The organism is Streptomyces sp. NPDC059008 (assembly GCF_042749045.1).
Lineage (GTDB): Bacteria > Actinomycetota > Actinomycetes > Streptomycetales > Streptomycetaceae > Streptomyces.
Genome location: NZ_JBHYJC010000011.1, coordinates 1 through 54,813 on the forward strand (window position 1 = coordinate 1; position 54,813 = coordinate 54,813).

53 protein-coding genes (1 of these 53 only partly in view) are annotated in these 54,813 nt (G+C 70.5%); 28 read left to right on the forward strand and 25 right to left on the reverse strand.

The genetic code is table 11. From position 1 onward, the window contains the following. Positions 1-42 precede the first annotated feature (42 nt). Both ACFWZH_RS15915 and ACFWZH_RS15920 read right to left on the reverse strand, forming a co-directional pair. On the reverse strand, positions 43-915 hold the full coding sequence (locus ACFWZH_RS15915) for an HpcH/HpaI aldolase/citrate lyase family protein (RefSeq protein WP_384430253.1): 873 nt from the start codon (positions 913-915) through the stop codon (positions 43-45). A 5-nt stretch (positions 916-920) separates the two neighbouring features. Beyond that, on the reverse strand, positions 921-1,994 hold the full coding sequence (locus ACFWZH_RS15920) for an HpcH/HpaI aldolase/citrate lyase family protein (protein ID WP_384430256.1): 1,074 nt from the start codon (positions 1,992-1,994) through the stop codon (positions 921-923). Positions 1,995-2,359: 365 nt separating this feature from the next. Between ACFWZH_RS15920 and ACFWZH_RS15925 the strand changes: the two genes are divergently transcribed. Then, positions 2,360-2,734 (forward strand): 5-carboxymethyl-2-hydroxymuconate Delta-isomerase, encoded by a 375-nt coding sequence (locus ACFWZH_RS15925; protein ID WP_384430258.1) that lies wholly within the window; start codon positions 2,360-2,362, stop codon positions 2,732-2,734. A gap of 37 nt (positions 2,735-2,771) precedes the next feature. Here the strand turns inward: ACFWZH_RS15925 and ACFWZH_RS15930 are convergent, their stop codons facing one another. Further along, positions 2,772-4,043 carry an MFS transporter gene (locus ACFWZH_RS15930; RefSeq protein ID WP_384430261.1) on the reverse strand — a complete coding sequence of 424 codons (1,272 nt, stop codon included), beginning with the start codon at positions 4,041-4,043 and terminating at the stop codon, positions 2,772-2,774. Between the two features lie 102 nt (positions 4,044-4,145). On the opposite strand from ACFWZH_RS15930, the gene ACFWZH_RS15935 reads away from it, so the two are divergent. Next, positions 4,146-5,054, forward strand: a complete 909-nt coding sequence (locus ACFWZH_RS15935; protein ID WP_384430264.1) for a LysR family transcriptional regulator — start codon at positions 4,146-4,148, stop codon at positions 5,052-5,054. A gap of 11 nt (positions 5,055-5,065) precedes the next feature. Here the strand turns inward: ACFWZH_RS15935 and ACFWZH_RS15940 are convergent, their stop codons facing one another. Both ACFWZH_RS15940 and ACFWZH_RS15945 read right to left on the reverse strand, forming a co-directional pair. Next, positions 5,066-6,211, reverse strand: coding sequence for a hypothetical protein (locus ACFWZH_RS15940; protein WP_384430267.1), 1,146 nt, complete (start codon positions 6,209-6,211; stop codon positions 5,066-5,068). Between the two features lie 42 nt (positions 6,212-6,253). After that, positions 6,254-7,861 (reverse strand): hypothetical protein, encoded by a 1,608-nt coding sequence (locus tag ACFWZH_RS15945; protein ID WP_384430270.1) that lies wholly within the window; start codon positions 7,859-7,861, stop codon positions 6,254-6,256. Positions 7,862-8,109: 248 nt separating this feature from the next. On the opposite strand from ACFWZH_RS15945, the gene ACFWZH_RS15950 reads away from it, so the two are divergent. After that, on the forward strand, positions 8,110-8,925 hold the full coding sequence (locus tag ACFWZH_RS15950) for an endo alpha-1,4 polygalactosaminidase (RefSeq protein WP_384430273.1): 816 nt from the start codon (positions 8,110-8,112) through the stop codon (positions 8,923-8,925). 17 nt (positions 8,926-8,942) lie between these two features. Here ACFWZH_RS15950 and ACFWZH_RS15955 read toward each other — a convergent pair whose 3' ends face one another. After that, positions 8,943-9,287 (reverse strand): hypothetical protein, encoded by a 345-nt coding sequence (locus ACFWZH_RS15955; RefSeq protein WP_384430275.1) that lies wholly within the window; start codon positions 9,285-9,287, stop codon positions 8,943-8,945. A gap of 204 nt (positions 9,288-9,491) precedes the next feature. Here ACFWZH_RS15955 and ACFWZH_RS15960 point away from each other — a divergent pair, with 204 nt between their 5' ends. Further along, positions 9,492-10,208 carry a hypothetical protein gene (locus ACFWZH_RS15960; RefSeq protein WP_384430278.1) on the forward strand — a complete coding sequence of 239 codons (717 nt, stop codon included), beginning with the start codon at positions 9,492-9,494 and terminating at the stop codon, positions 10,206-10,208. A 90-nt stretch (positions 10,209-10,298) separates the two neighbouring features. On the opposite strand, the gene ACFWZH_RS15965 is transcribed toward ACFWZH_RS15960, so the two are convergent. Then, positions 10,299-11,600, reverse strand: coding sequence for a LuxR C-terminal-related transcriptional regulator (locus ACFWZH_RS15965; RefSeq protein ID WP_384430281.1), 1,302 nt, complete (start codon positions 11,598-11,600; stop codon positions 10,299-10,301). A gap of 207 nt (positions 11,601-11,807) precedes the next feature. On the opposite strand from ACFWZH_RS15965, the gene ACFWZH_RS15970 reads away from it, so the two are divergent. The 5 genes from ACFWZH_RS15970 to ACFWZH_RS15990 all read left to right on the forward strand — a co-directional run bounded on the left by ACFWZH_RS15970 (position 11,808) and on the right by ACFWZH_RS15990 (position 16,217). Next, entirely contained in the window at positions 11,808-12,749 is a 942-nt protein-coding gene (locus tag ACFWZH_RS15970) for an NADP-dependent oxidoreductase (protein ID WP_384430284.1), read from the forward strand. Positions 12,750-12,926: 177 nt separating this feature from the next. Continuing rightward, positions 12,927-14,249 carry a M64 family metallopeptidase gene (locus ACFWZH_RS15975; RefSeq protein ID WP_384430286.1) on the forward strand — a complete coding sequence of 441 codons (1,323 nt, stop codon included), beginning with the start codon at positions 12,927-12,929 and terminating at the stop codon, positions 14,247-14,249. Positions 14,250-14,481: 232 nt separating this feature from the next. Beyond that, positions 14,482-14,835, forward strand: a complete 354-nt coding sequence (locus ACFWZH_RS15980; protein WP_384430288.1) for a hypothetical protein — start codon at positions 14,482-14,484, stop codon at positions 14,833-14,835. A 67-nt stretch (positions 14,836-14,902) separates the two neighbouring features. Continuing rightward, complete coding sequence (locus ACFWZH_RS15985) at positions 14,903-15,808, forward strand: aminoglycoside phosphotransferase family protein (RefSeq protein ID WP_384430291.1); 906 nt, start codon at positions 14,903-14,905, stop codon at positions 15,806-15,808. A 103-nt stretch (positions 15,809-15,911) separates the two neighbouring features. Further along, on the forward strand, positions 15,912-16,217 hold the full coding sequence (locus ACFWZH_RS15990) for a hypothetical protein (protein WP_384430294.1): 306 nt from the start codon (positions 15,912-15,914) through the stop codon (positions 16,215-16,217). 129 nt (positions 16,218-16,346) lie between these two features. On the opposite strand, the gene ACFWZH_RS15995 is transcribed toward ACFWZH_RS15990, so the two are convergent. From ACFWZH_RS15995 to ACFWZH_RS16005, 3 genes are all read right to left on the reverse strand, one after another. Further along, complete coding sequence (locus ACFWZH_RS15995; protein WP_384430297.1) at positions 16,347-17,297, reverse strand: type II CAAX prenyl endopeptidase Rce1 family protein; 951 nt, start codon at positions 17,295-17,297, stop codon at positions 16,347-16,349. Between the two features lie 333 nt (positions 17,298-17,630). Continuing rightward, positions 17,631-19,469 (reverse strand): glycoside hydrolase family 15 protein, encoded by a 1,839-nt coding sequence (locus tag ACFWZH_RS16000; protein WP_384430300.1) that lies wholly within the window; start codon positions 19,467-19,469, stop codon positions 17,631-17,633. Between the two features lie 167 nt (positions 19,470-19,636). After that, entirely contained in the window at positions 19,637-20,644 is a 1,008-nt protein-coding gene (locus ACFWZH_RS16005) for a GlxA family transcriptional regulator (RefSeq protein ID WP_384430303.1), read from the reverse strand. 141 nt (positions 20,645-20,785) lie between these two features. Between ACFWZH_RS16005 and ACFWZH_RS16010 the strand changes: the two genes are divergently transcribed. Further along, the gene (locus tag ACFWZH_RS16010; RefSeq protein ID WP_384430306.1) at positions 20,786-21,667 is read left to right on the forward strand and encodes an NAD(P)-dependent oxidoreductase; all 882 of its coding nucleotides are present in this window, start codon (positions 20,786-20,788) and stop codon (positions 21,665-21,667) included. A 1,312-nt stretch (positions 21,668-22,979) separates the two neighbouring features. Then, positions 22,980-24,143: a serine hydrolase domain-containing protein gene (locus tag ACFWZH_RS16015; protein ID WP_384430308.1), complete on the forward strand. Its 1,164-nt coding sequence runs from the start codon at positions 22,980-22,982 to the stop codon at positions 24,141-24,143. A gap of 100 nt (positions 24,144-24,243) precedes the next feature. Here ACFWZH_RS16015 and ACFWZH_RS16020 read toward each other — a convergent pair whose 3' ends face one another. After that, positions 24,244-25,077, reverse strand: a complete 834-nt coding sequence (locus tag ACFWZH_RS16020) for an NAD(P)H-binding protein (protein ID WP_384430311.1) — start codon at positions 25,075-25,077, stop codon at positions 24,244-24,246. A gap of 200 nt (positions 25,078-25,277) precedes the next feature. Here ACFWZH_RS16020 and ACFWZH_RS16025 point away from each other — a divergent pair, with 200 nt between their 5' ends. From ACFWZH_RS16025 to ACFWZH_RS16040, 4 genes are all read left to right on the forward strand, one after another. Further along, positions 25,278-25,805: a DinB family protein gene (locus ACFWZH_RS16025; protein WP_384430314.1), complete on the forward strand. Its 528-nt coding sequence runs from the start codon at positions 25,278-25,280 to the stop codon at positions 25,803-25,805. A gap of 7 nt (positions 25,806-25,812) precedes the next feature. Then, a complete protein-coding gene (locus ACFWZH_RS16030; RefSeq protein ID WP_384430316.1) occupies positions 25,813-26,760 on the forward strand; it encodes a trypsin-like serine peptidase in 948 nt (315 codons plus the stop codon). Positions 26,761-26,929: 169 nt separating this feature from the next. Next, the gene (locus ACFWZH_RS16035; RefSeq protein WP_384430319.1) at positions 26,930-27,427 is read left to right on the forward strand and encodes a potassium channel family protein; all 498 of its coding nucleotides are present in this window, start codon (positions 26,930-26,932) and stop codon (positions 27,425-27,427) included. A 57-nt stretch (positions 27,428-27,484) separates the two neighbouring features. Continuing rightward, positions 27,485-27,838: an MmcQ/YjbR family DNA-binding protein gene (locus tag ACFWZH_RS16040; RefSeq protein WP_384430322.1), complete on the forward strand. Its 354-nt coding sequence runs from the start codon at positions 27,485-27,487 to the stop codon at positions 27,836-27,838. Between the two features lie 7 nt (positions 27,839-27,845). Here ACFWZH_RS16040 and ACFWZH_RS16045 read toward each other — a convergent pair whose 3' ends face one another. From ACFWZH_RS16045 to ACFWZH_RS16060, 4 genes are all read right to left on the reverse strand, one after another. Beyond that, a complete protein-coding gene (locus tag ACFWZH_RS16045; RefSeq protein WP_384430325.1) occupies positions 27,846-28,007 on the reverse strand; it encodes a hypothetical protein in 162 nt (53 codons plus the stop codon). 354 nt (positions 28,008-28,361) lie between these two features. Then, on the reverse strand, positions 28,362-29,024 hold the full coding sequence (locus ACFWZH_RS16050) for a hypothetical protein (RefSeq protein WP_384430328.1): 663 nt from the start codon (positions 29,022-29,024) through the stop codon (positions 28,362-28,364). A 179-nt stretch (positions 29,025-29,203) separates the two neighbouring features. Then, a complete protein-coding gene (locus ACFWZH_RS16055) occupies positions 29,204-30,085 on the reverse strand; it encodes an alpha/beta fold hydrolase (RefSeq protein ID WP_384430331.1) in 882 nt (293 codons plus the stop codon). Further along, positions 30,082-30,513, reverse strand: coding sequence for a helix-turn-helix domain-containing protein (locus ACFWZH_RS16060; RefSeq protein WP_384430334.1), 432 nt, complete (start codon positions 30,511-30,513; stop codon positions 30,082-30,084). The genes ACFWZH_RS16055 and ACFWZH_RS16060 overlap by 4 nt, the downstream gene beginning before the upstream one ends. A gap of 290 nt (positions 30,514-30,803) precedes the next feature. Here ACFWZH_RS16060 and ACFWZH_RS16065 point away from each other — a divergent pair, with 290 nt between their 5' ends. The 3 genes from ACFWZH_RS16065 to ACFWZH_RS16075 all read left to right on the forward strand — a co-directional run bounded on the left by ACFWZH_RS16065 (position 30,804) and on the right by ACFWZH_RS16075 (position 33,816). Beyond that, complete coding sequence (locus ACFWZH_RS16065; RefSeq protein WP_384430337.1) at positions 30,804-32,030, forward strand: beta-ketoacyl-[acyl-carrier-protein] synthase family protein; 1,227 nt, start codon at positions 30,804-30,806, stop codon at positions 32,028-32,030. A 225-nt stretch (positions 32,031-32,255) separates the two neighbouring features. Continuing rightward, complete coding sequence (locus tag ACFWZH_RS16070) at positions 32,256-33,500, forward strand: SDR family oxidoreductase (RefSeq protein WP_384430340.1); 1,245 nt, start codon at positions 32,256-32,258, stop codon at positions 33,498-33,500. Between the two features lie 28 nt (positions 33,501-33,528). Continuing rightward, on the forward strand, positions 33,529-33,816 hold the full coding sequence (locus tag ACFWZH_RS16075; protein ID WP_384430343.1) for an acyl carrier protein: 288 nt from the start codon (positions 33,529-33,531) through the stop codon (positions 33,814-33,816). Here the strand turns inward: ACFWZH_RS16075 and ACFWZH_RS16080 are convergent. Then, positions 33,804-36,155, reverse strand: a complete 2,352-nt coding sequence (locus ACFWZH_RS16080; protein ID WP_384430346.1) for an MMPL family transporter — start codon at positions 36,153-36,155, stop codon at positions 33,804-33,806. The two genes, ACFWZH_RS16075 and ACFWZH_RS16080, sit on opposite strands and share 13 nt — an antisense overlap. A gap of 291 nt (positions 36,156-36,446) precedes the next feature. Here ACFWZH_RS16080 and ACFWZH_RS16085 point away from each other — a divergent pair, with 291 nt between their 5' ends. Then, entirely contained in the window at positions 36,447-36,875 is a 429-nt protein-coding gene (locus ACFWZH_RS16085) for a hypothetical protein (protein WP_384430349.1), read from the forward strand. Here ACFWZH_RS16085 and ACFWZH_RS16090 read toward each other — a convergent pair. The 6 genes from ACFWZH_RS16090 to ACFWZH_RS16115 form a co-directional block, all read right to left on the reverse strand. Beyond that, positions 36,826-37,815, reverse strand: a complete 990-nt coding sequence (locus ACFWZH_RS16090; protein WP_384430352.1) for an ArsR/SmtB family transcription factor — start codon at positions 37,813-37,815, stop codon at positions 36,826-36,828. The two genes, ACFWZH_RS16085 and ACFWZH_RS16090, sit on opposite strands and share 50 nt — an antisense overlap. A gap of 216 nt (positions 37,816-38,031) precedes the next feature. Continuing rightward, positions 38,032-38,967 carry a hydroxymethylbilane synthase gene (hemC, locus tag ACFWZH_RS16095; RefSeq protein ID WP_384430355.1) on the reverse strand — a complete coding sequence of 312 codons (936 nt, stop codon included), beginning with the start codon at positions 38,965-38,967 and terminating at the stop codon, positions 38,032-38,034. A gap of 201 nt (positions 38,968-39,168) precedes the next feature. Then, positions 39,169-40,680, reverse strand: a complete 1,512-nt coding sequence (gene proP, locus ACFWZH_RS16100) for a glycine betaine/L-proline transporter ProP (RefSeq protein ID WP_384430358.1) — start codon at positions 40,678-40,680, stop codon at positions 39,169-39,171. A gap of 369 nt (positions 40,681-41,049) precedes the next feature. Next, a complete protein-coding gene (locus ACFWZH_RS16105) occupies positions 41,050-41,757 on the reverse strand; it encodes a class F sortase (RefSeq protein ID WP_384430361.1) in 708 nt (235 codons plus the stop codon). 129 nt (positions 41,758-41,886) lie between these two features. Beyond that, on the reverse strand, positions 41,887-42,753 hold the full coding sequence (locus tag ACFWZH_RS16110; RefSeq protein WP_384430364.1) for a hypothetical protein: 867 nt from the start codon (positions 42,751-42,753) through the stop codon (positions 41,887-41,889). A gap of 790 nt (positions 42,754-43,543) precedes the next feature. After that, a complete protein-coding gene (locus tag ACFWZH_RS16115) occupies positions 43,544-44,269 on the reverse strand; it encodes a Mut7-C RNAse domain-containing protein (protein WP_384430367.1) in 726 nt (241 codons plus the stop codon). Positions 44,270-44,536: 267 nt separating this feature from the next. Between ACFWZH_RS16115 and ACFWZH_RS16120 the strand changes: the two genes are divergently transcribed. From ACFWZH_RS16120 to ACFWZH_RS16130, 3 genes are all read left to right on the forward strand, one after another. After that, on the forward strand, positions 44,537-45,826 hold the full coding sequence (locus ACFWZH_RS16120; RefSeq protein ID WP_384430370.1) for an ATP-binding protein: 1,290 nt from the start codon (positions 44,537-44,539) through the stop codon (positions 45,824-45,826). Between the two features lie 310 nt (positions 45,827-46,136). Then, positions 46,137-47,333, forward strand: coding sequence for a cytochrome P450 (locus ACFWZH_RS16125; protein WP_384430379.1), 1,197 nt, complete (start codon positions 46,137-46,139; stop codon positions 47,331-47,333). A gap of 137 nt (positions 47,334-47,470) precedes the next feature. Continuing rightward, the gene (locus tag ACFWZH_RS16130; protein ID WP_384430765.1) at positions 47,471-48,172 is read left to right on the forward strand and encodes a bleomycin resistance protein; all 702 of its coding nucleotides are present in this window, start codon (positions 47,471-47,473) and stop codon (positions 48,170-48,172) included. A 110-nt stretch (positions 48,173-48,282) separates the two neighbouring features. Here the strand turns inward: ACFWZH_RS16130 and ACFWZH_RS16135 are convergent, their stop codons facing one another. Beyond that, on the reverse strand, positions 48,283-49,047 hold the full coding sequence (locus tag ACFWZH_RS16135; RefSeq protein WP_384430382.1) for a chitinase: 765 nt from the start codon (positions 49,045-49,047) through the stop codon (positions 48,283-48,285). A gap of 391 nt (positions 49,048-49,438) precedes the next feature. Here ACFWZH_RS16135 and ACFWZH_RS16140 point away from each other — a divergent pair, with 391 nt between their 5' ends. Together ACFWZH_RS16140 and ACFWZH_RS16145 are read left to right on the forward strand one after the other, a co-directional pair. Beyond that, entirely contained in the window at positions 49,439-50,146 is a 708-nt protein-coding gene (locus tag ACFWZH_RS16140) for an aspartate/glutamate racemase family protein (RefSeq protein ID WP_384430768.1), read from the forward strand. A gap of 76 nt (positions 50,147-50,222) precedes the next feature. Then, positions 50,223-50,591 (forward strand): hypothetical protein, encoded by a 369-nt coding sequence (locus tag ACFWZH_RS16145; protein WP_384430385.1) that lies wholly within the window; start codon positions 50,223-50,225, stop codon positions 50,589-50,591. Positions 50,592-50,811: 220 nt separating this feature from the next. On the opposite strand, the gene ACFWZH_RS16150 is transcribed toward ACFWZH_RS16145, so the two are convergent. Continuing rightward, the gene (locus ACFWZH_RS16150; protein ID WP_384430388.1) at positions 50,812-51,042 is read right to left on the reverse strand and encodes a DUF6296 family protein; all 231 of its coding nucleotides are present in this window, start codon (positions 51,040-51,042) and stop codon (positions 50,812-50,814) included. 377 nt (positions 51,043-51,419) lie between these two features. Between ACFWZH_RS16150 and ACFWZH_RS16155 the strand changes: the two genes are divergently transcribed. From ACFWZH_RS16155 to ACFWZH_RS16165, 3 genes are all read left to right on the forward strand, one after another. Continuing rightward, positions 51,420-52,715, forward strand: a complete 1,296-nt coding sequence (locus ACFWZH_RS16155; protein WP_384430391.1) for a serine hydrolase domain-containing protein — start codon at positions 51,420-51,422, stop codon at positions 52,713-52,715. A gap of 256 nt (positions 52,716-52,971) precedes the next feature. Next, positions 52,972-53,343: a VOC family protein gene (locus ACFWZH_RS16160; RefSeq protein ID WP_384430394.1), complete on the forward strand. Its 372-nt coding sequence runs from the start codon at positions 52,972-52,974 to the stop codon at positions 53,341-53,343. Between the two features lie 226 nt (positions 53,344-53,569). Then, positions 53,570-53,734, forward strand: a complete 165-nt coding sequence (locus ACFWZH_RS16165) for a hypothetical protein (protein ID WP_384430397.1) — start codon at positions 53,570-53,572, stop codon at positions 53,732-53,734. A gap of 146 nt (positions 53,735-53,880) precedes the next feature. Here ACFWZH_RS16165 and ACFWZH_RS16170 read toward each other — a convergent pair whose 3' ends face one another. Beyond that, positions 53,881-54,468 carry a GNAT family N-acetyltransferase gene (locus ACFWZH_RS16170; protein WP_384430400.1) on the reverse strand — a complete coding sequence of 196 codons (588 nt, stop codon included), beginning with the start codon at positions 54,466-54,468 and terminating at the stop codon, positions 53,881-53,883. Between the two features lie 105 nt (positions 54,469-54,573). Here ACFWZH_RS16170 and ACFWZH_RS16175 point away from each other — a divergent pair, with 105 nt between their 5' ends. Next, positions 54,574-54,813 carry the start of a class I SAM-dependent methyltransferase gene (locus tag ACFWZH_RS16175; RefSeq protein WP_384430403.1) on the forward strand. Its footprint extends 525 nt past the window's final position, so only the first 240 of its 765 coding nucleotides appear in the window; the start codon lies at positions 54,574-54,576; its stop codon lies off the right edge, out of view.

A 54,813-nucleotide genomic window follows, 5' to 3' on the forward strand; every position in this document is an offset into this window, starting at 1 on the left:
GCCGCACACCTCGAGCCCGGAAGGCTCGTCAGGCCCGGGAACTCATCGCCCGGCGACCGCCGCGGCGAGCGCGAGGATCCGGCGGGCGTCCTCGACGTGCAGATTCTCGATCAGCCGCCCGTCGACGGTGGCGACTCCGCGTCCCTCACGGGTGGCTTCGTCGAACGCGTCGATGATCTTCCGTGCGCGGTCGATCTGGTCGGCGGACGGGGCGAACACCCGGTTGCACGGCTCGACCTGCGAGGGGTGGATGAGCGTCTTGCCGTCGAAGCCGAACTGTCGCCCCTGTACGCATTCGGCCTCGAACCCCGCGGCGTCCTTCACGTCGTTGTAGACGCCGTCGAGGATCACCTTGCCGGCGTCGCGGGCACCCAGCAGCGCCAGCGACAGTCCGGTCAGCAGCGGGGCGCGGCCGGGGACGTGTTCGGCGTGGAGCTCCTTGGCCAGGTCGTTGGTGCCCATCACCAGTACGGTGAGCCGCTCGCTGGCGGCGGCCACCGCGCGGGCGTCGAGCATCGCACGGGGCGTTTCGACCATCGCCCAGATGGCGGTGCGGTCCGGGGCGCCGGCCGCTTCGAGCGCGCGCTCGACCTCCCGCACGGTGTCGGCGGAGTCCACCTTGGGCACCACGACCGCGTCCGGGCCGGCCTCGGCGGCGGCCCGCAGGTCGTCGGCGTGCCAGGCGGTGCCCGGCGCGTTGACCCGGATCGTCACCTCGCGGTAGCCGTACTCGCCCGAGGCCGCCGCGGCGGCGACCCGCTTGCGGGCGTCGGCCTTGGCGTCGGGGGCGACGGCGTCCTCCAGGTCGAGGATGAGGGCGTCGGCGGGGATGGACTTGGCCTTCTCCAGGGCGCGTTCGTTGGCGCCCGGCATGTAGAGCACGGAGCGGCGCGGCCGCAGGGTCGCGTCGGACATGGGACTTACTCCTTGTTCTGCCGGGTGTCGGCCGCCGCGTAGGCGTCGCGCAGCTCGGGGTCGCGGGCGGCGAGGGTGTCCGCCAGCTGGGCGACCACCTGGCACTGCTTGTACGTGGCGTCGTCCTGCATCTTGCCGTCGATCATCACCGCGCCGGTGCCGTCGCCCATCGCCTCGATGACCCTGCGGGCCCAGGCGACATCGGCGGGCGCGGGCGAGAAGACCTTCTTGGCGATCGCGATCTGCACCGGGTGCAGGCTCCAGGCTCCGACGCAGCCGAGCAGGAAGGCGTTGCGGAACTGGTCCTCGCAGGCGGTGGTGTCCTTGATGTCGCCGAACGGCCCGTAGTACGGGAGGATGCCGTGCGCCGCGCAGGCGTCGACCATGCGCGCGAGGGTGTAGTGCCACAGGTCCTGCTGGAAGGTGGCCCGCGGCGCGGTGTCGTCCTGGCCGTGCGGGTCCTCCCGGACCAGGTAACCGGGGTGTCCGCCGCCGACGCGGGTGGTCTTCATCCGGCGGCTGGCGGCCAGGTCGGCGGGGCCGAGCGAGATGCCCTGCATCCGGGGGCTGGCTCCGGCGATCTCCTCCACGTTGGCGACGCCGGTGGCGGTCTCCAGGATGGCGTGTACCAGGATCGGCCGCTGGATCCGCGCCTTCGCCTCCAGCTGCGCGAGCAGCCGGTCGACGTAGTGGATGTCCTCGGCGCCCTCCACCTTCGGCACCATGATCACATCCAGCTTGTCACCGATCTCGGTGACCAGCGTCAGCAGGTCGTCCAGTGCCCACGGCGAGTCCAGGCTGTTGATCCGGGTCCACAGCTGCGTCTCGCCGAACTCCGTTTTCTTGGCGATCTCCACCAGGCCCGACCGGGCCGCCTCCTTGCGGTCGGCTGCGACGGCGTCCTCCAGATTGCCGAGCAGTACGTCCACGGTGGGGGCGATGGCCGGCACCTTGGCCGCCATCTTCTCGTTGCCCGGGTCGAAGAAGTGGATCATCCGGGACGGCCGGAAAGGTACTTCACGCACGGGTGTCGGCGCGCCGACGGCCAGCGGGCGGAAGAAGTCCTTCGGAGAGCGCATGCAGTCTCCCTGGTCGGATCGAGGGGTGCGGGGCCACCGCCGGGTGTCCGGCGGCGCCATCCGGCCTCACTTTAGGCCCGCGGGACGGTGACGCTACTGATCAGTATGTGTGCTGTTGGTCACCGAACGGCTCAGGTGAGCGCGGTCGGACGGCTCAGACGAGGGCAGCCGGGCGGCTCACGTACGGGCGCGGTCGGGGCTTGTCGGGGTGCCGGGTCTCGTCGGCGGCTCCGACGACGGTGACGGGCCCCGCGCGCCGTCGCCCACCCGCTCACCGAAGTACTCAGAAGCCGGGGCTGGGCGGTCCGTTAGTGTCCCCCCACATACACCTGTCGGTGTCCACCAGTTGGAAGGAGAACGAGAGCATGCCGCACATACTCGTCGACTACGACGAAGCACTGCAGGAGTCCTTCGATCGCCGTGGCTTCGCCCGCGAACTGCACACGCTGGCCGCAAAGACGGTCGACGGCATCACCGTCGAGAGCTGCAAGACGCGTTTCCGCCGCGTCGAGGAGGCCGTCATCGCCCACGACGAGCCCGGACACGCCCTGATCCACGTGGAGTTCGCGATCCTGCCGGGCCGCAGCACCCAGGACAAGTCCGCGCTGGGCCAGGCGGTCCTGGACCTGGTGCGGCGCCACACCGCATCGGCGGATGCCGTGACGGTGCACGCCTCCGTGGACGTACGCGACCTCGACGCCGCGTACGTCAAGCATGTGGCGCCCGCGAGGGACCGCTGACGCTCCTCGTCTCCCGCGCGGGCGCCGTCTGCGGGCCTCAGCGGCCGTCGCGGTTCAGCATCCCGAACACCGCGCAGACCAGCACCGCCAGCAGCGCGCCCGCCCCGAGGAGCGCCGGCACCCCGAGCGCGGCGGAGGACAGTGCGGCGAGGGCGTACGGAGTGAACATGCCGGTGTAGGCCAGCGTCCAGAACAGGGAGGTCAGGCGGGCCAGATGTGCCCGCGGGGCGAGGGCGGCGACCTCGGTGAGGCCGAAGCTCAGGGTCAGCCCGTAGCCGGCGCCGAGGATCGCGGCGGCGGCCAGTGCGAGCCATGGCTGCTCGGTGGCCGCGGCGGGTGCGGCGCAGGCGAGCCCGGCCGCGATGACCAGGAGGCCGGCGATCCCGTTGGCCAGCCGGTGTCGGGTGGCGAGGCGCCGGGCCAGTGGCTGGACGGCCAGCCCGGCACCGGGGACGACGGCGGTGGCGACGCCGGCGTAGACGGTCTGCCACCCCGTCACACCGCCGTCGACCAGGCTTGGCAGGGTCACGAAGCCGATCGTCGGGGCCGCGAACACCCAGGGGGCGACCGGCAGCACGGCCCGCCAGAACCGCGCCCGGGGGAAGGCCTCCGGTGCGGCGGGGGCGGGGCCGGTGCCCTCGGCCGGCCGGGGCCGCACCGGCCGGGACTCCGGCGCGCCCCATGCGGCCGCGCCCGCCCCGACGGCCAGGACGAGGTGCGGCAGATACGCGGTGAGCATCGGGTACGGCGCCCACTGGGCGATCAGTGAGGCGATCAGCCCTCCCGAGGCGAAGCCCGCGGAGACGAACATCCCGGACCGCTTGGCGGCCGTGCCCGGCGCGGCGGTCGGGTCGTACGGCGGTGAGGACAGCTCCTTGACCCATGCGCTGCCGGCGGCCAGCAGCGCGCCCGCGCCGAGGCCGGTGAGGAAGCGGCCCGGCAGCAGGCACCAGGTGGCGGCCGAGCCCGCCATGAGCAGGAAGGTCGACATCAGGTTGACGCCCAGGGCGAGGAGCGCGACGGGGCGGCGGCCGCACCGGTCGGCCAGCGGGCCACCGGTCAGCAGCCCGGGGATCAGACCGATGACGTACACCGCGAACAGGCCGGTCACCGCGGACTGCGACAGGCCCGCCTCGGTGCGGTAGGCGCCCAGCAGGGCGGAGAACTGGTTGGCGCTCCAACCGGAGGCCAGCATCGTGCAGGCGACGCGTCGCCCGTAGCGGCGCGGTGGTGGCACGGGGGCGGGGTCGGCGGTGCGGTCGGCGGCGAACGGCTCGGGGCGCGCCGGAGGATCGACTGTGCTGCTCATGGCGCTCAGTCTCACCAGCGCCGGTCCGTCGGCGCGGCCCGCGTTCACGAATCGTGAACGCCCGTGCGGGCGCCGCCCACCTGTCCCTTTAGGGTGGCTGACATGGACCTTCGCTTGCTGTCGTCCTTCCTGGCGGTGGTCGAGGAAGGACATTTCAAACGGGCGGCCGCGCGGCTGTTCCTCTCCCCTCCCGCGGTCACCCAGCATGTGCGGCAGCTCGAGAGCGAGCTCGGCACGCGGCTGCTGCACCGCAACCCGGTCTCCCCCACCCGGGCCGGAGCGCGGCTGGCCGGGCACGCGCGTACCCTGCTGGCCGCCGCGAACGCCGCACTGGACGACATCGCCGAGGTCATACGCGCCCCCCAGGACGAGGTCACCCGCCCGCTGCGGATCGGCATCATGGGCCATGGTTCGGCGGAGCTGACTCCGGCCGCGATCAACGCCTACCGGCGGGCCCGCCCCGGCGTCCCCGTCGAGCTGCGGCAGCTGAACTTCACCGAACACGTCACCGCGCTCACCGAGGACCGGGTGGATGTCGCGTTCGTGCGGCCGGCACCGGACGACGAGCGGGTCGTCGCGGACATGCTCACCACGGAGCAGCGCATCGTCGCGGTGCCGGAGGCGTCGGCGATCGCGGACGCCCGTGAGGAGGGGGTGCGCGTGGCGGACATCGTCGACCTGCCGTTCGTCCGGGTGCCGGGTCACACACCGGCCCCGTTCACCGACTACCTGTACTTCGCTCATGAGGCGCAGCGCCGCAGCCCGGACTGTGCGCTGACGCCCCACGAGGTGCTGACCGGCGTGATCACCGGCCGCGCGGCCGGCTCGGGGCTGAAGTCCTTCGCCCGCTACTACGCGTGGCCGGGGGCGGCGTTCGTGCCGGTGCTGGACGCCCCCTGGGAGAGCAGCTATCTCGCCGTGCGGGCGGACGACGCCGATCCGGAGGTGAAGATCTTCCGGGCCCTGACCATGGCCCTGGCGCCGGAGCTGAGGCCCCGCATCGAGCGGTGACCGCGGCGCCGTCAGGCGTTCCGGGTGGGCCGCAGGGCCCGCCCGGGTGCGGTGCCGAGGTATCCGTACGCCGAGAACGCGCTGGCGACGAAGGCCTCCTCCGGGCGGGCGAGTTCGGTGGCGGCCTCCTGTTTGCAGGCGGTCTGCGGCTCGGTGGTGCTCTGGCCGAAGCGGCAGGCGACGGCCATGAGCTTGATGGTGATGAAGTCGGCGATCTGGGCGCCGTACTGGATGGGCCGGCCGTTGATGGTGATGTCGCCGACGGTGAAGTCCTTGCCGGCGGGGACCTCGTAGACGGCGCGTACGCGGTGGTCCGCCTCGCCGCGCTCATAGGTCCAGTAGCTCTGCGGGTCGGAGCCGTCGGGGGTGGCCCAGCCCTCGGTGGACAGGCCGTCGAAGTAGAGGCCTACGGGGTCGGCGAGGCTGATGGAGGCCTTCTGGCGGGCGAGCGCGTTGACCGACGCGCCGATGTGGGGGTCGCTGTTGCGCTCGGCCTGGCCGTAGGCGCTGCACTTGATGAGCTCCTGTTCGGCGGTCAGCTCCGTTCCGTCGATGACCCGGCGGATGGTGCCCGCGGCGGCCAGTTCGATCTCCGCGGCGAGGGTGTTGTTCTTCTGGATGAGGTGCATCGCACCGTTCGTCGTGGTGCTGTTCCACTTGTTGGCCCGGTCGTACTCGCCGTTGACGAAGAGGTCGCTCTCCTGCACGTCGGGGCTGATGTGCCGGCGGTAGAGGCGCAGTACGGTCTCCGGGCTGGTCTTCGCGAGGACGTCCCAGTACTCGGGGCTCTCGCAGGTGAAGGCGGCCTTGGTGATCTTGCCGTCGCGGCGGGTGACGCTCCACTCGCAGTACTCGTCCTGGGCCTTGCGGCTGGCCTCGGCCTTCTTCCAGCGCTGTGTGTCGGAGGTCGAGCTGATCTTGAGGATGCGGGGGAAGGCCGTCCAGCTGACGGTGGCGGTCCGGGCGTCGGCGGCGGTGTCGGTCTTGGTGAGGTTGTAGAACTGCGACCGGGGGCTGTCGTGGAGCACCTCGCCGGGGTCGGGGCCCTGGATGGCGGCGTCGATGTTGTCCGAGACGAAGACGTCCCACGCCTTGCGGCCGAATTCGCCGAGGTCGGTCAGTCCCCCGGGTGGTCCATAGCTGCTGATGGTGGTCATGGTGGTGCTCCTCGCATCTGTACGGTCGCGGTGGCGGCGCCTTCAGGGCTGGTCGGTCACGGTGGCGTCCTCGCGCATCCGCAGCGTCGGGGCGGTGGCGGGGATGTCGGTGGTGGGCAGGGTCAGCTCGAACTCGTGGAGCTTGAGGGCCTTGAACTGCCTGCGGCGCGACTCGGCCAGCAGGACGTAGTCGTCGAAGCCTTCTTGTGTGGTGATCCGTTGCTGGACCTTCGCCAGGTAGTCGGTGAGCCGCCGGGAGAAGTCCTCGCGCCAAGTGGCGTCCGGGCGGCTCCAGTTCGCCGCGAACTGGGCTTCGGGGCTGTAGGCGGTCAGCTGGCCGGCGGCCGCCACGATCCGCTGGGCGATCCGGTCGCCGAGTCCCTCGACGGCGGTGGCCTCGGTGGGCACGTACCGCATCAGCCGGGCGCGGTGGGCGCTGAAGACGGGGTTGGGGAAGTCGACCATCAGCGCGCAGGCGGCGAACTTCGGTGAGATCAGTCCCTGTTCGCACATCGCCCGTACGACGCTGTTGTCCTCCAGGGCGGCTTCGGGCACCACGAAGGCGAAGAAGGTGTCTCCGGGCCGGCTGAAGCCGCTGGCCTTCTCCTCCAGCCGGAAGCCGAAGGTGTCGAGGCTGTCGGCGTAGCGGGTGGCGGTGGTGGCCGGGACGGTGGCGTCCACCTCGATCCCGAGGTCGTCGAGCAGCGCGTCGTTGTTCAGCCAGAAGCCCATCGGCAGCGGCAGCGGATCGTCACCGCCGTCGCCGACGGCGGCGCTCTGGGTGGCGGTGCTGGTGAGGTTGACCGCCGTCGTGGTGAACAGCTGGCGCAGGAGGTGGTCGGGGTTCTCCACGGTGCCGCCGGCGGTGACCGCGCGCAGCCTGGCCCGCGTCCAGCGGTCGATCTGGGAGCGGACCGTCGATTCCAGGTTCTCCGCGCCGATCACCCGCTGGTACAGGGGGTTGGCCCGCAGGGGGTCGTCCGCGTCGAGTTGGATGGCGGCGGACTGGGACTGCCAGTTGATCCAGGGTTGCTTCAGTTCCTTCATCACGACGCTGCCGTTGACGTGGCTGTCGAAGCAGCCGCTGCCGCGGGAGGCGGCGGCCAGCGCGTCCCAGGAGTTGCCGGTCCACACCCAGGCGGGGGTGACCCGCATGTAGTAGTTGAAGACCTGGTTCGACTCGTCCCAGGCGGCGACCTGGAGGAATGTGGTCCTGGGATCGCTGTTGGCGCCGGTGCTGATCAGCAGGTCGGCCTCGTTGCCCCGTACGGCGTAGGTGAGGGCGAAGCGGATGTCCCTCCGCAGGTGCGGTGCGTCGGCGGGTGGGATCGTTCCCGACTCGCTGACCAGGTAGACCTTGGGCTGATCCGCGACGCGGGGAAGTCCTTCCAGGAGTTCCTCCACGGCCATGGGGAAGGTGTTCCGCTGGAAGAACACAGTGGCCATGGGGTCCCCCAGGGCGGCGAGTTCCTCCTTGCTCACTTCCCTGGCGTGCCGGTCCACTCCGCTCACCCTGCGGTAGAGCCGGCTGTCGCGCAGCGCGGGATGTCCGGGCCCGAGGTCGTCCGCTTCGCTGTGTTCCTCGAATCGTCCGTCAGGGCCGTGCAGCCAAGCCGTCGCCCGGCGCCGTTCCGAAAACTCCTCGGGCATTCCCGTCCTCTCGCCACCCGCCCGGTTCAAGGAAATGAAAGCCGTCATTTCCGCTGGATCAGAAGTGTCGGTGTCCGGTGGCAGTATGAACGTCGTATGTAAAAGACCCGATGAGCCTCGCCGCTGCGGGTCCGACGCCATGCGATCGCGTGAGCGGAAAAGGGCCGAGTAGTCGAGCGGAGGAATCCTCGCGGCGCGGGGGTCACCCGGACGGCGAGGTCCCCGCCGCCCACGCGTAGGCTCCGGCCATGCCCCCGCTCCGCCCCTTCGCCATGGGCGCCGCTGTCCTGGCCCTGGCTCTCGGCACGGCGTGCTCCGCCGCCCGCCCCCAGCAGGACACCGGCTCCGTACGGCCGCCGACCGCGAACGCCGTGTTCGACTATCAGCTCGGCGGCGCCTATGCACCGCCCCGCCCGGTACGGGCCGTCGCCCGCGACCGCACCGCCGAGCCCGTTCCCGGTCTCTACAACATCTGCTACGTCAATGCCTTCCAGGCCCAGCCCGACGCGGTCGACACCTGGCAGGCCCGCCACCCCGAACTCCTGCTGCGCGACGAGGACGGAGAGCCCGTCATCGACCAGGACTGGGACGAGCCGCTGCTCGACATCTCCACCGCCGCCAAACGCGAGGCGCTGATGGACATCGTCGGCCCTTGGATCGACGGCTGCGCGAAGGCCGGATATGACGCCGTGGAACCCGACAACCTCGATTCCTACGAGCGCTCCGGGAACAAGCTCACCGCCCGCCATGCGGCCGCCTTCGCCGAACTCCTCGCGCGCCGCGCGCATCAGCGGCAGCTGGCCATCGCCCAGAAGAACACCACCGATCTGCTGCCCCGGCGCGAGCGCATCGGCTTCGACTTCGCCGTCGTCGAGGAATGCACCCGCTACAAGGAATGCAGCGATTTCGCGGACGCCTACGACAACAGGATCTTCGTCGTCGAGTACCGGAAGAAAGACTTCGACGCCGCCTGCCGCTCCTGGGGCGAGAGCCTGTCCATCACCCTGCGCGATCGCGATGTCCAGCCGGCCGGCGCCGACGGCTACACCGACGAGCACTGCTGAGCCGGCGCACGGCCGGACTACGCGGTCTCATGCCCGACGGCGGTGCCGTTGATCTTCTCGATCGCCTGCCGGGCCTGTTCCTGCGGGGAGCGGGCCGGCAGCGTCGACACGGTCGTCCCGGCGACGGCCGGCTGCGCCCGCTGCTCCTGCGGCACCGTCTTGGGCTGGGGCGCCGGCGGCCGGATCCGCAGCCGATGGCTGGCGGCCTCGTCCAGGGTCACCGGGCGCTTCACCCGGGCCGCGAGGCGGGCCGCGTCCTGGCCCAGCGCGGCGACGTCCTCCCACGTCAGACGCACCACCAAGGACACCTCGGCGTCGCCGTCCGGCAGTGCCTGGATCGATGGGAAACCAGGGTCGGTCATGAGCCCTCCTCGCATCGTGGACCGGTGCCCTGCAGGGGCACGGCTATCAAGGGATACGCACGTCCGACCGCCTCCGTTCACCTCGATGTGTACCCGGCCCATGCCAGGGGCGCATTCGCCCCGAGCCCCGTGCGCCCTGCCCGACTGTCACACCCAGCCCTCACCATGGAAGGAGCAGCCCACCACCGGCTTGGAGGCCGACTGATGGACGCACAGCGCCTGGCCCGACTCGACGACTCCGACTACGAACAACTGGTCCTCGACCACGCCCATCCCCCGGCGCGTGACCCGGACGTCTGGGCGGTGCTGATCGACCCCGCCCTCATCGACCGCACCCGCGGCGCCCTCAACACGCTCTTCCAACGCAACTCGTCGGTGCTGCGCAAACGGCGGGAGGAGCGCGAGCAGTTCCGGCTGGCGTGCTTCGCCCGCGGGCAGGCCGGCAAGGAGGAGTGGTTCGCCTCGAAGCGGGAGTACGACGCCTGGCGGCACCGCGCGGCGAACTTCAGCCGGACGGTGCAGAACGCCCTGTCGGAGATCAACAAGGCGAAGAAGGACCTCAACCGTTCCCTGAACCACCAGGTCGCCCAGAACCACCGGGACCGCCTGCGCGACCTCGCCCTCGCCGTGCACAAGCACCAGGCCGCGCACGCCAGGGCCGGCGGCATCGCCGAGCAGGCCGACTACGAACTGTGGCGCGCCCTGGACCAGATCACGGTGCCGATAGGGCCGGCGAGCGAGCCGACGTCGCTGCGGACGATGCTCGACATCTACTGGACCGATGTGACACCGGTGACCGAGGCCGACGAGCAACGGGCTGGCGCGGAGCGGACGATGCGTACGGCGCCGGGCGGGCAGTCCGCACGGTTCAGCGGCGTGCCCCGGGCCCGGCACGTGGACAACGGCAAGCACCTCGCCTGACCTGATCCGCTGCCCCCGGTCGTCCGACGGTTCATACCACGGCGAGGAGGAACGACGGTCCTGCTCCACCACGCGCGGGGGCGAACGGTGCTACGCCACCGCGTGGAAGAGCGCCGCCGCCTCGCCGCGGGACCCGACACCCAGCTTGGTCAGGATCTTCGCGACATGGAACTTCACCGTCGACTCGCTGATGTGCAGCTCCTGGGCGATCGCCCGGTTGCGGTGGCCGAGCGCGAGCCGGGCCAGCACCTCCAGTTCCCGTTCGCCCAGCGCGATCAGCGGGTCGGGGGCCGGATCCTGGGACACCCGTAGCGGGATCGTCGCCGACACCGTGGTCCCCCAGCCGGGTACGGCATCGACGTCCAGCCGCCCGTTCAGCACGTCGAGGCGGTCGGTGACCCGGCCCGTCGCCAGCCCGTCGGAGGTCAGGGTGCCGGGCCCGTCGTCGCGTACGGTCGCGCGCAGTTCGGCATCGGTGAGCTGCCAGCCGACATGGACACGGGTCACGGTCTCCTGCTCCAGGACCGTCAGCAGCACGGCCCGCACGATCACCCGCGCCGTGTGCGCCACGTCGGCGGCCACCGTCCGCCGGGAGTCGGGCGCGCCCAGCTCCAGCCGGACGGGGCTGTAGCGCACGAGCGGCCGGAGCGACTCGGCGAGCCGGGCGAAGGCCTGCCCGGCCGGCTCCTCGGCGATCTCCTGGTCGCGTTCCGCCTCCGCCCGCAGCTCCACCAGGGCCGAGACCGCCAGATCCGTGGCGGTGGCACGGGCCGCCGCATCGTCGAGGGTGCGGCTGCGCAGCACGCCCAGCAGCCCGGTGAGCGCGGCCGAGTACGCCTCGCCCAGCTCCGCGATCACCTGGGCCCGTGTCCCGGCGGCGGTCCGTGAGCGGGCCAGCGCCCCGGGCACGGCCTCGGCCGCCAGCCGGTCGAAGTGGCTGGTCACCACGTCCCACAGTGCCTGTATGAGCGCGGCGGCACGCTCGTCGACCGCCGGCAGCGCGCGCTCGTCCCCGCCGTCACCTTCTCCTCCGCCGTCCGCATCCCGTACGAGCAGCAGGACGGCGCCCCGAGGCGTCGCATGGCTCGTCACCGCGAGCACGGGGCGCTCGGCGCCGGCGAGGGGGAGGGTGCCCTGCCACGGGCGGCCCGGGGTGCCCGTGGCGAGCAGCGGAGCCAGGTCGGCGGTGGAGAGCCGGCCGATGATCTCCGCATCGCCGTAGGTCTTGAACGGTGAGTGCGCACAGTGCGTGGAGAGTTCGGCCGCCGCCCGGTGCGGGACCAGTTCGGCCAGGAGAGTGGACAGTCGCGGCAGGATCTCGCCCAGCGGTTGGCGGATCACCTCGTAGGCGGCGGTCAGGGCGGGTACGGATCCGGATCCGGTCATCTCCATGTACTCCAGCGTAACCAGCGGCGCCGGGACGACCGCTGGCCTTTCGACCAGGCCGGACTGTCCTGATGACCGGCGGCCGGCCCCTCCCCGCCGACGAGGCTGAAGCCGTCAACCGATCCGGCACATGCGGGATATGCGGCATCTGCAGCACACGCCACATATGCGACGCATAGGCCGTATCCAGTGCATCCAGCGGGGAGTTTCCACATGAAGGCGATCATCTACAACGAGTTCGGCGGCTCGGACGTGCTCACGTTCGGGCAGACCGACAAGCCGGAGCCCGGCCCGGGTGAAGTACGGGTCAAGGTGGTGGCGATCGGCGTCAACCCGCTCGACTACAAGCGGCGTTACGGGTGGATGGAGCAGTACTACCCGACGACGTTCCCCGCCGTGCCCGGCCTGGAGTTCGCCGGGGTCGTCGACGCGATCGGCGCCGAGGACGGGGGCACCACCGATCTCAGGCCGGCGGACGGACTGGCCGTCGGCGACGAGGTCTTCGGCTGGACCAGGACCGGTGCGTACGCGGAGTACGCCATCGCGGGAGACATCGCGCCCAAGCCGGCCGAGCTCTCCTTCGCGGCCGCGGCGACGCTGCCCGTCGCCGGTGAGACCGCGCAGCGCGTACTGGACCTGCTGGGACTGGCGGCGGGCGAGACGCTGCTGCTGCACGGCGCGGCGGGGGCGGTCGGCCAGGTCGCCGTCCAACTCGCGGTGGCCCTGGGCGCCACGGTGATCGGTACCGCGTCGCCGGTCAACCACGACTTCCTGCGCGCGCTGGGCGCCGTGCCGGTGGCGTACGGAGAGGGCCTGGCCGACCGGGTCCGGGCGGCCGCTCCGCAGGGCGTGGACGCGGTCTTCGACGCGGCCGGCCATGACGCGCTGCCGGTCTCCATCACACTGCGCGGTGGGACCACGGACCGCATCGTCACCATCGCCGATCCGCACGCCGCCGATCACGGCGTGCCGTTCTCCGCGGGCGGCACACCGTCGGAGCAGGTCGTGGCGGGCCTGGCCGCGCAGGCCCGCCTCGCGGTCGCGGGGCGGCTGACCGTGCCGGTCGCCGAGACCTTCCCGCTCGCCGACGCCGCGAAGGCCCAGGAGCTGAGCGAGGCGGGCCATGTGCGCGGCAAGCTCGTCATCGAGGTCTGAGCCGCATCGGGACGGTGGCGGGTGCGGAAGACCGCCCGCCGCCGTCCCGAACTCATCCCTCCATCTGGACACTTGATCCCCTTCCGTTGCCCGTTACCTTCCGCAGCCCTTACGTTGAGCGCGCTCAATCCGTCTCAACCCGCCTTCCCTACGGCGGGCTTCGGAAGGAAACCCCCCATGATCAGACGCATATCCGTCGGCATCTCCGTGCGCACCGCGGTCTCCGCCGGACTGGCCGTCGCGGCGCTGGCCGCCACGACGGCCGTCGCGGCCACCGCGCAGGGGGCCACCTCGGCCCCGCACGCCCAACGCACCCAGAAGGTCGAGTACTTCACCGGTTCGGGCTCCCACCCCCGTGAGGCCACCGTCCCGGTCTCCAAGCCGCTCTCCGCTTCCGACAAGGCCGCCATCGCCGCGGGCGACAGCGATGTCACGACGATCGTGCAGAACGGCCCGGTCGACAAGAAGCTCGACGTGGCCTTCGTCGGTGACGGCTACACCGCCGACCAGCAGGAGGACTTCCACGCCGACGTCCGCGCCAAGTGGGCCAAGATGACCGCCGTGGAGCCCTACGCCTCGTACACCGGCCTGTTCAACGTCTGGGCGGTCGACGCGGTCTCCAACGAGTCCGGCGTCTCCGGCGACCCCACGAAGGACGTGGTCCGCGACACCGCGCTCGACTCCGCCTTCTACTGCGACGACATCGAGCGTCTGCTCTGCGTCGACACCGGCAAGGTCGAGTCGTACGCCTCCAAGGCTCCGGCCGCCGACCTCGTCGTCGTCCTCTCGAACTCCACCAAGTACGGCGGCGCGGGCTACAACGACGTCTCCTCACAGGTCGGCTACGACGGCATCGCCACCGCCTCCTCCGACAACGACCAGTCCGACCAGATCGCCGTGCACGAGACCGGCCACTCGCTCGGCAAGCTCGCCGACGAGTACGACTACGGCCAGTCCGGCACCTATACGGGCCCCGAGCCCACCGAGGTCAACCTCACCAAGCTGTCCGCCGACGAGATGGGCTCCCAGCAGCAGAAGTGGTACCGCTGGCTCGGCCAGGAGTCGCCGGACGGCGGTCAGGTCGGTGCGTACGAGGGCGGCGGCTACTACCAGTACGGCCTCAACCGGCCCACGGAGAACTCGATCATGCGGACGCTCGGCCGCGAGTTCAACCTCCCCGGCCGCGAGGCGATGATCGCGGGCTTCTACCGCTACGCGAGCGCGCTCAGCAGCCCGGTGGCCACCGACCGCGCGCTGCACCGCGGGGACCGCATCCGGGTCTCCGTGCCCTCCTCGGCACAGGTCAAGTGGTACGTCGACGGCCGCGAGCGCAAGGACGCGCGCGGCAAGACCTCGGTCGTGCCGCGGACGCTCGGCGTCCCCGCGGACGGCCGGCGCCACACCGTCACCGCCCGCGCGACCGACCGCACGAAGGCGGTCCGTGACCCGGCACTGCGCAAACTGCTGGCCGGTTCGCTGAGCTGGCGGGTAGCCCCCTAGGTGGATTGTCCCGGCACGTTGGCGACAGGCGACCTGCCGGGAGCGCTCCTTGAATGAGACGAGGGCCTTCTGGTTCCGGTGTGGACTGCGAAGTCTGTACCGATACCCAGGAGGCCCTCGTGATCCGTACTCTGTGTCGACAGATTTCGGGGAGGGCATGTCCATGCAACACAGCGGTGGGATGACACGAGCCGTCAGACGAGCAGCGACTGCTGTCGTTGCGGCTGTCCTGATGAGCAGTTGTTCGTCCGGCGACCCGGCGCAGGCCAAGGAGTGGCAACGGGATTACTGCACCAAGCTGGGGTCGTGGCAGGACGCCAGGCGGGCCAAGGCGACGAACGCGGCAGACGCCGATGCCGGCGACGAAGGGAACGGCCGGTCGCCCGAGTTCGACAACACCGCATCAGCCGGGCGTGCGGTGATCGAGGCGTCGAACAGGCTCGACCAGGAAGGCCTTGAACTCGACGGCGGTCATATCCACGACGACACCGCCAACGCGGTCGGCGGTGACACCGGGGCCGAGGAACGTGCGGTCTCCTACTGCGACAGCTCAGGCTTCGAGACCTTGGTCGACTCCGCCGGCTAGTGCCGTGCAGGGGCCGGGAGGACCGACCAGGGTGGGCGCCAGAGGCGCGAGCGCACGGAAGGCAGTGATGAGCACACGCAGAATGCACGCCGACGAGGTGGACATCGACCACTCCCTCGTACGGCGGCTGCTCGCCGCGCAGTTTCCGCAGTGGGCGGACCTCCCCGTCACGCTGGTCGACTCCGCCGGTACGTCCAACGCGATGTACCGGCTCGGCGAGGACCTGGTCGTACGGCTCCCCCGCATCGCCGGAGCCGCCGACGACGTGGCGAAGGAGCACCGGTGGCTGCCCCGGCTCGCCCCGCCGCTTCCGGTCGCCGTCCCCGAGCCGCTGGGCAGGGGAACGCCCGCTGAGGGCTACCCCTTCCCCTGGTCCGTCTACCGCTGGCTCGACGGCGAGACCCCGGTCGTCGGCCGGATCGCCGATCCCGGCCGGCTGGCAGGGGATCTGGCGGAGTTCGTCGCCGCGCTGCACCGCATCGCCCCGGCGGACGGGCCCCCTTCGTACCGCAGTGAACCCTTGGCGGTGCGGGACGCCGCGACCCGCGCCGCGATCGAGGAACTGAGCGGAACCATCGATGCCGATGCCGCGGGCTCGGTCTGGGACACGGCCCTGGAGGCGCCCGCGTGGCCCGGCCCGCCCGTCTGGATCCATGCCGATCTGCAGCCCGGGAATCTGCTGGTGGCGCGTGAACGGCTCAGCGCCGTCATCGACTTCGGGTGTCTGGGCGTGGGAGACCCCGCGGTCGACCTCATCGCGGCGTGGTACGTGCTGCCCGCCGGCGCGCGCGGCGCCTTCCGGGCCGGGCTGGACGTCGACGAGGCGACCTGGGCGCGGGGGCGCGGCTGGGCACTGTCCATCGCCCTCATGGAGTGTGGCTACTACCAGGAGACGAACCCGGCGATGGCGGCGATCGCGCACCACGTCATCGATGAGGTCCTGGCCGAACGCCCCTCAGGATCACACGTGTGATCCAGATCACATGACGTGCTGTCATACGTCGCGGCCCCCGTATCCGTGTACGGAGCGACGGGCCCGCAAGACAAGCAACGTCACTACGGGGAAAGGACATCACGTGCGTAACAAGCGAACTCTGACCACCGCACTCGCTGCCGCCGCACTCACGGTCGTCAGCCTGGGCGGCGCCGCCCAGGCCCACGCCACCACCGGCACCGAGGCCGCCGCGCCGAGCACCGCCTCCGCACAGCACCAGGCCAAGCCGATGGACGGTCCTCCCGGAACGGTGTGGACCGGCAAGAAGTTCTGGACCCTCAGCGGATGCCAGGCGGCCGGCACCGACCTGGTCAGCAGCGGCAAGTGGGCCGACCCCTTCTGCGACGGCTCGGGCCTCCAGTGGGACCTGTGGGCACGGCCGCTGTAAAGCCCCGCGGCTTCGGGAGCTTCACCAGTAGTCGCAGATAGCCGCACCCGGTAAGCCGGCTCGTCCCCGCGCAGGTCCGCGGCAGCGCGGGGACGAGCCGCCAGACCCCCGTCGGGCCCACCGCACTGCTCACCGCCCCCCGCCTGGCCTGGCGATCTGGTTCGCGGTGCTCACCCGGGCCGCTTCCGCCCTCGGCGAGCGGGCCGGACGCCGGTCCTGCCGCGTACCCCACCCGCGCGCGTCGACCGGACGCCGTGCCCGTACGCCCCGGCGGAAGGTCAGCAGCCGCGTCCCGAGGAAAGCCGCCGCCGTGGCCAGCAGACAGGCCAGTTCCAAGGCCGCGGCGTGGTCCGGAGCGACGCTCGCCGACCAGCCCGCAGAGCGCTGGTCCCCCTCGAACACCACCCGGTTGACGCTGAGCAGGGCGAGGTGGGCGCCGATCGCCGCCCCCAGCGGCGCCCGCCCCGGTGCCGTCCGCGCGGCCACCAGCGTGAGGCCGAAGACCGTGAGCAGCACCAGGTACGCGAGAGGGTCCTGCCCGCCGGGCGCGAGTCCGACGGGCGGAGCGCTCACCCCCAGCGTGTGTGCCACCCCGGCCTGCACCATGGTGGACGCGGCCGGTACCAGCAGGAAAACCGTCGTCGTCCCCAGGGCCGAGACCGCCCCGCCGAAGCGTTCGCGCAACGAGGCCCAGGCTTGACCGCGCAGCGTCAGCTCCTCCGGCAACGCCTCCAGCAGCACGGCCACCAGGGCATTGCCCATCAGGAACGAGGCGAGGGCGGCAGGCTCCAGCCCGGACCACGTGACCCATCCGGCCGCGGTGCCGCCCGCGAGCACCAGGGCCGCACACCATCCCGTGACGAGGATGCCGCGGGCGAGGCCCGCCGCCACCGTGGACGGCGCACCCAGCCCCAGCGGCCGAGACCGCGTCGGCCGCCCGGCCCGTAACGCCAGGATGGCGGGCACGGCCAGCGCGCTCACGACGACGGCGGGCAGCAACCGGGCCGCATACCCCCCGAGGTCGAGCGCCCGGACACCCGCCTCCCCCACCGCGTTCCCGGTCCCCAGCGCACCCGCCATCACCGCTCCCCCGAGCAGCGCCCTCCGCCAAGGCCGCCAGGCCGACCCCCGCTCCCCCGCGTGCTGATACCTCACCCTCACCGTTGCCGTCATGGGCTCCGACCTCCGCACATCCTCTCCGCCAGGTCTCCGAGCCCTACGTGTGCCCGTGGCATCGGGCCTGATGCCGTACTGCGGTGCGCAAGGACACGAACGGCCCGGCAAACCCTCCTGCGGTACGAACTGCCGGGGCCGGCACTACATCCGTCGGCCCAGCAGCCGTACGCGGAGGGTCCGAGGCCGCGGGGCACGGATCAGTGGTGCCAGGGCAGCGGGGGCGCTCGCCCTCCGGTCTCACCCCAGCGCCCGGTCCAGGTTGAACGCCGCGCTGATGAGTCCCAAGTGGGTGAAGGCCTGCGGGAAATTGCCGATCTGTTCGCCGGTGCGGCCGATCTCCTCGGCGTAGAGCCCGACGTGGTTGGCGTACGTCAGCATCTTCTCGAAGGCGAGACGGGCCTCGTCCACGCGGCCGGCGCGGGAGAGCGCCTCGACGTACCAGAAGGAACAGATCGAGAAGGTGCCCTCTTCGCCGCGCAGTCCGTCCGGGCTGCTGCGGGGGTCGTAGCGGTAAACCAGGGAGTCGGAGACCAGGTCCTCGCCCAATACATCCAGGGTCGACAACCATTTCGGGTCGGTGGGCGAGATGAATTTGGCCAGCGGCATCATCAGCACGGCGGCGTCGAGAACATCGTCCCCTTCGTGCTGGACGAACGCCTTGCGCTCCGTGGACCAGCCGCGGTCCATGATCCGGCGGTAGATCGCGTCGCGGGCCCCGGACCAGCGGAGCATGTCCGCCGGCAGGCCACGGTGGGTGGCGATGCGGATCGCCCGTTCGATCGCGACCCAGCACATCAGCTGCGAGTAGAGGAAGTTCTGGATCTTGCCGCGGGTCTCCCAGATGCCCTCGTCCGGCTGGTCCCAGTTGTCGCAGACCCAGTCGACCAGTTTTCCGACGGTGTCCCAGTGGTCGCTGGACAGCGGCTCTCCCCATTTGTCGTAGAGATACAGGGAGTCGATCAGGGCCCCGTAGATGTCCAGTTGGAGTTGGTTGACGGCGTCGTTTCCGATTCGGACCGGGGCCGAGCCCAAGTGGCCTTCCAGGTGGGGAAGTTCTTCCTCGGGGAGTTCGCTGCGGCCGTCGATGCCGTACATGATCTGCAGCGGACCGTCGGAGCAGCCGGTGTCGAGGCAGATGTTCTGGGACAGGAAGTGCACAAAGGCCTTGGCCTCGTCCGTGAATCCCAGTCTGAGCAGTGCGTAGATGCAGAATGCGGCGTCGCGCACCCAGGCGTAGCGGTAGTCCCAGTTGCGCTCTCCGCCGATCTGCTCGGGCAGGCTGGCCGTGGGGGCGGCCACGATCGCACCGGTCGGCGCGTACGTCAGGAGCTTGAGGGTGAGCGCGGAGCGGTGCACCATCTCCCGCCAGCGTCCCCGGTAGCGGGACTGGGACAGCCAGCCGCGCCAGTACCGCACCGTGGCGCCGAACAGCTCCTCGGCCTCCAGCACCGCACAGGACCGCGGCTCCAGCCCGCCGCCGATCCGGTCGAGGGCGAAGACCGCGGCCTCGCCTTCCTGGAGCGTGAAGGAGGACCAGGCGTCCGGACCGTCGATCCGCACGGGGACGGTGGACGTCAGCGCCAGGGACAGGTCCGGGGAGGCGAAGACGGTCTGGCCCTGCCGTGTGCTCACGGTGTGCGTCTGCCGGCCGTAGTCGAAGCGGGGGGCCACCCGTACGGTGAACGGGAGCGCCCCGCGGACGCACAGCACCCGGCGGATCAGCCGGTGGCGGTCCGCCTCACGTGAGTCGTCGACGATCGGCATGAAGTCCTGGACCTCGCCGACGCCGTTGTCCGCGAAGAACCGGGTGATCAGGATGTTGGTGTCGGGGAAGTAGAACTGCTTCGTCCGGGCGGGCACGTCCGGGGCGAGCTCGAAGGCCCCGCCACGGTCGGCGTCCAGGATCGCCGCGAAGACACTGGGTGCGTCGAAGCGGGTACAGCAGTACCAGTCGATGGTGCCGTTCGTGCCGACCAGCGCGGCGGTGCGCATATCGCCGATCAGGCCGTGCTCGGCGATGGGTGTGTAGCGGGGCGCGTCCGCCTTGCTGGGGCGCAGACTCTCGCAAACGGTCATGGGACCTCCCCTGCACGGGGGAGCAGGAGCAATGGATTCAGGTTACCTCCGGGTGGTTGCGGACGGCGACCAACCGCATTGGGGGCGGCTGACCTGCACCGGAACCGGCGCGCCGGCCGTCGGCGGGCGCGCCGGGGCACCGTCTGCCGCCCCACGGGTCGCGTCCCTCAGCGCGGGCCCCGTCCGGACACCGCCCTCGGGAACGCCCGCCGGTACTCCCCCGGCGACACCCCCACCTGCTTGACGAAGTGATGCCGGAGGTTGTTCGCCGTGCCCAGTCCGCTCAGCTCACCGATCTTGTCGATCGGCAGGTCGGTGGCTTCCAGAAGGCTCTGCGCACGCCCCAGCCGCTGGTTGAGGAGCCACTGCAGGGGCGTGGTCCCGGTGGCCGCCTGGAGCCGGCGGTAGAACGTGCGCGGGCTCATCGCCGCCCGCCGTGCCAGGTCCTCGACCGTCAGCGGCTCGTCCAGGTGCGCGCGAGCCCATTCCAGTACGGGCCCCAGGCCCTGGTCGTCGGTGACGGGTACGGACAGGTCGATGAACTGGGCCTGGCCGCCGGGCCGGTGTGCGGGGACGACCATCCGCCGCGCCAGCTGGTTGGCGACGTGTGCGCCCAGATCGCGGCGTACGAGATGGAGGCAGAGGTCGAGTCCGGCGGTCAGCCCGGCGCTGGTGAGTACGTCGCCGTCGTCCACGTACAGCACCGAGTCGTCGACCTGCACCTTCGGGTATCGCTCGGCCAGTTGGGCGGTGTGCATCCAGTGCGCGGTGGCACGGCGCCCGTCGAGCAGCCCGGCTTCGGCGAGCGCGAAGGCTCCGGTGCACAGGGAGACCATGCGGGCGCCCGCGTCGTAGGCGCGGCGCAGCGCGTCGATCAGGTCCGGCGGCAGCGGTGTGCCGTCCTCGACGCAGGGGTCGGGCACCGACGGCACGATGACGGTGTCGGCGCCGACGAGGTCGTCCAGCCCGTAGCGGGTCCGCAGCTCCAGGCCGGTGCCGCCGCCCGCGGCGGGCGGCCGGTCTCCCGCTCCGCACAGCCGCAGGTCGTACCAGGGGTCGGCCAGGTCGGGCTGCGGCTTGCCGAAGACGGTGCACGGGATGCTCAACTCGTAGAGGTCCCAGGAGGGAACCCCGATATCGGTGGGCACCACTACGGCCACGGAACCAACGCTCATACCTGAAGGGTATGGCAGGAATTTGGTGCCGGCCGTCACCACTGTCACTTCTTCCGACCGCCGCCGGCTGCGAACGTGGTCCGTACGTGATCGACCACCGCCGCGGGAGTCAGCCGCAGGCGGCGAACAAGGAGTTGTGCCATGAACGCCCTGAACACGCCTCACCCGGCCGTCACCGTCATCGGTTTGGGCCAGATGGGCTCGGCGCTGGCCGGCGCGCTGCTGGAGCGCGGCCACCCGACCACGGTGTGGAACCGCTCGGCGCACAAGGCCGAACCGCTGGTCACCCGGGGCGCCCGGTTGGCCGCGACGCCCGAGGAGGCCCTGGCGGCGGGCTCGCTCATCATCACCTGTGTGCTGGACTACGAGGCGCTGCACACCGTCCTCGATCCCCTCGCCGACTCCCTCGCCGGCAAGGTCCTGGTGAACCTCACCTCCGGCTCCCCGGAGCAGGCCCACGAGGCGACGGCATGGGCCCGGTCGCACGGCGCCGACTACCTCGACGGCGCGATCATGACGACCCCGCCGGGCGTCGGAAGCCCGGAGATGATGTTCCTCTACAGCGGTTCCGACACCGTCTTCGAAGCCCATCGGCCGACCCTCGCGGCCCTGGGGGACCCCCTGTACCTGGGCGCCGACCCCGGTCTGGCCTCCCTGTACGACTCCGCCCTGCTCGGCCTGATGTGGGCCACCATGACCGGCTGGCTGCACGGCACCGCCCTGGTGGGCGCGGAGCAGACCCCGGCCACGGCCTTCACACCCCTGGCAGTCCGCTGGCTGACGGCCGTGGCCGGTTTCCTGACGACGTACGCGCCCCAGGTGGACGCCGGCCGCTACCCGGGCGACGACGCCACCGTCGACGTACAGATCGCGGCCATCGACCACCTCATCCACGCGGCCGCGGCACGTGGCATCGACAACGCCCTGCCGGATCTGCTGAAGGCGACCATGGAGCGCGCCAAGGCCGCCGGCCACGGCCAGGCGAGCTATGCGAGCGTGATCGAGGTACTGAGGGGAGCCTGAGTCAGAGGGCCTGAGCAGTGGCGGAGCGGCGGGCGACGGGCGCGGCAGGTCGCCCCGACAACGCGCGCAACCCTGGGTAACCGCTTGCCGCACGGTAGGTGAGCCCCGAGGCCCGCCGCTGCTCCGGCCCGTCCTACTGGGCCGACGTGGAACCGGGCATACCGCATTCCACAGCGGGTATTGCAATGCACGAAGTCGAGGAGAATACTGAATATTCCTGGCTGGGAAGGCCCCGGAAACGCGCTGCGTGTGGACAAGGATGCCGCACGCAGCGTTTGTATTGCGCCTGCGACTACACATTGCGTGGACAACTCGGTAGGACCTGGGCCACCGTGACACTCGATGACATTCGAGGGGACCATTCGATGGCCACTGGAGAGAACCCCGGTTCACGGAGTGAACGAGGGTTCTCATAGCGTCACTACCGATAGCCACCTGTTGCGGCGTTACGGCTCACCGACTGCGATGACACTGATGACTCTTAAGGTGCTTGCTTCTCTTGCTTCTATGATGCTTGCTTCGCCATCGAAGGTCGTAAGTCGTATGCCGCCGCATCAGATCGCACACCGATACGGGATGTGAGGAGTGGACTCGGTGTCACCGAAGCCCGCGTCTCGCGGCAACTTACGAGGCCAGCCCTTATAAGCGGGGACCAGCCTCGAAGTTATCCCGTGAGCTCGCTAGAAACGGCCTCCGTGGCCGAATCCGCGTCCTCCTCGACCGTAGCCGCGGCCACGACCGCGTCCACGGCGTCCGCGGCCAAAGCGACGTCCGCGACCGTAGCGACGTCCGTAGCCGTCATCCCAACCGTCGCAGTCGTCCCTGTGCCTGAGAGGGAGTACGTTACGGAAGCTCATGTGTGCCTCCCTTGTCTCTCTGACGATGGTCCAGCCCTCTCCAGTTGGACCACCTCCCACGTTACGCCGGGATGCAAACCGAAATCAAACGGAAAACTGCTGAAAATTCACGTAAATTCAGGTCGCTTTGTATACGCAAAGTGGCCGTCGGTCGCTCTCTGAATTCCCGCCACCCGCCCTGCCCGAGCCGGACGAATTCAGGCCTCATCACCGGCCCGTTGACCTCAGGTCCAGCGCGAGTGGCGCCTGCCACGGCCGGTGTTGTCCGCGTCATCCACTGCGGCGTCAGATCCGATACGCCGTCAGAGCTGCTCTCCCTGAGGAATTCCGCCGCCCGGTCGGGGGGCCAGCCCTACCTCGAGCTGGGTGGGTAGCACGATCGTCCCGCCCGGGCGCTTCCAGAGATGCTGGGCCCGCAAGCCGGTGGTTGCCAATGAATCCATGGGAGTTGACTCGTGCGTGAGCAGGCATGGCAGAAGTCACGTTCGTCCGGGCGGCGGAGTGGTCCGCGCAGAACGGTGCCGGCCGCGGCCGTAGTGGCCGTCGGCATCATGACGATGGGCATTCTGGCTCCGCCCACGGCGTCTGCCGTCGCCAGGCCGAGCTCCGTCCGACAGGGCCTCAACGCGCTGGTGCACACCGACGGTATGCCCGCCGCGCTGGCGAGCGTCGAAGACCGTGCGGGCCGCACCCGTACCTACACCGCGGGGGTCGGCGACCTGGCCACCGGTGCGAAGGTGCCCAGGGACGGTCAGGTGCGCATCGGCAGCAACACCAAGTCGTTCACCGCAGTGGTCGTGCTGCAACTGGTCAGCGAAGGGAGGATCGGCCTGGACGCCGCGGTCGACACCTATCTGCCCGGCCTCGTCCGCGGCGACGGGATCGACGGACGCCGCATCACCGTCCGCCAACTACTCCAGCACACCAGCGGACTTCCCAACTACAGCGAGTACCTCGGCGACGGCATCCGCTACTACGACCCCCGCGAACTCCTCGACCTCGCTCTCCAGCACGAGTCCGACTTCGCCCCTGGCACGAAATGGGCCTACAGCAACACGAACTACGTGGTGACCGGCCTGATCGTGCAGAAGGTCACCGGCCACCCCCTCGCCGCGGAGATCGACCGGCGCGTCATCAAGCGCATCGGCCTGCGCCAGACGTACTTCCCCACCCCCGGCGAGGTGGCGATACGGGAGCGCCACCCCAAGGGCTACCACCAGGACTCGGCAGGCGCGCCTCTGGTAGACGCCACGGAATGGGACCCTTCCTGGGCCTGGGCCGCGGGCCAGATGGTGTCCACCACCTCCGACCTGAACCGGTTCTTCACCGCGCTGTTGGCCGGCCGCCTCCTCCCGAAGGCCGAGCTCGACCAGATGCGCACCACCGTCCCCGCCGGCTACCCCTTTCCCACCGGTGCCCGTTACGGACTGGGAATCGTGAGCACGCCGCTGTCGTGCGGCGGTGTGTACTGGGGCCACGGCGGCAGCATGACGGGATACGAAACCCGGGGCGGCGCCACCGAGGACGGCCGCGCCGCCAACGTCGCCGTGACCACGCAGCCGAGCCGGACGACCAAGGAGCATATGGACGGTGTCCTGGAAACGGCTCTGTGCCGCTGAGCCGCGCCCTCCACAGCCGTGTTCGGCAGGCCGCCCACGGCTCCCCCCCCACTCCACCGGTCTTGTCGAGGCTGTCGCCGGACGGTTCGGCCAGGCGTCCTCAACGGAAGGCGGCACGGTTCTCCGACGCCCACTGCTGGAACGATCTGGCCGGGGAGCCGGTGACCTGGGGGACGGTGTCGCGCACCGTCAGCAGCTCGTCGTTGACGTCCCCACCCATCAGGTCGAGGACCGCGTCCGCCGTCTCGTCCCCCATGAAGGGCGCCATCTGCCGGTGGGCCTCGTCCCGGGAGATCTCGACGAGGGCCACCTCCCGCCCCAGAGCCGCGGCGATGGCGGCGACCTGCCGTCGGACCGTGATGCGCTCCGGCCCCGTCAGCGCATACGTCCGCCCCCGGTGGCCGGGCTCGGTCAGCGCCGCGCAGGCCACCGCCGCTATGTCCGCAGGGTGGATGGCCGGAAGCCCGATGTCCGCATACGGCGCCCGCACCACGCCCTGCTCGCGAATCGACTGCGCCCACCACAGGGTGTTCGAGGCGAACTGCGTCGGCCGCAGGATCGTCCAGGCCATGCCGCTGTCCTTGAGCAACCGCTCCACCGCCAGGTTCGCGCCGGCCGCGGGCAGGGACGGATGGGTCTGCACCGTGATCGACGACACCAGCACCACATGCTCCACGCCTGCCTGCCGGGCCGCCGCGAGGACGTCCTGCTCCGCACCCATGCCCGGCAGCAGGAACAGCGAGCGCACCCCTTTCAGCGCGGCCTTCAGTGAGCCCGGCTGCGCGAGATCGCCCTCGACGGCTTCGATTCCCTCCGGGAACGCGGCCCGTCCCGCATCACGCGTCAGACCTCGCACAGGTGCGGCACCCCGAAGGTGCAGGTCCCTCAGCAGAGCAGTGCCGATGTTTCCGGTCGCGCCGGTCACGAGGATCATCGTCTCTCCTGTCGTCAGCCGTTGATCACGTCGATGGCACGCTAAAACCTCAACTCCTCTCGAGGTCAAGGAAGTAGCCGACGGCCCCTGGTGCGTCCCCGCTCGTCCGAGACGCGGCACCGCGCCGGGAGAGGCCTCGCAGGGCACCGTCACGCCTGCTGGGCTGTCGCCTGTCAGTGGTGTGTGCGAGGGTTCGGCACATGGTTACGACACCGGACGGACGCCGCGTACCGCCACCGCAAGCGGATGAACGCACCATGCTGGAAGCCTGGTTGGACTTCCACCGTGCCACTCTCGCCCTCAAGTGCGCGGGACTCGACGATCGGCAGGTGCGCCTCTCCCCAGTGGCGCCGTCCTCGATGACGCTGCTGGGGCTGGTCCAGCACATGGCGGAGGTGGAACGCAACTGGTTCCAGCGGGTGTTCGCCGGGCAGGACGTACCCGTGGTGTTCGAGGAAGGCAAGGAAGACGACTTCGCGCTCGTCCCCGACCGGGGCCTGGACGAGGTGCTGGCCACCTGGCAGGAGGAGGTCGCGCACAGCCGCCGGCTGACCGCCGACTCTTCACTGGACGACTCCGGCCGGCTCTCCGAGTTCGAGGCGGGCCATGTCGGCAGCCACGAGGTCTCACTGCGCTGGATCCTGGTCCACATGATCGAGGAGTATGCGCGCCATAACGGCCATGCGGATCTGCTCCGGGAGAGCATCGACGGTGTCACGGGGGCATGAGGCAGTCATGAGTCGGCCCATCGTCGTACGCAGCCGCCGCGCCGTCCTGCTCGTTGTCGCGCTTCTCGGCCTCTCCCTCGCCGTCCCGTCCGGGCCGGTGGCGCACGCCGTGGACCCGCCGGGCCGTTCGGCGGCGTCATCCGCCGACGCCTACTGGACTCCGCAGCGGATGGCGGCCGCCGAACCAGCCGTCGACGCGCGGAGCGCGCGGGCGCCGCATCGGGCCGGGGGCGCCGCACCACCGAGCCACCCGTTCGACGGCCTCCCCCAGGTGGGGACGTTCTTCTGGACGGACGCGCACAACACCGGCCGGTTCTGCGGCGGAACGGTGGTCCGCAGCCCGCACCGCGACCTCGTGGTCACCGCCGGACACTGCCTGCGCTCCCCCGACCCCAAGCGCCGGCTGTCCTTCGTGCCGCAGTACCACGACGGGCTGAAGCCGCACGGTGTCTACCCCGTCGACCGCGTCTACCTGGACCAGCGGTACTACGACCTCGGCACCGACGCGGGTGCCCGCTGGGACTACGCCGTCGTCCGACTCCTGCCACGCGAGGACGGCGCCGAGGTGGAGGACGTCACCGGCGGCTTCGACCTCCTGCCGTACCCGGGATACGACCATCGGCGCGTACGGCTCATCGGCTACCCCGGCAACAGCGACACCACCCACCCCAAGCCGCTGGACTGCGCGTCGTCCACGCACCGGTTCACCAGTGCCGACCCGGCCGCCCCCGGCGACTTCCTGGAGATCGCCTGCGCCGGCTATATCGGCGGCACGTCGGGCGGCCCGTTCCTGGTGAGGGACTTCACCGGTTACGCCCTGATCGGTGTCATCGGCGGCTACCACACCGGCGGCGACTTCCCCGACGTCTCCTACAGCTCGTATTTCACCCTCGACACCCTGGCGCTCTACCTGCACGCGGTGCGGGGCGACGCACCCGCGAAGCCGAACCGGTGAACTTCAGGGCCAGAGCCAAGGCCAAGTGCAGGGCCCAAGGAATACGACCGCACGGTGTTTGACACGTCATCATCCGCCGGCATTTCCGGGCACGACGAATTCCCCTGTTAATGTCGGCGCCGAGGGAAGGTCGGTTGTCCACCAGGTCCGCAAGGGAAGGGGACGTCCGTTGGTGCCGTCGTTTCTCGCCGCCGTGCTGAACCGCCTCTTCAGAAATGAGGCATGGCGCCGGCTGCACGCCCAGGCGGCGTTCTGGGTCACCCTGCTCATGACCGCGGTGCTGCTCGGTGGTGCCGCTCTGGTCGTCGTCGCCGAATCCGGTGCCCCGCACGCCAATATCACGTCATATCCGCGGGCGTTGTGGTGGTCGGTGGAGACGGCGACCACCGTGGGCTACGGGGATTTCTACCCGGTGACGCTGTGGGGCCGCGTCCTGGCGACCCTGTTGATGCTGTGCGCCATCACGGCATTCGGCGTGATCACGGCCGCGCTCGCCACCTGGTTCGTCGGCCGCGCGGAGCAGGACGTGGTCCGCTTCGGTAAGGCGGTCGGGAATCACGCCCGCGAGGAAGCGGAGGCGTTCCGTTCGGAGCTGCGCGCACTGCACGCGCGTTTCGACCACGTCGAGAATCTGATCAGGGGCGGCGGTCCGCGCTCCCCCTCCTGAACGGCTGCTCCCGCACCTATGTGTTCGTGCGGTTCTTTGTACGCCTAAAGTGGAGCCATGCCCGATTCTGACGACGTCCGCCGCATCGCCCTCTCCCTGCCGGAAACGGTGGAGAAGGAAGCCTGGGAGATGCCCACATTCCGGGTCGCCGGGAAGATGTTCATCACCGTCCCGGACGATGAGACGTCATTCGCCGTGCGCTGCCCGATCCATGAACGCAAGGAACTGATCGCGGCGGAACCGAAGAAATTCTGGGTACCGCCGCACGAGGCCGGCTCCTCATGGGTGCGGGTTCGGCTGGCGGAGCTGGAGGACATGGACGAACTGCGGGACATCCTCGTGGATTCCTGGCGGCAGGCCGCTCCGACCCGGCTGTTGGAGGCTTTCCCCGCGTCTCCCCCGTCGGACTGACCCGCGCTCACCCGTGGTGGCGGCGCAGATCGCTCCAGTCCAGGGCCTGGGAAGCCTTCAGCTGGGAACGCTCCGCCGCCTCACGGGTCTCGGCGAGGACATCGCCGTGCTCCTGGACGAGCTCCTCGTAGATGGGCGTGGCGTTGGACGCGTGCGTCGCGCTGTTCATGTCGATGTTCCCGTTCCCGTTGTGTTGATGGATGCGGCTCAGCAGGTTTCGCCGCCCCGGGATGAAGGGAGCACCTCAGTGTCAGCTGAACTCTTGGTGCGCAAAGGGAGGTTGTCCCTACTCATGCGCCGCTCCCCCGTGCGGCGCGGGACATCCTGTCATGGGCGTGGCGAGCACGCAAAAGATCATCCCAATGCCTGAGACCGTTGATGGGTGTTGATGGATGTTGATAGGCGTTGATGAGAATTGATGACCGTTGTCGACTGAACGCACGATTTGGATACCGCCCGATGTGGCATTCCCCCCCTTGGCCCGCCAATGCGGCGGCATGCCGCGCGACATACCATTCGCCCCTTACTTCGACGCGCGACCGGTGAGGGCCGGCGGTCGCCCCACGCTCGGCTCGGCGTAGAGGCCGTCCGACTCCTTCCAGTCGGGGTCCGTCGCGCAGGGGGCCGAGCTGCCGCCGTTGAGGCGCCGCCGGTCCGCTTCCCAGGTGAGGGCGATGGTGTAGCCGCCCTCACGTTCCGCTTTCAGAGTCCGCTCGTGGTGTTGCTCTCCGTCCCCGGACCGCGTGATGTGCCAGCCGGTGCCGGTGAGGTGGTCACGGAGTCTGCGCAGGGCGCCGGCCCCCTCGCGTGGGGCCACTCCTCCCACCGACCAACGGTGGGAGAGCTGGTATGCGCCCGCTTCGGGCTGGTCGGCGATGCTCTCCAGGCCGTCCGGATAGCAGTAGTCCGAGTCGAGGGTGTTCTCGTCGCCCTTGCGCATGTCGTAGACGTTCGGTTCGAGAGTGCGGTCGAGGCCGAGGGCCGCGAAGGCGCCCTTGGAGTAGTCCGTGACGCGGTGTGCCATGGTTTCCGGCTTGACGTCGGGGAAGTCGGCGGGGGTGGCGCGCTCGATGGAGAAGGTGAGGAACACCCCGCCGACCACCAGGACCGGCAGCAGTACGACCACCGCGCAGCCGATCCCCCCTGCTTTGAGTGCCGCCCCCGACCTCGTCTTGCTCTCGATCATGCACGGGACACTACGGGCGCGAAGCGGCCGCCCGAATCCGCTCGGCTGCCTAGACGTACTGAGTAGCCGAACGGAGTGTGGAGGGCTCCGCGGCCGGCGTCAACAGCGGCCGCCGCGCCCTCGCGGGTCTGGCGACAGCGCCGGAGGTGTCGTCGAACGGCCCGCCCCGTTCGGCGACTTCAGCGGGGCGACTGCCCGTTTCCGCCGCGTTCCTCGTCGGCCGGCCGGCCACGGAGGAACTCCAGGACGGAATCGGTCTGGCCGAGGATCGCGTGCCCGACCTCCGGCAGGACGTTCACGGTCGCGTGCGGGACGCACCGTCGCATCCGCCGGGCGGTGCCCCCGGAGTCGAACATGGCATCGCGGCCGCCGACCGTCACCAGTACGGGCATGGTCAGGCGCCGCAACGCATCGTCGGAGAACCGGGGCAGCCGCTCCGTACGCGGCTTGAAGTGCGTGAAGGTCAGCACCACGGAGTCGAGGACGTCCCGGAGCGCCGGCGACTGCAGGCCGGCCACGGACGCGACCGACCGGCGCACCCCCGAGCGTCCCCATGGGGGCAGCAGGGCCTTGACCAGCCAGCCGACCTTCTGCCGCCCCAGGCCACCGGGGCACAGCAGGGCCAGCCGCGTCACCCGCTGCGGCCGGCGGGTGGCGTAGTCCAGCGCCATCCAGCCGCCGAGGGACGTCGCGACGACCGAGGCGCTCGTGATGCCCAGCCCCGCCAGCACATCGTCCAGCCACAGCGCGCAGGCCTCGGAGGCGAGCGGCGGACGGGACGGCGCGCTGAGGCCCGGCTCGCCTATGAGGTCGATGGCGTAGGTGCGGAAATGGCGTGCCCAGGACGCGATGTCGTCCCGCCACATCATCGCGTTCGCCCCCGAGCCGTGGAGCAGCAGCACGGGCGGCGCGTCCTCCGGGCCGGAGACGACGACGAAGGTCTCGCCCTCGCGGGTCGGCACCCGCACCTGCTCGGCGGGGACCGGCCAGGTGCCCAGCCCCTCCTGATAGTGCCGCTGGATCTCCCGCTCGCCGGCCTCGGACTTGTAGATCGTGGTCATGACGCCAGTACCCCTTCCATGTAGGTGAACAGCCAGGCGGTGTCGGCCAGGCCGCCCAGGACGATGACCTTCATCCGCGCCCGCTGCTTGTCGTAGACCGTCTCGATACGCACGGGCGCGTCACCCGGGCGGCGGGTGGCGGCCGAGGCCGTCAGCAGGGTGGTCAGCCGGTCCGCTGTCGCGGCGTCGATCGCTTCGATCTCCACGATGCTCGACACCTCGGTATGCCGCGGCCGCCCAGCCGCGTCGTTCAGGGGCTCGGGCACCGGGCGGCCGGTGAACGCCTCCAGGTCCTCGTGCGCGATCCGGTACTGCTTGCCGATGCGGACCGCGGCGAGGCGCCCGTCGCGCACATAGTTGCGGACGGTGCGTACGTGCAGGCCCAGCCGTTCGGCGACTTGCTCCACGGAGTACAGATGATCACTCATGAAAATACCCTAACTTCCCCTCAGGAAGGAAACAATAGGGAAGTTTGCGGAATCTGACGGGGTGACAGGGAGTCGGATCGGCCTGCGGAGCGGAGACCTGCCGACGGGCGGGCCGGAGCTCCGGCGGCGGGCGTGCGGACATCGACGAGGTCCTCCGCGCCGGTACGCCGGGACCTGCTGCGCCGCTCGGGGGACCGCGCGGCTCGGCGCCACCGGGGGTGGGCGCCGACTGTCGATACTGGCGGGATGCCGGGAATCGCTGGGGCAGGAGTGCTGGTGGTGGGGGCCGGATGAGCGCGCGGGAGGTGGCCGTCACAGGGTTGGGGCTGGTCACGCCCGCGGGCGTGGGGGTGGCGGCGACATGGCAGGGGGTGCTCGACGGGTCGCCGACCGCGGTGCGCGATCCGGCGCTCGACGGCCTGCCGGTGGACTTCTGCTGCCGGGTGCCCGGCTTCGACGCGGACCAGCGCCTGGGACGGCGGCTGTCCTGGCGGCTGGACCGATGTGCCGCGATGGCGCTGGTGGCGGCCCGCGAGGCGGTGGCGGATGCCGGTCTCGGCGCGGGGAGCTGGGATCCGGTGCGGGTGGGGGTCGTACTGGGCGTGGGCACGGCGAGCATGGAGCGCTACGAGGAGGAGTTCGCCAAGATCTCCGGCGGGCGGGCCACCGAGATCTCACCGTTGGCCATTCCGCGCAGTGTGCCGAACATGGTCGCCGGTGAGGTGGGGATGGATCTGCGGGTGCGCGGACCGAATCTGACGGTCAGTACGGCGTGCGCCTCGGGGGCGACGGCTCTGGGTACCGCCCGGCAACTACTGCTCGCCGATGCCTGCGATGTCGTGGTGGCGGGCGGCAGCGAATCACTGTGCAGCCGCATTCCGGCGGCGTGCTTCCATCAGATGGGTGCGCTCTCGCGCCACGGCGACGATCCCGCGGCCGCCTCCCGCCCCTTCGACGCCGACCGGGACGGGTTCGTCCTGGGCGAGGGGGCCGGGGTGCTGGTCCTGGAGCGGCTGGAGCACGCGCGGGCCCGCGGAGCCCGCATCCGGTCCTACCTGGCGGGTTACGGGGCGTCCTGCGACGCGTATCACTTCACCTCGCCGCATCCGGAAGGGCGGGGGGCGGCGGAGGCGCTGGTGGTCGCTCTGGACGATGCCGGGATGGATCCGGGGGACATCGCGCACGTCAACGCCCATGGCACGGCCACGGTGTTGAACGACCGTGCCGAGGCATCGGCGCTGCGCCAGGTCTTCCGCCGCCCGCCACCGGTGACCGCGGTGAAGGGGACGCTGGGGCATGCGGCCGGCGGCGCGGGAGCGATCGAGGCGGCCTGCACGGTGCTGTCCCTGGAGGATCAGGTGGTCCCTCCGACGGCGAATCTGCACCGCCTGGATCCGGAGATCGAGCTGGATGTGGTCAGCAAGGCGCCGCGGCCGGTACGGATGACGGCCGCGGTGAGCAACGCGTTCGGCTTCGGGGGCCAGAACGCGGTACTGGTGCTGCGCTCGGCACCCTGACGTGGGCGGGACGGCGGCCGGAAGCGCCGGCAGCGCCCCGGCACGGTGAGTTCACGCGAATGCGCGCCTTTTCGCCCGTGCGCCGGTGCGCCCGCCTTCCGACGCTCCGACATACTGCAATGTACGGCGCATAAATAGGAAAATCATCCGTTGCGCGAGTGTGGTGGTGTGTGGCTCGGCGGAGCTGCCGGGCCGCGGCCGGCACACGGTCGAAGGAGTGATTCGTTGATCACGGTCACCGGTGCCACCGGTTTCCTCGGAGCACATCTGCTCGCCGGGCTGCTCCGCAGGGACGACCGCCCCGTCAGCGCCCTCGTACGGGACGATCCGGGCGCGGCCCGGGAGCGCTTGCTGCGGGCGGTGCGCAGTACGGGTGCCCGGTGGGAGGCCGCCGACTTCCACCGGCGGGTCACCCCCGTACGGATCGAGCTGGCCGCGCCCCGGCTCGGCCTGTCCGCCGAGGACCACCGCGCGCTGGCCCGGCGGACGCGGGAGCTGTGGCACTGCGCCGCGGACACCAGCCCGATGGGCCCGGTCGCGGCACTGCACCGGACCAACGTGGCGGGCACGGAGCACGTACTGCGCTTGCTGGACGCCGGTGAGCGCAGCGCTCGGCTGTTCCACATCAGTACCGCGTTCGTCGCCGGCGAGCGGCGCGAGGGGACCGTGTTCGAGGGCACCCTGGAAGAGGGGCGGTACGGGTTCGCCACCTCGTACGAGGAGTCCAAGTTCCGCGCCGAGGCGCTGGTGCGAGGCTGGGCGCGGGACCGGGGCCGGCCGGTGGTGGTGATGCGGCCGGGGGTGCTGGTGACGGACCGGCCCGCCGAGCCGGGTGAACCCCGCCACTGGTTGGCGGTCCAGGCCGCGCGGGCCGGTGTCCTCGGGCGGCAGGACCCCTCGCACGTGCTGCGGGCGGCCGGCCTTTCTCCCGAGGACATCAGCCTCCCCTATACGGCGCGGCTGCCGGGCCGGCCCGATGCCGTGGTCAACCTGCTGCAGGTGGACTGGGCGGCGGCCGCGATGCTGCGGTGTGCCGATGCGTGCCTCCCGGGGCGGTCACGGCCGGCGAGCGAACCATACGGCCAAGGGGGCCTGGTGGCGACGTACCACCTGACGCACCCTCACGACTATCCGGTCCAGGAGCTGCTGCGGATCGCCCTGGAGCCGTGCGACTGGCTCGACTTCGCGCTGGATCCGGATCTCGCACCGGAGGAGGTCCGGCCGCTGGAGCGGTTCCTCATGCGGCTCGCCGCCGGGCTGACGCCGTACTGGTGGGCCCGGCGCCGCTACGACCGCGCTCGTCTGGACGCGGCCACGACCGGTCTGGAGCCGCCGGCGGAACTGTCGGCGCAGTACCTGCGGTCGGGTATGGCGGCGCCCTCGCCACTGTCCTGTTCATCTGCCGGCGCTGTACCCGCCGGCGCGACAAGGAAGGGAGCCGTGACGGCTCATGTCCGAACTCGTGTCTGACCCCGTATCCGATGTCGTGTCTGCCCCCGTGTCCGACCCCGACTCCGCCCTCGGTTCCGGTGCCTATACCGAGATCTGTACGGTCCTGACGGAGACCTTCGGCGTCGAGCCGGATGCGCTTCGGCCGAGCGCGACGTTCGAGGAGCTCGACCTCGACTCGCTCGCACTCCTGGAGTTCGCCCTGGTGATGGGCGAGCGACTCGGCGTGAGCGGCGCGGACGCCGATCTGCGTCCGGCCATGACCCTCCGGGAGGCGAGCGCCTTCGTCGAGTCGCTCCGGCCGCAGGCCTGCCACGGCCCACGTCACCCGAGGTGACGGGCGGCGTTCCGGTCCGTGCCCGTGGGCTCTGTAGTTGACGGCTGCTCGTCGGCGGTGCCCTCCGGGGCGACGGTCCGTCCTGGGCGTGAGCGGGTTCGGCCGGGTGCCCACCAGTTGGCGCGCCCGGCGAGGCGCATCACGGACGGTACGAGCACACCGCGTACCACCGTGGCATCGACGACCACGGCCAGCGCGAGGCCGAACCCCAGCTCCTTCAGCAGCAGCACCCCTGAGGAGGCGAGCGCGCCCATGGCCACCGCCACGGCGAGCGCGGCCGCGGTGAACAGCCGGCCGGTCCGGGCGATGCCGTGCACGACCGAGGCGGTGGTGTCTCCGGTGACCCGCCAGTGCTCCTGGATACGGGAGAGCAGAAACAGCTCGTAGTCCACGGAGAGGGCGAACGCCACGCTGAACAGCAGCAGCGGAATGGTCATGTCCAGCGTGCCCGTGGTGGCGAAGTCGCCCAGCAGCCACCGAAGATGACCGTCCTGGAAGACGAGGACGATGCCGCCGAGGGCCGCGGTGAGACTCAGGGCGGCCACCGCGACGACCTTCAGCGGGAGGACGACGCTGCGGGTGAAGAGGAACACCACCGCCATGGTTCCCGCGGCGATCAGCGCCCCGGCGAGCGGCAGCCTGCTCAGCAGCGCGCCACGGGCATCGACGACCTGCGCGGCCCAGCCGGCCAGGTGCGCGGGTCCGGGCGACGGCAGCGCGCGGACCGCGCGCACCACGTCGGCCGCGCGCTCCGACTGGGGATCCGCCGTCATCGTCAGCGTCACCACGGTCCCGGGCACCCCGCTGCCGGGCGAGGCCTCGGTCGGCCGGGATCGGACTCGCGGAGCGGCGGCCCCCGCGGCCCCGGACGGACGTGCCCGGGCAGCCCTCTCGCCGTCCGCGTAGCGGCCCGTCACCATCGCCGCGCTGCGCACACCGGGCAGCGCGGACAACCTCCTGCCGTAGGCGTCCAGCTCCGCCCGTCCGGCGACCGGATCGGCCCGCGGAAGCACCACGGCCAGCGAACGCTCGCCGGAGGTCCGCCACTCCCGGCGGATGAGCTCCCCCGTCGTGCGGGCCTCGGCGCCGCCGGGCAGGATCCGCTCGTCGGCCAGCCCCAGCCGGCCGTTCCCGAGCGGCAGCACCAGCACCGCCAGCAGCACCAGGCAGCCCGCTCCCCACCACAGCGGGCGCCGGGTGACCGCCGTGGCCACCGCACGCCACAGCGGGCTGGCCGCGCCGATCGTCGGCGCCGGTACCCACCGCAGACGCCCGAACGGATCCAGCGACGCGACGCGCGGCCCCCAGCACGCCAGTACGGCCGGCAGCACGACCACCGCGGTCAGCGCCGCCAGCAAGGCCACCGCCATCCCCGCGTACGCCATCGAGCGCAGGAAGGCGAAGGGGAACACCAGCAGCGCGGCCAGGGCAGCGGTCACCGTACCGGCCGACACCGCGACCGTACGGCCGGCCGTCGCCACGGTGGCCCGCGCGGCCTCCGGTGGTACCAGGCCCCGCGCCCGCTCCTCGCGGAACCGCGCGACGATGAACAGCGCGTAGTCCACCGCGAGCCCGAAGCCCAGCGCCCCGATGAGGTTGACGGCGAACACCGAGACGTCCGTGACGGCGGTGAGCACCCGCAGCACCGCCAGCGCGCCGACCGCCGACAGCCCGCCCACCACGACCGGCAGCAGCGCGGCCACCAGTGACCGGAATGCCACGGCCAGGATCGCGAAGGTCAGCGGGGCCGCGATCAGCTCCGCCCGCACCAGGTCCGTACGCGCCTGTTCGGTGGACTGCGCCAGGCTCCAGGCGGGCCCGCCGGCCCGGATCTCGAAGGGGCCGCCCTGTCGGGCGTAGTGCGGCACCAACCGCTGCGCCGTGCGGGCCGTGGCGGTCTCGCTGCCGTCCAGATCGATCCGTACAAGGGCGGAACGGCCATCGGCCGACGGCGGCGCCTGGGCCGCGGCGGTCCAGTACGAGCGCACCCGGGACACTCCCCGCTCGGCGGCCAGCCGCTCCGTGATTCCGCGTCCCGCCTCCTGTGCCGCCGGGCTGTCGAGCGAGAGCCGGGCGGATTTCAGGCGGAGTACCAGGAGCAGTTCCGGTCGGTCGGCCCCGTAGCGAGCGGCCCAGGTCTCGGCCCGCGCGGAGGGCGTCCCCGACGCGGTGAACCCCCCGGCGGAGAGCCGCTCGCCCAGTCCCCACGCCACCCCGCCGAACAGCACGCACAGCATTCCGGCCGTGATCAGCACCCGCCGCGGATACCGCACGCCCCAGTCGCCGAACGAGCGCTCCGGCCGCCGACCGCTGTCGCCTCCGCCGCATTTCCTCCGCATCTGCACCATGTTCCGGCCACACCCCAAACGGGGTGACATGACGCGCCGTCAGGAGTCGACCGGAACGGTACGGCATGGGGCAGCCGGGCGGACCGCGCCCTCAGCCGCTGCCGTGCCCCGGCCCTTGAGGCCATGCCGCCCGGCGGCGCGGACCACGACGACGCGCCGCGGTCCGCGCCTGGCAGACTCCCCTTCCGGAGTCGAGAAGTCGACCCGTTCGCCAGTTCACCAGATCACCGGTTCGCCGATTCACTGATCCGCCGGTCCGCCGGTCCAAGAGGAGGAGCCTTCGTGGGAGAGGCGCTGTACGTACGTTTTCAGGGGACCACGCGCAGTCCGCACGGGCACTTCCCCGGCATCTTCGCCCTCGCCAACGGCCTCGCCCGCGAAGGCAGGCTCACCGACGCGCAGTACCGGTTCTGGCGCGCGGGCAACGACTGGTACGACACCCACTTCACCAACCCCTCCGACGTCGATCCCACCGTCTACGACCGCGATCTCCACCCAGGGGCGGTGGCCTGGTTCAAGGCCACCGCCGTGCACCTCCTCGAACGGGCGGAGGGCTACCTCGACCTGCTCGCCCAGCATGAAGTGCCGTGCGAGCGGGTCGAGTCCACCGACCCGGGGCGGATCATCTACGAGGACGACGAGCAGGTCGTGGTGGTGCCCGTCACCCCGCTCCCCGGTCACCCCGCAGCAGCGCCTCGCCCAGCGATCTGAGGGTGTGGTGCACGGTCCCGCCCGTGCGGTTCGAGGCGATCAGGCCGGCCTCTCGGAGTATCGCGGTGTGGTGGGTCGCCGTGGCCGGTGAGACGTTCAGCCGGCGGGCCAGTTCGGAGGTGGTGCAGCCGGCGGCGACGACCTCCAGCGCCGCCGCCCGGGTGTGCCCCAGTAGGGCGGCGCACGGGCTCTTCGCGCCGGTCCGTGCGCGGTCGTCGCCGGTGGCGTGCGCCCAGTCGGGGCTGCGCTCGACGGGATACACCAGGACCGGCGGCAGCTGCGGATCTCTGAGCATGATGGGGCTGCGCCAGCAGAAGAAGGACGGGATCAGCCGCAGCCCCCGCCCCTGCAGCCGGACCTCACGGTCCACGCTCGCGGTCCGCAGTTCCAGTACGGGCGGTTGCCAGCGCAGCTGCGGGTGCAGGGTGCTCAGCAGCCGCTGTACTCCGCCGCACTGCAGGTCCCGGCTGCGCTTCGACCGGTCCGCCTCGATGTCGCCGCGCAACCGGGTCTCGTACGGATGGATGGCGGCGGTGTAGTAGTCGCGCACGGCGTCCGCGATGTGCGGCAACCTCCTGGAGTCCAACTCCCGTACCCACAACGGTACTTGCCGGGAGCCGGCAAGCCGTGCGAGGTCGGTGCGGAGCCGGCTGCGCGGGGTGGCCGCCAGGTCCTGGAGGCCCTCCTCCAGACCGCGAGCCGAGGATTCGGGCGTGAGGAAGTCGGGGCTGTAGCCGCGTGGTGGCGCGAGGGCGAGCAGACCGCGGGCCCGGTCGTCGAGCCGCGGCAGGGTCCGCTGCCGCCAGCGGGCGAAGGCCGGCGCGCCACAACGGGTCTGCAGGAGGTGCAGGCTGAGCAGGACCTCCCACAGCGGGTCGGGCCGTTCGGCGATATGCGTCCTGGCGAGATCTTCCAGGCTGAAGTGAATGCGCACGGTCATCCGTGCTCCCCCGTTCCCCCGGTCACAGGTCACCGCTGGTCGGTGCGGTGGCCCATCGGTTTTCAGCCTACGACGTGACCCTTCGCGGTCAAGGAAACGGTGAAGGCACCGCTGCCAGGTGTCGGTGGCCGGGCGTGAGCGGGGTGCGGTCGTACGGGAGCCGGGGGTGGCGGGGCCCCTCGGGCCCGGTTTCCCGGGCCCGGTGTGCGGGTGGCTTCAGTGCGCGATGCCGTCGATCAGTTCGCGCGCGCCCTGGCGCAGCAGGGTGACCGCCACGGACGTGCCGAGCGTCTCCGGGGTGAGCGGTCCGGCCCATTCGTGCGCGTTGAGGACCGTCTTGCCGTCCGGGGTGAACACGCAGGCCCGCAGCGAGAGTTCACCGCGCCGGTCGGTGGTGGCGTAGCCGGCGATCGGGCTGTTGCAGTGGCCCTGCAGGACGTGCAGCAGCATGCGCTCGGCGGTGGTCTCCTGGTGTGTCCGGGGGTGGCCCAGACCGCTCACGGCGTCGATGGTTTCGGTGTCGCCCTCGCGGCACTGGAGCGCCAGTACTCCCGCGCCGACGGGCGGGCACATCTCGTCCACGGACAGGATCTGGGTGATCACATCCGTACGGCAGATGCGCTCCAGCCCGGAGACCGCCAGCAGCAGCGCGTCGGCTTCGCCGGCCGCGAGCTTCTCCATGCGGCGGTTGGCGTTGCCGCGCATCGGCACACACTGCAGATGCGGGTGGGAACCGGCGAGCTGGGCGATCCGGCGGACCGACGAGGTGCCGATGCGGGTGCCCGCGGGGAGCTCGTCAAGGGTGCGCCCGCCCGGGTGGATCAGCGCGTCACGGACGTCGTCGCGCTTCAGGAAGGCCGCGAAGGTCGTACCGGCCGGCAGCGGGCGGTCGCCGGGGATGTCCTTGACGCAGTGCACCGCGAGGTCCGCCTCACCGGCCAGAAGGGCGGCGTCGACCTCTTTGGTGAACGCCCCCTTGCCCTCGACCTGGGAGAGCGCGCCCATCCAGCGGTCACCGGTCGTCTTGACCGGGATGACCTCGGTGGCGATGCCGGGGTGGAGCGCGCCGAGTTCGGCGCGGACGCGCTCGACCTGGGCCAGGGCCATCGGCGAGTCGCGGGAGACGATGCGAATCAGTTCAGGGGCGGACATGCGCCCACGATAGACCGTCAGGTCCACGCCACGGTCACCAGCGGGCCCCCCGCGGCCGAGCAGTTGGCGACGGGATGCGCAGGGACGCCGATCGGGCCCGTACGCCCCTGATCCACCGGACCGGATCTGGTTCCGGGCCCTTGCGCCGACTGGGTGAGCGGGCGTCAGGCCGGGGCCGCCGAGTGCGGCGGCCGGTCGTCCTCAGTGCCTCGCCCACGGGTGCCGCAGCCGGATCCAGACGTCCCTGGCCCGCCGCCCCGCTTCGGCACGGCTCCTGGCGACCAGCTGGTGAGCCTGCTCCTCCGTCTCCACCATCGGGCCGGAACCACGCAGCGGTCTGCCCGCCGTCTCGTGGAGGAAGAAGGTCGCGATCAGCCCGATGACCCCGGCGGCCATCAGGTAGTAGGCCGGGATCATGTCGCTGCCGGTGGCCTGCACCAGCGCGGACACGAACAACGGCGTCGTACCGCCGAAGAGCGAAACCGAGATGTTGAAGGAGATGGACAGCGCTCCGTAGCGCAGCCGGGTGGGGAACAGCGCCGGCAGCGTGGAGGCGGACGTGCCGGCGAAGCACACCAGCAGGAGCCCCAGGATCAGGCAGCCGAAGGCCGGCGCCAGAATGCCGCCGACGCGGATGAGGAGCACCGCGGGCACCGCGAGGGCGATCAGCGCGGCGCTGCCCGCCATGAAGACGGGCCGTCGGCCCCATCGGTCGGAGGTGCGGCCCACGGTGGTGATGGTGAGCGCCACGACGATCATGGTGCCGAGTACGAGCAGTTGGGCGGTGAGGGCGTCCTCGCCGAGGGTCTCGGTCATGAACGTCGGCAGGTACGACGTCACCATGTAGTTGGTGACGTTGTAGAGCAGCACCAGGCCCATACAGATCAGCACCGCCTGCCAGTGCCGGGTGAAGATCTCCTTCAGCCGGCCCCTGCCGGACTGCCGGGCCTCCTCCACCGGATCCTCGCCGCCCGTGGCGCGGACCTCCTCCGCGTCGTGGTGGGCCTGTTCCGCCTCACGCTGGAAGGCCGGGGTCTCCTCCAGTCGCAGTCGCATGTACAGGCCGATCAGCCCCAGCGGTCCGGCGACCAGGAACGGCAGCCGCCAGCCCCAGTCCACCAGGCCGTCGTCGCCGAGCACGGCCGTGAGGACGGTCACCAGTCCGGAGCCGAGCGAGTAGCCGACGAAGGTGCCGAAGTCGAGCCAGCTGCCGAGGAATCCGCGCCGGGTGTCCGGGGCGTATTCGGCGATGTACGTAGTCGCTCCGGCGTATTCGCCACCGGTGGAGAAGCCCTGCACCAGACGGCAGATCAACAGCAGAATCGGTGCGGCGAAACCGATGGTGTTGTAAGAGGGCAGGAATCCGACGGCGAAGGTGCTGACCGCCATCATGATCATGGTGGCGGCGAGTACGCGCTGGCGTCCGATACGGTCACCGAGCGGCCCGAATACCAGGCCGCCGAGCGGCCGGACGAGAAAGGCCGCCGCGAATGTGGCGAACGTCGAGACCACCTGGGCACCCGGAGAGCTCGACGGAAAGAACACTTTGCCCAAGGTTCCCGCCAAATAGGCGTAGACCCCGAAGTCGAACCACTCCATGGTGTTGCCCAGCGCGGCCGCCGACACCGCCCTGCGCACCGCGGGTCGGTCGGTGACCGTCACGTCCTCGGCGCTCAGCGGCTGCTTGCGGCGGCGCAGCAGGGTGCGGAGCATGCGATCGGTGGCGGCGGTACCCCCACGGGCCGGATTCCGGCCCTTTCTCGGATTCGACGGTCTCCGGCCTCCGGCGCTCATTTCATCCCGTCAGCAGAGCGGATGCGGTATGCGGTACCTCATGAAAGTCGGTGTCAGCGGTGGCTCATTATTCCCCGCGTATTCCGTATCGGAAGAAGGAGCGGACTGCCGCGTGTCGTCGTCTTCAGTTCGTCTCCCTTTCGAGCCGAATCCCTTCGAATCCCTTCAGGTCGTCTCCCTTCCAGCGGTATGGCGATGCCCAGACCGGCGGCGGGCGCCGGCCTGGGCGTGTCCGGTTGCACCTGCGCGGAACGGAGGAATGGCCTCCGGGTGCGCATCGGACGGGTGTCAGGCGTGTCTGTACGAGGAGAGGTGGGCGAAGACCACCACGTTGTCGACGTAGTCCTTGACCTTCCTGTCGTATGCGCCGCCGCAGGTGATCACCCTGAGCTGGGCGCTCGGAGAGTCGGCGTAGACCCGGTCGTTGGGGAACCGCGCCTTGTTGAAGGTCTCGACGGAGTCGACCTTGAACGTCGCGATCATGCCGTCCTCGCGGGTGATGTTGATCGCGCTGCCGGGCTTGAGCGATTCGAGTTGCATGAACACCGCCGGTCCGGTCTTGGTGTCCACGTGTCCGGCGATGATCGACGAGCCGCGCTCACCCGGCGTCGCACCGTCCTTGAACCAGCCCACGAGGTTCCGGTTTCCCGCGGGCGGTGCGTCGAGCTGGCCGGTCGGACCGATCGTCAGCTGCGTGAAGGGCGCGTCGACGGCGATCGCCGGGATCGTCACCCGCTTCGGCAGGGAGCGGGGCAGAGCCAGGCCGGCGGACTGGTCGGCGGGGTGGGCCGCCCTGGGCGAGGCGGAGGCGGCGACGGCGGTGGAGGACTGCGGCTTGGGATCTGCCGAGGTGTCCACGGAGTTGTAGACGAGGAGGGAGCCCAGCAGGAACGCCGCCGCGGACCACAGCAGGCCCCGGCCGACGGGACGGGTCGCGGAGACGGCGGTGCGGGGTGGGTTCGTGCTCGGCTGGGGCGGCGACTGCTGGGCGGTCATGTGAGGGTGCCTTTCGTGAACGGGGCGGCGGCGAGGCGTGAAGGGGAAGCGGAACGCAATCGCCGCGGCCACCGTCCACGAGGAACGGTGGCCGCGACGGCGCAGCGGCCTCCGTACGGGGCAGCCTTGTCAGGCCGCCGCGGAGCCCGAGGCGTTACGACGGCGCAGCATGTAGGCACCGGCACCAAGACCACCGAGCATCAGCACCGAGCCGGCTGCCAGGCCACTGTTGGTCGCCAGGCCACCGCCACCGGTGTGAATGCCACCGCGCGGCTTGCGGTGGTCGCCGTAGCCGCCTCGACCGTGGTCGCCGTAGCCACCCCGGCCGTGGTCGCCGTAGCCACCCCGGTCGTGGTCGCGCCCGTAGCCGCCCCGGTCGTGGTCGCCGTAGCCGCCGTGGTCACGGCCGCCGTCGCGCCCGTGGTCCCGGCCGCCGCCACGGCCGTGGTCGTCGTCATCCCAGTCGTTGGCCACGGTCTTGGCCAGGAAGCCGCCACCGGTGTGCACCCCACCGCTCGGACGGTGCCGGTGGCAGTAGCGGCCGTAGTCACGGTCGTGCCCGTAGCCGCGGCCGTACTCACGATCGCCGTCGCGGCCACCGTCGCGGCCCTTGTCACGACCGTTGTCGTGGCCGCCGTCACGACCCTTGTCACGACCATTGTCGTGGCCGCCGTCACGACCCTTGTCACGACCGTTATCCCGGCCATTGTCACGGCCCTTGTCACGACCGTTATCCCGACCGTTATCCCGGCCATTGTCACGACCGCCATCGCGGCCGTGGTCACGGCCGTAGTCGCGGCAGTGCCTGTCGCGGTCGTGGCCGCGGTCACGGTCACGGTCGCGGTCGCGGTCGCGGTCGTGGTCGCGGTCGTGGTCGCTGGAGGAGGAACCACCCGCGGCGTTGTCCTCCATGATCATGGCATTTGCGGCTGGAGCAGAGATTGCAAGGACCGCCGTGATGGCGGCCGAAGCGAACAGTGTGCGAGCAGTGCGCATGAGGACATGTTCCTTTCGGCACGACTGCGAAGGCTGACTCTTTGTCGGCACATCGGAATCGCAGTAGCGACGTGATCACCGTCAGCCGAATCGGGGCCTCGCACCACCGGAGAACGTCGCATTCGGGGGAGCCCCTGGGCTCTTCGGGTGGCGGAAGGCAGCGGATTCACCCGTTGGATGGCGCGCGTCGTCGGCGTGTCGCGCTACGAGTGGGCTAAAGGGGCTCCAGCGCCCGTCCGGGGCGCCGCGATGCGCGCTGAACGACCGCTGCGCACGGCCCCCTCCGCGACACGCCGAGGCCCTTGCCGCCGTTCCCCACCACGTTCGGCGCGGCCCCGCGGACGCCGACGGCACGCGCAGTCGGGAGGCGCTCCCGTACGGGTGGGGGCGGCATGCCCCAGGCGACCCGCGGGCACCGCCGCCTGCCCGTCGAGCGCCGCGCGCCCGGTTCCCGAACTCGCTCCAGAACAATGCCCTTTGGACCGATCGACAGCGAGGCACACACCACTCAACTGATACGCAATCAGCTACCTTCAATGAAGGGAAACATCAGCCTGAGAGCCCCCAAAATCCTTTTACCGAAGTGCAATTGCGCAGAACACGGCGGCGGCTGCTTCCCCTCTCCCCCGCCCCCTACCCCCCTGCCCCTGCCCCGTCCCCCACACCTCCTCAAAGGAAGGACATCCGTCACCCGAATTGCGGAATTCCTACGACTGACCGGACGCATCCGCATGCGGCGGCCCTCGATGCTGCACAAGAAACACCGAGGGCCGCCGTTTCGCCCCACCGCTCAGGTGGCGCTGTCCCTGAGCGCCTTCTCGACGATCGCCTCCAGCCGGGAGTGGTGAGCACCGCGCCAGTAGACACGGCCGCACGAGGTGCACTGCGCGAAGACGTCGTACGTACGCTGGGTGCCGTGTTCGAGGTGCTCGCGGACCGAGTCCTTGTCGGCGTCGGCCAGCCGGCCGTTGCAAGCGGTGCAGCGCGTCCATGGCGCGAGCGTGGGGGCGAAGCGCTCCAGTACGTCCCGGAGTTGGTCATCGGGCCGGTCGCTGTAGACGAACGCGCCCGCCCAGATCTCCCGCCGGCGCAGCAGCCCCCGGTCCCGGGAGAGCAGCACCCGCTGTTCCTTCGCCGAGAGCGCGGCCAGCGCCGCATCGCCGGGGTCCTCGTTCGTGTACGTCGCGTCCACGCCGAGCAGCCGCAGCCTGCGCGCGAGCGTGCCGAGGTGGACGTCGAGCAGGAACCGAAGCGGCGCGCCGGGGACCCGCTGCGGACGGTCGACGCCGTGCACCTCGATGCTCTCCCCCGCGCCGGGGATGTGGGAGGCGGAAACCTCGACGCCGTCCACGATGAACCGCCCGACCTCGGTGAGGGGGACGCCCAGCGACTCCACGACATGGCCGAGTGTCGATGATCCGTCGGTCACCACGGGCGTACGGGCGGCGCTGTGCTCCGCCGCGACGAAAAGGTGCAGCTCAGGGGCGAAGCTGAAGTGGATTACGGGTCCGTTCACGCCGGCCAGCATGTCATCGCCCGGCCCGGGCCGGCCAGCGGATTCCCGCCCGTCACAGGCGGCGGGGCAGGCCCTCGGGCGTCCCGCCGCCCGCTGCCTGGGGACCGCTGCCGGTCGAAGATCCGTCGTATCGGATCTGGCTACATACGGACCGTAGCGGTCCGCGCTCCGGATTGTGCACGGTGGAGCAGGCCCCGCTCCCCCATCGCCCCTAGCCTCGCTGCCACCGCATCACCACCATCACCATCACCACGAGGGGCGGTACCGGTGAACTGGCTCATCCACGACTACCGCGAGAAGGATCTCGCCGAAGTGGTCCACCTGATCGACTCCACCGCCGAGCTCGGCCAGGAGTCCGTCTTCTCGCTCGCCGAGTGCATCAGCGCGCTGACCTCGCGGCAACCCGCCGTGGTGGCCGTCCACCAGGGTGCCCCCATCGGGGCCGCGCTCGCGTGTGTGGCGGGTGAGCGGGGCTGGGTGATGCGGATCGCGATCTCGTCGGCATGGCGCGGCCGGGGGCTGGCGAGCGCGCTGCTGGTCGAGCTGGAGCGGCGGCTGATCGCCGCCCGGGTCAGCCGCATCGCCTACGTACTGCCGGAGGAGGACCTCCTCGGCGAGGGCCTGCTCAACGCGGGCTATACGCGCCAGCCGGCGGTGGCCTACTTCGAGAAGGTCGAACCGCACCACGGGCCCGCGGCGAGCCTCCTGGAGGACCTCGGCGGACGGTTCCTGCCCGTCGATCTGTGGGCCAAGGTGGCCGGCATGGAAGCGGAGAAGGACCTGATCGAACGGCGGGTCGTGCTGCCGCTGGCGGAACCGGAGCGGGCCGCCCGGCACGGGGTCCGGCCGCCGCGGGCGATCGCCTTGTTCGGCCCCCCGGGGACCGGGAAGACCACCTTCGCGCGGGGCATCGCGGCCAAGCTCGGCTGGCCGTTCGTCGAGCTGCTCCCGTCCCGGCTGGCCGATGAGGGCAATCTCGCGGCGGCGCTGCGCAGCGCGTTCGCCCGGATCGCGGAGCTGGAACGGGTGCTCGTCTTCATCGACGAGGTCGAGGAGATCGCGCCGGTCCGCCACGAGCCCGCGCAGCCGGGCGGACTGCACGGGGTGACCAACGAGCTGCTCAAGCTGATACCCGGCTTCCGGGAGCGGGACGAGCGACTGCTGGTCTGCGCGACCAACTCGATCCGCTCGCTGGACCCGGCGTTCCTGCGCCCCGGCCGGTTCGACTACCTGATCCCGATCGGTACGCCGGACGCGGCGGCCCGCTCCGCCATCTGGTCCCGGTACACGGACGGCCGGGCCGATGTGGATGTGGCGGCGCTGGTGGCGGCCAGCGAGCTGTTCACCCCGGCCGACATCGAACACGCCGCCCGGGTGGCGGCCCAGGCCTCGTTCGAGCGGGACCTGGAGGCGGTCGGCGTCGGCTCGGCCGTACACGGGCGGCTCGGCGCGAGCACCGAGGACTATCTCGCCGCCATCGCCCAGTGCCGGCCGACCGTCACCCCCGCGATGATCGACGAGTTCAGCGCGGACATCACCGCCCACGCCCGCTGCTGAACGAGCGGCGCGCCCCGCCGCTCCTGACACGACGGGCTCGGGGCTCGGGGGCTCGGGGGCTCGGGCCGACCGTCGTCCTATCGCCGTACCTCCGGACGGCACCACGACCGCATCCGGTACGACGACCGCGTCCGGTACGGAGCCCGCATCCGACGCGACGACAGGACGACGGCCGCGCACTGCGTGCGGAGGACATGGCGCGATGCGGCTCCTCCGCCGGGCGGATGCTGATGCCACCGGGTGTACGTACGGTGCTGAAGAGAGCCGGGCGACGGACTTCGCCGGAATTCGAGAGAGCGGCAGGCAAGGCATGCGGGACATCGTCGATCTGGGCGCCTTCGGTGCGGACTTCACCGCGGACCCATACAAGTACTACGCCAAGCTGCGCGCCCAGGGGCCGGTGCACCGTGTGCGGATCCCTGATGGGCCGGAGGCGTGGCTGGTCGTCGGACACGAGGCGGTCAGGGCCGCGCTGACCGACGACCGCATCAGCAAGAACTGGCGCCGGTCCGGCATGCTGGGCGAGGCCGGCGAGGAATCGGCACTGTTCACGAACATGCTGGACGCGGACCCGCCGCATCACACCCGGCTGCGGAAGCTGGTGGCCAAGGAGTTCACGCCCCGCCGTGTGGAGGCGCTCCGACCGCGGGTGCAGCAGATCACCGATGAGCTGCTCGACGCGATGCTCGCCGCGCCGGACGGCCGTGCCGATCTCGTGGCGGCGCTCGCCTTCCCGTTGCCGATGACCGTCATCTGCGAGCTCATCGGCGTGCCCACCATCGACCGGGAGGCGTTTCGCCACTGGTCGAACGAGCTGGTCGCGCCGACGAGCGAGCAGGCGGTGCAGGCGGCGAGTCTCGCGATGTCCGAGTACCTCGTCGATCTCATCGAAGCCACCCGCAACAGCCCCGGCGACGGCCTGCTCAGTGCGCTGATCCGCACCAGCGACGAGGACGGCGACCAGCTCTCCCGCGAGGAGGTGGTCGGCACGGCGTTCCTGCTGCTGGTCGCCGGCCATGAGACGACCGTGAGCCTGCTGTCCAACGGCGTGCGCGCCCTGCTGCAGCACCCCGCCCAACTGGCCGCCCTCCGGGCCGACTACTCGCTCCTCGACAACGCCGTGGAGGAGATGCTCCGCTACGACGGCCCGGTGGCCACGGCCACTTGGCGCTTCACCGCGGAACCGGTCGACATCGCCGGCACCCGGATCCCCGCCGGCGAGAACGTGCTGGTCGCCCTGGCCTCCGCCTCCCGTGACCCCGAACGCTTCGCGGCCGCCGACGACTTCGACATCACCCGCGACGCCCGCGGCCACGCCGCCTTCGGTCACGGCATCCACTTCTGCCTCGGTGCCCCGCTGGCCCGTCTGGAGGCACGCATCGCCATCCGGTCCCTCTTGGAGCGCTGCCCCGACCTCGCGCTGGACACCGACCTCGACGCCCTGACCTGGCGCGCCGGCATGCTCATCCGGGGAACGGAGCAGCTGCCGGTGCGCTGGAAGGCGTAGACACGCGGCGTGGTCGTCGCCCCCACTGGCGGGCGACCACGCCCCTCCTCCCTCCCTCCTCTCGCTCCCCCCTCCACTTCCCTTCCCCCTTCTAGTCAACTTTGACTAGACTCCTGAACGTGACAGATGTGAGCGACATCAGCGAGAAGACCATCCCGATCCTGCCGTGCCGCACCATCCAACCCGTGCTCGACTTCTACGGCGCCCTCGGCTTCGAGGTGACGTTCCAGCAGAACAGCCCCAACCCCTACGCCGTCGTCGAACGCGGCGGCATCCAGCTCCAGTTCTTCGGGATGAAGCACTACGATCCGGCCGGTTCCTTCAGCACCTGCTACGTCCGGACCCATGACGTCGACGGCCTGTACGAGACGTTCAAGACCGCCCTCAAGGCGGCGTACGGGCGACTCCCGACCCGGGGGCTACCGCGCATCGGGCCGCTGAAGGACACCTCGTACGGCACCCGGCAGTTCCTCATGTCCGATCCGGGCGGCAACTGCCTCCGTATCGGCCAGCAGACGAGCAGCGACCTGCACCACCGCCCCTCCCCCAAGGAAACCTTCACCCGGGCCCTTCACCATGCGTCTCTCCTCGCGGACTCGAAAGAGGACCTGACGGGAGCCGCAAAGATCATCGACCGGGCACTGGCCCTGGAGGACGAGCACCCCACACCAGTGCAACTACTGCGCCTCCTGGTCCTGCGCGCGGACACCGCCCGGCGCCTCGGGGACGAACACACCGCGGCGTCCGCACTGCGCAAGGCCACCGCCATCCACCTCACCACCGAGGAACGGCACTCGGTCCACGACGACCTCATGCGCCTTGAGGAGCTGCGCGCCTAGGCCCCAGGCCTGTCGCCCGAACGCATGGGTGACGCGGCCGTCCGGGGCGTGCCGCCACTGTCGCGGCGGCCGACCCGGACGGCTGCGTTTCAGCACCGGACGGCTGCGTTTCAGCAGCTGAGGTTGTCGCCGGGCGTGGTCCCCAGGATCTGCACAAAGCTCTTGTAGTTGTCGATTCGACTCTGCACCTGGCCGGGATTTCCGCCGTTGCATTCCAGGGACCCGTTGATGCTGCGAATGGTCTCGCCGAATCCGGCACCCGTGACCATCGCCTGGTGCGGAGTCATGGTGCCCGGTCCGGTCTGGGTGTTCCAGTACCAGAGCGCGGTCTTCCAGGCGACGGCGGGATCCTGCTCCACCAGGTAGGGATTGTTGAGCAGATCGATGCCCAGCGCGTCGCCCGCCGCCTTGTAGTTGAAGTTCCAGCTGAGCTGGATCGGGCCGCGCCCGTAGTAGGCGGCCTGACCGGCCGGGCATCCGTAAGGCTGGGTGGCATCGCAGTAGTGGGGGTAGTTGCCGGTGTTCTGCTCCACCACGTACACGAGGCCGCCCGTTTCATGGCCCACGTTCGCGAGGAAGGCCGCGGCTTCCTGGCGCTTCACGGTATCGCTTCCGGTGTTCGCGAACTCCGGGTACGCGCTGAGCGCGGCGGTCAGGCCGCTGTACGTGTAGAACGGATTCCGGTTCGGGAACATCTGGTTGAACTGCGCCTCGCTGACGACGAATTCCTCGGCTCGCACCTCGGCGCCGGCCGGCGCTGCGGCGCACGAGGAAGAGCAGTGCACCGTGGCTGCCGCGGTCGACGTCGGCGCAACGAGGGCGACACCCGCGGCCAAGGCGGCGGCGCTCAGCAGCGCAGCGGTACGAGATCTCATAGCAGGACTCCTTCGAGCGCGGCCGGCCTCCGGACGGGCCGGGCGCAACGGCCGCTGTGGGGGGGGAGAAGAGGAATCGCCTTACGCGGCACGCTGATTGACGTGCCGCCGGGCATGGGCGACCGCGCTCTGCGGCCCTCGCGAGTTGCGGTCTAGACCAACCCCAGGCTATGGGTGGCCACTTGAGCATGTCCAGACCAATGCACTGATCCGCTGGAGACCAGGCGCCGCTCGAGGCCAGGCGCCGCCGAGCAGGGCACCGCCGACGCCGTCCGAGCGCGCCCGACTTCGCCCGGCCGCACCCGACCGCACCCGACCGCCGAGAGAGCGCTGCGCCGGTGCCGCAAAAAACCAGGGGGAATCAGCGCACGTGTGCGAGAGTGACGCGATGATGCGAACAATCGGGCTGCTCGGAGGCATGAGCTGGGAGTCCACGGCGGAGTACTACCGGCTGCTCAACGAGCTGACGCGCGAGCGCCTGGGCGGTCTGCACTCATCTCGCTGCGTGCTGCACTCCGTGGACTTCGCCGAGATCGAGAAGCTGCAGGCGGCAGGTCACTGGGAACAGGCCGCGAAGATCCTCGCCGAGGCGGCCAAGGCACTGGAGGCGGCCGGCGCGGACCTGCTGCTGATCTGCACCAACACCATGCACAAGGTCGCCGACCAGGTGGCCGCCGCCATCACCATCCCCCTACTGCACCTCGCCGACACCACGGCGGATGCGGTACGCGAAAACGGCCTGCGCCGCATCGGGCTGCTGGGCACAGCCTTCACCATGGAGCAGGATTTCTACCGCGGCCGCCTGGAAAGCCACGGGCTGGAGGTGCTGGTCCCGGATGCGGCCGGACGAGACACCGTCCATCAGGTGATCTACCAGGAGCTGTGCCTCGGCATCGTCCGCGAGGAATCCCGTGCGTCCTTCATGGCCGTCATCAACGACCTCGTAGCCGCCGGAGCCGAGGGCATCATCCTGGGTTGCACCGAGATCGAGCTGCTCATCGGCCCCGAACACTCCCCGGTCCCGGTCTTCCCGACCACCCGACTCCACGCCGAAGCGGCTGTCACCCGCGCCCTCGCCGACTTCCGGGAGCCCGCATGACGACCGCCAACTCCCAGAAATCCACAGATTTTTGGGTGGGGCCGAGGTTTGAACTCACGACAGGTACGCTGACGTGGTGTCGCGCAGCGAGTTAGAACGTCTGGCCAGGATCCGGATAGAGATCACCGGAGAGACCCTGGAACGCGCCATGGCCGTGCTCGGAGGGGAGCTCACCCCTCCGGAGCCGGCTCCCGAGCCCTCCCCCGCTCCCGGACACGACTCCGAACACGATGCAGACCGCAGCCGGCGGGGCGAGCCTGACACGGACGGCACGACCGACCCGGCGGGGGCGACCGACACGAGCGGCACGACCGGTGCGACCGGTGCGACCGGTGCGACCGGTGCGACCGGTGCGATCAGCGCAGGCACCGAGACCGACGGCGATACCGCCACCCCCGACGTTCAACGGAAGCGTCAGCGACGCGACCACCTCCGCGGCCTCTGATCACGATCCGCCGCCGAGCCCCCACCGCGGAGTCGAGCATCGGCAGGCAGGCGGCCGGGCGAGCGGGCAATCAGACAGACAGACACCACGTAAACCCGTCAGGGGCAGCTGGCCGCAATCAGCCGACAACGCTGCGTCACCATGGCGATCCAGCTCTCCCCGCAGAACGAACGATGGCCTGGCCCCGGCCAGGGCGGCTAGCGCCAGGCCAGGCTCACGCTCACGTGACGAGGGGCCGCGCCAGCAGCGGTGTGCTCAGTACCTGGTGCCCCCCGCTGGCCAACATGCGGACCTCGCCGCGGTCACTGATCTCCGCGCGCACGATCCCCGACTCGTCCTCGTAGACCGGGTACCCGCCCGCTCCGGCCCGCTCGGTACGCCGGACGATCACCACGTCGTCCTCCACGGCGGAAGCTTGAAATACCAGCTCATAGCGTTCCGGGTAATCCATCGGGGCCTCCCGATACTGCTCGGCAGGTGCTCGGGCGTCGCCCTCCGTCGGCGCTGCACGCGCCGCTGCACCTCGCTCTTCCATCGTCGCGCACGCCCGCCCGCATCGCCTCAGGAAAGCCGCAGAACGACTCTTTCCCGGCCGGTCCAATGTGTCCCGAGTGCCTGAAAGGCCCCGGCCCCTTTCCCCAGCCCTACATCTCAGCGGGCCGCCCCGAGAGGCGCCCCAAGAGCCTCACGGCGAGAAACCTGACATTTGTCATCTGGACTTGGGATCAAGGTCGTTCCAAAGGTTGACGGCCGGCCGCCGTCCCGCCGCAAGAATCGAGGAAGCGAAGATCGAACAGCGGCCACAAGCCGTGAACTGACGGAGAAACCATGCCTGTTGCCCACCCCCCTCGCAGCCGTGTACGGCTGGCCGGAACCGCTACCGCCGCCCTCCTCACGCTGACGATTCCGACCATCGCCCCGGCCACCGCCGCCACTCCCTCTCCCTCCGCACCGACCGCAGCCGACGCACATTCCGGTACCGCGGTACGCGCCGAGCGGGCCGGCCTCGACCGCGCCGCCCTGGGCTCGACGCTCAAGGCGTTCCACGACGCGGGGATGTACGGCGCCTACTCGGCGGCGCGGGACGGCTCCGAGGAGTGGCAGGGCGCGTCGGGGGTCGCCGACGTCGCCACCGGGCGGCCCACCACGCCTCAGATGGAGCACCGCATCGGCAGCGTCACCAAGACCTTCACGGCCGTGGCCGTCCTCCAAGAAGTGGGCAAGGGGCACATCGCGCTGGACGCTCCCATAGGGCGCTATCTGCCCGACCTCATCCCCGGGGACCGCGGCCGAGCCATCACCGTCCGGATGCTCCTCAACCACACCAGCGGCATCGGCGAGTACAGCGGAGCGATCTTCGCGACGCCCAACAGCATGGAAGAGAACCGCTTCCGCAACTTCGCCCCCGATGAGCTGGCCCGACTCGGCCTCAAGGCAAAGCCGTTGGGCAAGCCGGGCGAGGCCCACCACTACTCCAACACCAATTACGTGATCGCGGGCCTCCTGCTGCAGAAGGTCACCGGCAAGGCACCGGAGTCGTACATCACCCAGCACGTCCTACGGAAGGCCGGGCTGCGGCACACTTACTTCCCGCGGACTCCGTACATCACCGGACCCCACGCCAAGATGTACGAGGCCGCGTACGGCGGATACAACCCGCCGCGCGACTTCAGCGTCTACCACCCGTCCTGGGTCAGCACGGCCGGTGCGCTCATATCGACGATGCCTGATCTGAACCGCTTCTATCGCGCACTGCTGGGTGGCGAACTGCTCGCCCCGGCCCAGCTGCGCCAGATGAAGACCACAGTGCCGGTCGAGGGCAGTCGGGCGCGCTACGGTCTGGGCCTGCTCTGGACACAGACGCCGTGCGGCGAGTTCTGGGGGCACAACGGCCTGGTGCTCGGGGCCATGACCTGGTCTCTGTCCAGCGCGGACGGTCGCCGTCAGGTGTCCCTCGGCTTCAATTTGTCGCGCTATCAGAAACTGGACGGAAACAACGTTCCCCAGAACGGCCCGATAGACGACGCCATGAACACGCATCTCGCCCAGGGAGCGTGCGGAAGCAAGACCCACCGGCAGCCTGGAGCCACCTCCGGCCATCCCTCCCAGCGCTGGACGCACTGAACGAGACGCCCAAGCCGTGGAGTGCCCCGCTCCCGTGCGCTGTCACGGGAGCGGGGCGGGTCCGAGTAGCGCCAGCAGCTCGGATAGTTACGGAACCACCGTACGGGCCACCACTGACAACGGCGGCTCCATGCCGACGGCCATCCGCTCTTGGGCCGCGCAGGAAGGCCAGAATGGAGGGAGGTCAGGAGCACAGACCTCACCCGATCGGAGTACTCCGCACTCCCCGCGATCGCACCGGAGGAAACAAGTGGCCATGAAGCCTCGTTTTTCACTGGCGACAGTGGTCCTTGACTGCCCGGATGCTCACGCGCTCGCCGACTTCTACCGGCGGCTGCTGGGCTGGAGGGTGAAGTACAGCGAACCGGACTGGGTGTTGCTCGGCTGTCCGGACGGCGGACCGGGGCTCTCCTTCCAGTCCGAGCCGGGATATCAGGCACCGGTGTGGCCCGAACGGGTCGCCGAGCAACAGAAGATGCTGCATCTCGACATACGGGTCGACGACCTCGCCGAGGCCGAGGCGTACGCGGTGGCCATGGGCGCGACCCGAGCCGAGTTCCAGCCGCAGGACGATGTCCGTGTGCTCCTCGATCCGGCGGGACACCCCTTCTGCCTGTTCCTCCACTGAGACCAATCCCCGAGGCACCGAACGCGGAGCGTGTGGGAATGGACACATGCAGACAGTGAGGAGATGAATCGGGACGATGGTCCTTGCTGGTCAGGGAGTTGGCGTGGCGTTGGGGCATCGCCCAGGGCGAAGACCGTGGGCTTGGTGCCGTGCACGCCGGGAGGCGTTGTCAGTGTCTGCCCCTAACATTGCTCATATGTCCCCAACTCCTCCCGCCCATACGGGCATGCCTGTTCCTGCTGCCGAAGCGAACGAATCGATTCGGCGTTTCGTACGCGCCCGACACGGTCTGGCGTGGACGGCACAGGACATGGCGGAGTATGCGGTGCTGCTGGAGATCTGGACGCTGGCCGTACGCCACGAGGTCGCGGAGGTCGTGGAGGCGGCTTAGCGGACGTCGACGGCCGCGCCCCGGCCTCCGCCCCCACCCCGCCGTCAGTGCGCGACGGCAAGTTCGACCCTTTCCTTCGCGCTTGCATGTCCGGTGGGTCAACGGGTCAAGTCGCCCCCGTGCGCGCTGTCGAGGTCATGTCGAGATCAGGCATCGCCCTGAATCCGGGCATGCAGATGCATGTCATGCCAGCCGTCCGCATGCCGGAGCGCACTGCGCCGAGTCCCTTCGAGCGCAAAGCCGGCCTTGGCCGCCACCTTGCACGACGCCTCGTTGCGGTCGGAGTGCGCAAGCTCCAGGCGGTGGAAGCCTGCCTCCTTCAATGCCCAGTTCGACAACGTCGTAAGAGCGCGCGGGGCCACGCCCCGGCCGCGGGCGTGGGGCAGAACCCAGTACGCACACTCAGCGAGTCCATGGAAGAGATCCATCCATCGCAGGGCCACCCGGCCCAGGATTTCACCGCCGTCCGCAGGGACGACCGCCCACTGGGCAGCCCGTTCCTCCCGCCATCGACTGTAGGCGGCTGCGATCCACTCCTGAGCTTCCGCCCTCGAAGTCAGGCGGTGCATGGACCAGCGCCGGATCATGGCGTCTTCGAAAGCGCCCTGCAGGACCAAGGCGTCGTCTACTGCCCAAGGCCGCAACAGCAGCCCGCCGTCGGACGACAGGAGCGAGGGCTGGAGGGAAGCGGAAAGACTCCCGGCCGGGATGACAGGACTAATCGACAGACTCATGACCAACATCCTCACCTCGCCGCGAACTTGGCGCCAAACCACTCGCCCTGCCAGGCGCTGCCACGATCTTGCCGAGGTGACCTCACTGCGACAGGATCGATGCGCATGAATCGCGTCTACGATGACGAGCGCCTGGCCGGCGCCTATGAGCGCGGCAATGAGATGCCCGAAGCCTCGCTGCGGGCCTGGGTTGAACTGATCGCTTCCTACGTGCCCCGCCCGTCACCGGCCATCGTCGAGATCGGTGCCGGTACCGGCATGTTCTCCGCTGCGATGGCACGCTGGATCGGCGGCTCCAGCGTGCTGGCCGTGGACGCCTCCGAACCGATGCTGGCCGAAGCCCGC

What these genes read in the sequence shown, in the direction of transcription:
- ACFWZH_RS15915 (WP_384430253.1), bottom strand. Translation starts at nt 915, where the DNA reads ATGTCCGACGCGACCCTGCGGCCGCGCCGCTCCGTGCTCTACATGCCG.
- ACFWZH_RS15920 (WP_384430256.1), bottom strand. Translation starts at nt 1,994, where the DNA reads ATGCGCTCTCCGAAGGACTTCTTCCGCCCGCTGGCCGTCGGCGCGCCG.
- ACFWZH_RS15925 (WP_384430258.1), top strand. Translation starts at nt 2,360, where the DNA reads ATGCCGCACATACTCGTCGACTACGACGAAGCACTGCAGGAGTCCTTC.
- ACFWZH_RS15930 (WP_384430261.1), bottom strand. Translation starts at nt 4,043, where the DNA reads ATGAGCAGCACAGTCGATCCTCCGGCGCGCCCCGAGCCGTTCGCCGCC.
- ACFWZH_RS15935 (WP_384430264.1), top strand. Translation starts at nt 4,146, where the DNA reads ATGGACCTTCGCTTGCTGTCGTCCTTCCTGGCGGTGGTCGAGGAAGGA.
- ACFWZH_RS15940 (WP_384430267.1), bottom strand. Translation starts at nt 6,211, where the DNA reads ATGACCACCATCAGCAGCTATGGACCACCCGGGGGACTGACCGACCTC.
- ACFWZH_RS15945 (WP_384430270.1), bottom strand. Translation starts at nt 7,861, where the DNA reads ATGCCCGAGGAGTTTTCGGAACGGCGCCGGGCGACGGCTTGGCTGCAC.
- ACFWZH_RS15950 (WP_384430273.1), top strand. Translation starts at nt 8,110, where the DNA reads ATGCCCCCGCTCCGCCCCTTCGCCATGGGCGCCGCTGTCCTGGCCCTG.
- ACFWZH_RS15955 (WP_384430275.1), bottom strand. Translation starts at nt 9,287, where the DNA reads ATGACCGACCCTGGTTTCCCATCGATCCAGGCACTGCCGGACGGCGAC.
- ACFWZH_RS15960 (WP_384430278.1), top strand. Translation starts at nt 9,492, where the DNA reads ATGGACGCACAGCGCCTGGCCCGACTCGACGACTCCGACTACGAACAA.
- ACFWZH_RS15965 (WP_384430281.1), bottom strand. Translation starts at nt 11,600, where the DNA reads ATGGAGATGACCGGATCCGGATCCGTACCCGCCCTGACCGCCGCCTAC.
- ACFWZH_RS15970 (WP_384430284.1), top strand. Translation starts at nt 11,808, where the DNA reads ATGAAGGCGATCATCTACAACGAGTTCGGCGGCTCGGACGTGCTCACG.
- ACFWZH_RS15975 (WP_384430286.1), top strand. Translation starts at nt 12,927, where the DNA reads ATGATCAGACGCATATCCGTCGGCATCTCCGTGCGCACCGCGGTCTCC.
- ACFWZH_RS15980 (WP_384430288.1), top strand. Translation starts at nt 14,482, where the DNA reads ATGAGCAGTTGTTCGTCCGGCGACCCGGCGCAGGCCAAGGAGTGGCAA.
- ACFWZH_RS15985 (WP_384430291.1), top strand. Translation starts at nt 14,903, where the DNA reads ATGAGCACACGCAGAATGCACGCCGACGAGGTGGACATCGACCACTCC.
- ACFWZH_RS15995 (WP_384430297.1), bottom strand. Translation starts at nt 17,297, where the DNA reads ATGGCGGGTGCGCTGGGGACCGGGAACGCGGTGGGGGAGGCGGGTGTC.
- ACFWZH_RS16000 (WP_384430300.1), bottom strand. Translation starts at nt 19,469, where the DNA reads ATGACCGTTTGCGAGAGTCTGCGCCCCAGCAAGGCGGACGCGCCCCGC.
- ACFWZH_RS16005 (WP_384430303.1), bottom strand. Translation starts at nt 20,644, where the DNA reads ATGAGCGTTGGTTCCGTGGCCGTAGTGGTGCCCACCGATATCGGGGTT.
- ACFWZH_RS16010 (WP_384430306.1), top strand. Translation starts at nt 20,786, where the DNA reads ATGAACGCCCTGAACACGCCTCACCCGGCCGTCACCGTCATCGGTTTG.
- ACFWZH_RS16020 (WP_384430311.1), bottom strand. Translation starts at nt 25,077, where the DNA reads ATGATCCTCGTGACCGGCGCGACCGGAAACATCGGCACTGCTCTGCTG.
- ACFWZH_RS16025 (WP_384430314.1), top strand. Translation starts at nt 25,278, where the DNA reads ATGGTTACGACACCGGACGGACGCCGCGTACCGCCACCGCAAGCGGAT.
- ACFWZH_RS16030 (WP_384430316.1), top strand. Translation starts at nt 25,813, where the DNA reads ATGAGTCGGCCCATCGTCGTACGCAGCCGCCGCGCCGTCCTGCTCGTT.
- ACFWZH_RS16040 (WP_384430322.1), top strand. Translation starts at nt 27,485, where the DNA reads ATGCCCGATTCTGACGACGTCCGCCGCATCGCCCTCTCCCTGCCGGAA.
- ACFWZH_RS16045 (WP_384430325.1), bottom strand. Translation starts at nt 28,007, where the DNA reads ATGAACAGCGCGACGCACGCGTCCAACGCCACGCCCATCTACGAGGAG.
- ACFWZH_RS16050 (WP_384430328.1), bottom strand. Translation starts at nt 29,024, where the DNA reads ATGATCGAGAGCAAGACGAGGTCGGGGGCGGCACTCAAAGCAGGGGGG.
- ACFWZH_RS16055 (WP_384430331.1), bottom strand. Translation starts at nt 30,085, where the DNA reads ATGACCACGATCTACAAGTCCGAGGCCGGCGAGCGGGAGATCCAGCGG.
- ACFWZH_RS16060 (WP_384430334.1), bottom strand. Translation starts at nt 30,513, where the DNA reads ATGAGTGATCATCTGTACTCCGTGGAGCAAGTCGCCGAACGGCTGGGC.
- ACFWZH_RS16065 (WP_384430337.1), top strand. Translation starts at nt 30,804, where the DNA reads ATGAGCGCGCGGGAGGTGGCCGTCACAGGGTTGGGGCTGGTCACGCCC.
- ACFWZH_RS16080 (WP_384430346.1), bottom strand. Translation starts at nt 36,155, where the DNA reads ATGCGGAGGAAATGCGGCGGAGGCGACAGCGGTCGGCGGCCGGAGCGC.
- ACFWZH_RS16090 (WP_384430352.1), bottom strand. Translation starts at nt 37,815, where the DNA reads ATGACCGTGCGCATTCACTTCAGCCTGGAAGATCTCGCCAGGACGCAT.
- hemC (WP_384430355.1), bottom strand. Translation starts at nt 38,967, where the DNA reads ATGTCCGCCCCTGAACTGATTCGCATCGTCTCCCGCGACTCGCCGATG.
- proP (WP_384430358.1), bottom strand. Translation starts at nt 40,680, where the DNA reads ATGCTCCGCACCCTGCTGCGCCGCCGCAAGCAGCCGCTGAGCGCCGAG.
- ACFWZH_RS16105 (WP_384430361.1), bottom strand. Translation starts at nt 41,757, where the DNA reads ATGACCGCCCAGCAGTCGCCGCCCCAGCCGAGCACGAACCCACCCCGC.
- ACFWZH_RS16110 (WP_384430364.1), bottom strand. Translation starts at nt 42,753, where the DNA reads ATGCGCACTGCTCGCACACTGTTCGCTTCGGCCGCCATCACGGCGGTC.
- ACFWZH_RS16125 (WP_384430379.1), top strand. Translation starts at nt 46,137, where the DNA reads ATGCGGGACATCGTCGATCTGGGCGCCTTCGGTGCGGACTTCACCGCG.
- ACFWZH_RS16135 (WP_384430382.1), bottom strand. Translation starts at nt 49,047, where the DNA reads ATGAGATCTCGTACCGCTGCGCTGCTGAGCGCCGCCGCCTTGGCCGCG.
- ACFWZH_RS16140 (WP_384430768.1), top strand. Translation starts at nt 49,439, where the DNA reads ATGCGAACAATCGGGCTGCTCGGAGGCATGAGCTGGGAGTCCACGGCG.
- ACFWZH_RS16150 (WP_384430388.1), bottom strand. Translation starts at nt 51,042, where the DNA reads ATGGATTACCCGGAACGCTATGAGCTGGTATTTCAAGCTTCCGCCGTG.
- ACFWZH_RS16155 (WP_384430391.1), top strand. Translation starts at nt 51,420, where the DNA reads ATGCCTGTTGCCCACCCCCCTCGCAGCCGTGTACGGCTGGCCGGAACC.
- ACFWZH_RS16160 (WP_384430394.1), top strand. Translation starts at nt 52,972, where the DNA reads ATGAAGCCTCGTTTTTCACTGGCGACAGTGGTCCTTGACTGCCCGGAT.
- ACFWZH_RS16165 (WP_384430397.1), top strand. Translation starts at nt 53,570, where the DNA reads ATGCCTGTTCCTGCTGCCGAAGCGAACGAATCGATTCGGCGTTTCGTA.
- ACFWZH_RS16170 (WP_384430400.1), bottom strand. Translation starts at nt 54,468, where the DNA reads ATGAGTCTGTCGATTAGTCCTGTCATCCCGGCCGGGAGTCTTTCCGCT.